This window comes from Actinoplanes hulinensis (assembly GCF_019429605.1).
Lineage (GTDB): Bacteria > Actinomycetota > Actinomycetes > Mycobacteriales > Micromonosporaceae > Actinoplanes > Actinoplanes campanulatus.
On sequence record NZ_JAHXZI010000032.1, the window covers coordinates 1 to 57,671 of the forward strand.

Genomic DNA, 57,671 nt, shown 5'->3' on the forward strand with positions numbered 1-57,671 from the left:
CCCCCCGGAAGGACCCGATATGAAGATCTTGCGTGCCGTTTTCGCGGCGGCCGCCGCGACCGCGCTGCTGGCCGGCTGCGTGCAGGGCGAGGACGCACCGGCGAAGAGCGCGGACGGGAAGGAGTCGGTCGCGCTGCGGCTGGACTACGCCTACTACAACCCGGCCAGCCTGGTGCTGCGCGAGCAGAAATGGCTGGAGACCGAGCTGGCCGGCCAGGGCGTCACGGTGAGCTGGCAGCTGTCGGCGGGCAGCAACAAGGCGAACGAGGCGCTGCGCGCGGAGGCCGTCGACGTCGGCTCGACGGCGGGCGCGGCGGCGCTGGTGGCCCGGGCGAACGGATCGCCGATCAAGACCATCGACGTGTTCAGCCAGCCGGAGTGGGCGGCCATCGTGGTGCCGAAGGGCTCGGCGGTCACCTCGGTGGCGCAGCTCAAAGGCAAGAAGATCGCGGCGACCAAGGGTACGGACCCGTACTTCTTCCTTCTCCAGGCGCTGGACGAGGCGGGCCTGAAGCCGGCCGACGTGACGGTGACCAACCTCCAGCACGCCGACGGCAAGACCGCCCTGGAGCGCGGCGACGTCGACGCGTGGGCCGGTCTCGACCCGCTGATGGCGACGTCCGAGGTGGACGCCGGCTCCAAGCTGATCTACCGGAACGTGGCCTTCAACTCCTACGGCGTGCTCAACGCCCGGGAGGGCTTCCTCACCGAGCACCCGGATCTGGCCCAGTCGGTGGTGAACGCCTACGAGAAGGCCCGCCAGTGGATCAAGGACAACCCGGACCAGGCGGTCGCCCTCTACGCCCGGGAGGCCAAGATCTCCGAGCCGGTCGCGAAGGCGGTGCTCACCGAGCGCACCCGGCTGGACATCGACCCGGTCCCGGGCGCCGCGCAGAGGGCGGTCTTCGAGAAGATCCTGCCGGTGCTGGTGGCGGACGCCAACGTGAAGAGCGAGGCGGACGCCCGGGCGGCGATCGACACCCTGTTCGAGCCGAAGTACGCGAGCGCGCGGAGCGTTTCGTGACCCGACGGGCCCTCAAGCCCGCGATCGGTGTCATCCTGCCGGTGCTCCTGCTGGTGGGATGGCACCTGGTCGCGTCCGCCGGGATCTACTCGGCCGCGCAACTGCCCCCGCCCGGCGAGGTGGTGACCGCGCTCGGCGAACTGCTGCGGCGCGGCGAGCTGTGGCACCACCTGGCGATCAGCACGCAGCGGGTGCTGATCGGGTTCGCCGCCGGATCGCTGCTCGGGCTGGCGCTCGGCGGCCTGGTCGGGCTGTCGCGTACGGCGAGCGCGGCCATCTCCCCGACGGTGCAGGCGATCCGGGCCGTGCCGTCGCTGGCCTGGGTGCCGCTGCTGCTGCTCTGGCTGGGCATCGGCGAGACCCCGAAGATCGTGCTGGTGGCGATCGGCGCGTTCTTCCCGGTCTACACGACGGTGTCGGCGGCGCTCGCGCACATCGACCCGCACCTGGTCGAGGTGGGCCGGGCGTACGGGCGCCGCGGCCTCCCCCTGCTCGGCACCGTCCTGTTCCCGGCGGCCACCCCGGCCATCCTGTCCGGCCTGCGGCTCGGGCTGGCCCAGGGCTGGCTGTTCCTGGTCGCGGCGGAGCTGATCGCCTCGTCGATGGGCCTCGGCTTCCTGCTCATCGACAGTCAGAACACCGGCCGTACCGATGTGATGCTGCTGGCCATCATCCTGCTGGCCGTGCTCGGCAAGCTGAGCGACACGCTGCTCGGATTCGTCTCGCAGCGCGCCGCCCAGGCCTGACCTCTCACGCCGTCCGGAGGGCCTCGGTCGGGGCCATCCGGGCGGCCCGCAACGCCGGGTAGAGGCCGGCGATCGTGCCGACCAGGATCGCGGCGGCCAGCCCGCCGCTCACGGCCTCCGGCGGGACGAGCGGCTGCCAGCCCCGGTTGACCGCCAGAGCCACCGTGACCCCGGCGCCCAGCAGTACGCCCACCCCGCCCCCGACCGCGCCGAGCAGCACCGACTCGACCACGAACTGTGCCGCCACGTGCCGCCGCGCCGCACCCAGCGCCCGGCGCAGACCGACCTCGCCCCGCCGTTCCAGCACCGAGATCACCATGACGTTGGCGATGCCGATGCCGCCGACCAGCAGCGCCACCGCGCCCAGCCCGAGGAACAGCGAGGTGCCGGCGTCGTCGACCGCCTGCCGGGCGGTGAGCACGTCGGACGGCTGGCTGACCGAGGTGCGGCCCGGGTTCTGCGGGTCGGCGGCGCGCGGCAGCATGTTCTCCACCTGCCCGGTCAGCGCGGTGTCGGTCCGTACGTAGATCCGGCTCGGATGCCCCTGGTAGCCGAACTCGCTCTTCGCCACCGCGAACCCGATCAGCGCGGCCCGGTCGATCTCCGGCGCCAGGTCCACCTGCCGCAGGATGCCGACCACGGTGAACCACCGCTCGCCCAGCCAGACCCGCTCGTACCCGGTCACCTCGGCGATGCCCAGCACGGTCGCCGCCTGATGGCCGAGGACCACCACCGGGTACCGCGCGGTGGCCGCGTCCAGGAACACCCCGTCGAGCAGTGCGCCGTCCAGGGTGGACAGCAGCTCGGGGTCGGTGGCCCGGACGTCCAGCCCGCCGTGCCGGTTGGCCGGCATCCGGTCGTTGCGCAGCACGTGCGTGTCCGGGATCTGCGCGGTGCCGGACGCCGACGTCACCCCCTCGGTACGCCGGATCGACGCGGCCGCGGTGGCCGGCAGCTGCTGCTCGGGCGCCCCCTTGGGCTGGCTGCTGGCCACCGTGAGCAGGTTGGTGCCGAGCCGGTCGAGCTCGGCGATCACCTGCGCCTGGCTGGACCGGGTGACGCCGAGGACGGCGACCATCGCGGCGATGCCGATGGCCACGCCGAGCACCGACAGCGCGGCCCGGCCCGGCCGGGTGCGCAGCCCGATCGTGGCGACCGGCAGCAGGTCGGCCAGGCGCATCCGGGACAGCGGGCTCATGACACCACCCGCCCGTCCAGGATGGTGACCCGCCGCTGGGCGGCGGCCGCCACGTGGGCGTCGTGGGTGATCACCACGATGGTGGCGCCCTCGGCGTTGAGCTCCCGCAGCAGCGCCAGGATCCCGTCGCCGTTGGCCGAGTCGAGGTTGCCGGTCGGCTCGTCGGCGAAGAGGACCGCGGGCCGGCCGACCAGCGCCCGGGCGATCGCCACCCGCTGCCGTTCCCCGCCGGAGAGCAGCCGGGCCCGGTGGTTCATCCGGTGGCCGAGACCGACCCGTTCCAGGGCCTCTTCGGCGGCCGCCCGCCGCCGCCGGGCCGGGATGCCCCGGTAGAGCAGGCCGGTCGCCACGTTGTCCCGGGCGTCGGCGTGGTCGAGCAGGAAGAACTGCTGGAAGACCACGCCGAGCCGGTGCGCCCGCAGCCCGGCGAGCCGGCGTTCGCTGAGCTTCTCCAGGGCCTCCCCGGCGATGCGTACCGAACCGGAGGTGGGCCGGTCCAGTCCGGCGGCCAGGTTGAGCAGGGTGCTCTTGCCGGACCCGGACGGGCCGACCACGGCGACCATCTCGCCACTGTGCACGGTGAGGTCGACGCCGCGGACCGACTCGACCGGCGGGCTGCCCGGGTACGTCTTGGACACGTCGGCGAGTTCCAGGGCGGCGGTCATGTCGCGGGCACCTCCACCCGGTCGCCCTCGCTGATGTTCCCGGTCACCTCGACCAGGCCGGAGGCGTCGTCGTAGAGGCCGGGCCTCACGTCGGCGTACGCCCCGGAGGCCAGCCGCACCCGGTAGCCGGTCCCCGGGGCGGCCAGCAGCGCCGCCATCGGGACGACCAGCACGTCCTGGTGTCGCGCGGTGGCCAGGTTGATCTGCACCGACGCCTGGTCCAGGGTGGCGCCGCCCGAAGGGCGGCCGATCCGCATGACCACCCGGACGGTGGCCGGCTCCTGGTTGCCGTTGTCGTCGGTGGCGCTGGTGGCCACCTTCCCGACCTCGAGCACCTCGCCGTCGACCGTCCCGGCGCCCGGCACGGTGACCGACACCTCGTCGCCGGCCCTGATCTGGTTCTGCTTCTCGGCGGCCAGGTCGGCGGTGACCACCCGTCTCGTGGTGGTGCCGGTCAGCACCGGCTGGTCCGGGCCGACCGACGCGCCCACGCCGATCTTCGCCTCGGTGACCCGGACCTCGCCGGCCAGGAACGCGACCGTCCCGAGGGTCAGCCGGCCGCTCCGCGTCACCTTCCACTTCTTCTGGAGGCGTCTCACCGCGGCGGCGGTCGCCGCGGTGAAGTCCCGGTCCACCGTCATCTCGCCGTCCGGGTCCATGCCGAGCGCCTTCAGGTTGCGCTCCAGCTGGCGGACGTCGTCGCCGTCGGTGACGCTGGAGTCCAGATCCCGGTACGCCGGCACGTTGCCGTAGAGCAGCCGGACCGGAGAGCCGTCGACCCGGTAGAGGACGCCCCCGCGGCGGACCGTCGACCCCGCCTTGGCGGCCCCGGTCAGGATTCCGGCGGCGCCCCGGTGGATGACCGTGTAGGAGCCGTCGAACCCGTACGTCCCGGAGATCCGGAACCGCTGGGTGACCGTGCCCTTCTCGACCGCCACGGTGTTCGTGGGCACGTCGGTGGCGCTCGCCGCCGCCTCCGGTTCCGCGGTGACGGTCCAGCCGGTGACCAGGGCGCCGGCGGCGACCACCACCCCGGTCAGCGACACCGCCACCTTCCGCCGGGCGCTCACGAGATGCCCACCGGACCGGACCAGACCTGCTCGCACGCCTTGCGGGCGGTGTCCAGGCGGCTTCCCGGTTCCGGCTTCTCGCCCTCCAGGGACGTGCCCTTGATCGGGAACCGGCCCTCGGCGTCCGGGTCCGGCCACTCCGGCACGCCGTTCTCCCGGTAGCACTGCGCCAGCTTGCGCAGCGCCTCGACGTCCTCGGGGCCGGGCGGTTCCGGATCGCCGCCCCCCTCCTTGGCGAGGGCGCCCTCCGGGATCTTCTCGATGGTCTCCCGGCATGCCTCCTCGGCGGCGTTCCAGGTCTGCTCGCCGGCCTTCTCCTCGGCGGCGTCCATCTCGTCGTCGGGCACCTTGAGGCGGTTGTCCTCGACGTACGGGTCCGGCATGTCGGCCACCCCGTTCTCCCGCAGGCACTGCACGGCCGCCCTGCCCAGGGTGAGCAGTTCCGCGTCGGAGATCGTCGGGACGTACGACGACGAGGGATCCGTGCCCGGTGAGCCGTTGACGCCGGAACATCCGGCCAGTGCGACCATCAGGGCCGCCGCTACGCAACTCGTCACGATTCTCATGGGAGCCAGGTTGGCGGTCCGGCATGCGGCCGGTCGTCCGCGAGCGGTCCGATTCTTTCCGGTACGCGTATGCCCGCGGTCGTACACCGAAGTCAGACCGTGGACGGACGGCGACGCGGCCCGGCGTCTCTAGACTGGGCGAATGTCCAGGTTAACCGGCCTCCGGTGGGTCGCCGTCGACGTCTGCGGCGCGGCCGTGCTCGCCATCGCGTCGGCGGAGGACAGTCACGGGACCGACCTGTGGGGCCTGTTCGCCACGATCATGGTCGCGAGCCTGCTGCTGGCCCGGCACCGGCCGCTGCTCGCGCTGGTGCTGAGCGTCGCCGGCACGGCGCTGCTCCACCTGCCCGAGCCGACCGGCGTCGACCCGCTCGACCTGGCCGTCCCGGTGGCGCTCTTCGCGCTGGCCGCCGCCGAGCGGCCCCGGCGGGTCGGGGCGATCGCCTGCGGGCTCCTGCTGGCCGGGATCGGCGCGGCAAGCCTGGCCGGGCCGGTCGCCCGCGCCGACGCCGTCCGGCCTCCGGACACGCACGCCGTCGCCATCCGCGTCGAGAAGCCGACCGGGCGGGTCGTCGTGGAGACCGCCGAGCCGCACTGGTCGGATCGGCTGTGGGAGAGCAGCGGGCTGATGCTCGCGCTGGCCGCCGCCTACCTGCTCGGCGACAATCTGCGCGGCCGGCGCCTGCACCTGCGCACCCTGGAGCGGCGGGCCGCCGACCTGGAGCGCGAGCAGCGGCAGCGGGTGGCGCTGGCGACCGCGGCCGAGCGCGCCCGGATCACCCGCGAGCTGCACGACGTGGTGGCGCACGGCCTGTCGGTGATGGTGGTCCAGGCACAGGGGGCGGCGGCGGCCTTGAAACGCCACCCCGATCGTACGGAGCACGCGCTCCGTGACATCGTCGCCACCGGCCGGTCGTCGCTGGCCGAGATGCGGCGCCTGCTGGCCATCGTCAGCCAGGAGCCGGAGCTGGCGCCGCAGCCCGGGGTGCAGGCGCTGCCCGAGCTGATCGACCGGATCCGGTCCGCCGGGACCACGGTCACCTTCACGGTCGAGGGCGAGCCGGCGCCGCTGCCGGCCGGGGTGGACCTGTCGGCGTACCGGATCGCCCAGGAGGCCCTGACGAACACGCTGAAGCACGCCGGTCCGGGGGCCGGCGCGGCCGTCCGCCTGGGTTTCCACGCGGAGGCCCTGGAGATCGAGGTGAGCAACGACGGCCGGCCACCGGCCGGGCCGGCCGACGTGACCGGCAACGGGCTTCGGGGGATCGCCGAGCGGGTGCGGCTGCTCGACGGTGAGCTGGAGACCGGGGTCGGTGACGGCGGCGGTTTCCGGGTGCTGGCCCGGTTGCCGCTGCGCCCGGTGGGCGCCGGATGACCATCCGGGTGGTGCTGGTCGACGACCAGGTGCTGGTCCGGACCGGCTTCCGCATGATCCTCGACGAGACCGAGGGCATCGAGGTGGTCGGCGAGGCCGGGGACGGCGCCGCCGCCGTGGAGGTGTCCGCCCGGACCAGGCCGGACGTGGTCCTGATGGACGTGCGGATGCCCGGCGTCGACGGCATCACCGCGACCGAGCGGATCCGGGCCCTCTCCCCCGCCCCTCGGGTGATCATCCTGACCACCTTCGACCTGGACGACTACCTGTTCGCCGGGCTGCGCGCCGGGGCCAGCGGCTTCCTGCTGAAGGACACCCTGGCCGACGACCTGATCGCCGCGGTCCGGGTGGTGGCCTCCGGTGAGGCGGTGACCGCGCCGAGCGCCACCCGCCGGCTGATCGCCCACTACGTCGCCGCCCCGGCGGCCGGCCCGGCCCGCGCCGACCACCGGCTGGATCCGCTCACCGCCCGGGAGCGGGAGGTGCTCACCCTGATCGCCCGCGGCCTGTCGAACGCGGAGATCGCCGGGTCGCTGTGTGTCTCGGAGGGCACCGTGAAGACCCACATCGGACGGATCCTGGCGAAACTCGGCCTGCGCGACCGCATCCAGGCCGTCATCCTGGGCTACGAGTGCGGCCTGGTCACCCCATAGGGCCGCCGGCTAACCCGCGAGGCGGAACAGTTCGGCGTGCACCTGGCGGGACGGGACCTTGAGGCGGCGCAGGCCGGCCAGGACCGCCTCCGTCAGGGCGGCCGGGCCGCACACGTACACGTCGCGGTCGGTGATGTCGGGGACCATGGCCCGCAGCCGGTCCGGGTGGAAGGGCTGGTTGCCGGGCCCGGTCCGGCCGGTCAGCAGGTGCAGCCGGGCGCCCCGGGCGGCGGCCAGGTTGCGCAGTTCGCCGAGCAGGACCGCGTCGGAGCCGCCGCGGACCCGGTAGAGGACGATCACGTCGTCGCCGATCCGCGGGTCCTCCAGCAGGGACCGGATCGGGGTGACACCGATGCCGCCGGCGATCAGCAGGGTGGCGGTGCGGGCCCGCCGGTCCAGGGTGAACGCCCCGTACGGCCCTTCGGCGAACACCCGCGACCCGACCGGCAGGTCCCGCAGCCCGGCCGTGGTGCCGCCGACCGCCTTGGCGGTGAGCCGCAGCGACCGCCCGTTCGGCGCGGCCGACAGCGAGAACGGGTTGACCTGCCACCAGCGGTTGTGCCCGGGGAACCGCCACAGGAAGAACTGCCCGGCCCGGGCCCCCAGCTTCTCCAGGTCGCGGCCGGTCACGTGGACCGACACCACGTCGTCGGACTCGGGCACCACGGCGGCCACCCGCAGCCGGTGCCGGGAGTTGCGGACCAGCGGCACGATCACCCGGTTGGCCAGCAGCGCGCCGAGCACGAACGCCCACAGCCCCCACCAGTACAGCTTCGTCGCCAGGTTGGTGCGGAAGGCGGTGCCCTCGACGTACTGGTGGATCAGGCCTAGCACCAGGACGGCGTAGAGCAGCAGGTGGACGGCGTGCCAGGCCTCGTAGGAGAGGCGGCGGCGGGCGGCCCGGATCGACAGCGCCACGACCAGCACGATGAGGGCGACCGCGATCATGCCGAGCAGCACCGGCCACTGCTTCGCCAGGGTGAGCGCGGTGGCCGGCACCGGGTCGCGGCCGGCCCGGGCGAACCCCACGATCACCCAGGCCGGGTGCAGCAGGGCCAGCCAGAACACGGTGAGCCCGGTGCGCCGGTGCCAGCGGGTCAGCCGGTCCATGCCGAACGACCGGTCCAGCAGCGGCAATCGGGAGATCAGCAGCACCTGTACGGCCAGGGCGAAGGCGAGGTAGAGCCCGAGGAGACGGCCGGCGGCCCCGATCAGGTTGTAGGCGGGCGGCCGGCCGAACAGGAACAGGACGTGGACGGCGGCCAGGTTGACCACGAGGAACACCGCGACCGCGGCACGCGCGAGGATCATCCGCTCTCCCCCAGCTGGACCTCCATCATGGGGGTTGTACCGCGGTCGGCGCCGTCCGGTTCAAGACAGTACGGAATTGTTTCTCAAGAATGGAGGCCGCAACCGGATTCGAACCGGTGTCGATCGTTTTGCAGACGATTCCCTAACCACTCGGGCATGCGGCCGTGAAATGGTGCGCGCATTCGGGTGCCAAAAGCAACGCCGCCCGTTCCCAACAGGGGACGGGCGGCGCGGCAAGCATCGCGAACGGCTCTAGCCGCACCACCGGTCGGGGGTACAACAGACGCGACACATAGCCGATCTCCTTCTAGAGCCGTTCGAAGCTGTGGCCCACATTAATCGAGCCCCGGGAAATGCGCAACTATTTGAATCCGTCCCCGCTGGCGAACTCCACCAATTGGTCGACGGTGAACGGCAGCGACTCCAGCGGTCTCCCGCCCTCGACGTTGGTGGACAGCCCCTGCGCGACGAAGACGACGGTGTCGTCCGGGTGCTGGAAGGCGACCCACTGGTCGACCCCGTCCCGTGTGCTCGGCCCGGCCACGATGCCGGCCTCCTCACCCGGGCGGACGGCGCGCTTCTCACAGGAGCCGCCGATGCCCCAGAACGACTGGGCCAGTTCGCAGGGGTCGGCCGGGAGGTCGTGGCCGGGCTCGTGGACCTCGATGAGGATCTGCCCGGCCCGGCCGGCCCTGACCAGCTGCACCGACACCAGGTACACCCAGTGGCCGTCCTCGATGGTGGCCTGGTGGTAGCGGAACGGGATGTCGTCCGGGCTGTTCCCGGTCGGCACGATGTACCCGGCCGGCACCACCTCGATCAGCTTCTCGAGCAGCGCCACACCCTTCTGGTAGTGCACGCCGGAGTCCGCGGTGGCGTCGCCGCTCGCCTCGGCCGGCCAGGACGGCTTGGTGTTCTCCTCCGACGGCACCTGACCGGACGGGAAGGCCGTGGGGAACGCCTCCGCCGGCGCGGACGGTCCGGCGGCCGGCGCCCAGCCCGTACCCCCGCCGAGGTAGCCCTGGCCGGGCAGGGCCGCGAGGGTGACGCCCAGGACGACCGCCGCGGTGCCGGCACAGGCCAGGATGTTGCGCCGCCGGGCGGCGCGGCGGGCCGTGACGAGCGCCGTCCGCGACTCCATCGGTGGCGGCTCGGAGTGCTGTGTGATGGTGGCGCGCATGGCGGTGCGAAGCTCGTTCTCGTCCATGGGAGGTCCCCTCAGTCGGCGTTCACGGGATGGGCGACCAGCGTGCGCAGCGTGTCGAGGCCGCGTGCCGCCTGGCTCTTGACGGTTCCCGCGGAACAACCGAGTGCCGCCGCGGTGTCCTCCACGGACAGGTCCTGCCAGTAGCGGAGCACCAGCACGGCACGCTGCCGGGCCGGCACCCGGGCGAGAGCGCCGAGCAGCGTCACCCGGTCGTCGGACGGCTCCGGGGCCGCGGCCCGCTCGATCCGGGTCTCCTGCGGCCGCTCCCGCCGCCACCAGCCCCACCGTCCCTCGTCGATGAAGGTCGAGATCAGGACCCGGCGGACGTACGGGTCGAGCGATTCGTGCCGCTGGACCCGGTTCCACCGGAGGTAGAGCTTGGTGAAGGTCTGCTGAACCAGGTCCTCGGCACGGTGCCAGTCACCGCACAGCAGGAACGCCGTCGCCCGCATGGCGGACGATCTGGCCGCGAAGTACTCGGCGAACGCCTCGTCGCGGTCGGTCATGAGGTCTCCATCCCGTCGGTCCCGCTAATCACGAGGCGAGCACCGGGGAGGGTTGCATACGGATGTGGGAGGCCGTCGGATCGGCCTCCCACATCCGATATGGGCTACTTCGGGGCGCCCAGGTCGTCGAGCGCCTTGGTGGCGCCGCGGTGGACGGTCACCGGGGCGGTCTGGCGGGCCGTCTCCAGCGTGATCTCCTTGGCCGCGGCGTTGGCCTGTTCGAGCTGGGCCTTGCGGTCGAAGAGGGTCCGGGTGAGCACGCAGGCCACGTCCGGGTCCAGGTCCTCGCGGACCAGCAGGACGTTCGGCACCACGATGGTCTTCACGTCCGCCGGGGTCCGGTAGGTGGCCGCCGGGATGACGCCCTCCTGGTAGACCTCGTTGATTTTCTGCATCTCCGGCAGCAGTGGGGTGATGTCCAGGAACTCGACCTGGTCGGCGCTGGTGGTGAGCAGATCGGTGATCCCCGGGGTGGGCAGGCCGCCGGACCAGAACAGCGCGTCGATGGTGCCGTCCTTCATCCCGTCGACGGTCTTGGTGAGGTCCAGTTTCTGCGCCTGCACGTCGGTGCCCGGCTGGAGCCCGGCCGCGGTCAGCAGCCGGTTGGCGATCACCTCGGTGCCGGACTTCGGGGAGCCGGTGGAGACCCGTTTGCCCTTCATCCCGGCGACGTCGGAGATCCCGGCCGCCTTGCGGACGATCACCTGCGTGTAGTTGCTGTGGATCCGGGACAGCGCGGCGACCTTCTGCTTCTCGGTGAAGCTGCCGGTGCCGTTCACCGCGTCGGCGGCGGTGTCGGCCAGGGAGAAGGCGACGTCGTACGTGCCGGCCACCAGCTGCTGGATGTTCTGCACGGACGCGCCGGTCTCCGCCGCGGTGGCCTGGAGTTTCCCGCCCACGGCGTTGATCTGCTCGGCGTACGCGTTGCCGAGGGCGAAGTAGACCCCCGTGGCGTTGCCCGTCGCGATGCCGGTCCGGGTCGCGTCGGCCACCTCGCAGGTGACCGCGCCGCCGGTGTCGGTGCTCGCGGTGTCCTGCCGGCCGCCGCACGCCGCGGTGGCGACCGCGAGCATGCCGACCAGCACTGACCCCAGTATTCGTCTCATGCTTCTCCTCCGGGTGGGGTGGTGGTGCGAGGGCGAATCTCCACGGGGGGCCGGTGCCGGCGCTGCTCCAGGGCCGCGACGCCGGCGGCGGCCAGCAGCGCCGCCAGCCCGGCCGCGATCGCCACCGGGTCCAGGTAGAGCAGCAGCAGGCCGGCGGCCGCGGCCAGCACCCGGGTCACCGGCCCGGCCGCGCCGACGCCGGGCAGCCACGCGCCGGTCGCGACGGCCAGCCCGAACACGGCCAGCCCGGCCACCACCGTGGTCCAGAGGACGCCCAGGAACGGCCCGCGGGCCAGCAGGTGTTCGCCGTTGGCGGTGAGCACGAAGGCGATCGGTGCGAGGAACGCCGGCAGCGCGTACTTCAGCGCCTGCCACATGGTCGCGATGGCGCGGCCGCCGGTGATCGCGCTCGCGCCCACGGCGGCCAGCGCGGTCGGCGGGGTCACCTCGGACAGCACCGAGTAGTAGAAGACGAACATGGCCGCCGCCGGGGCCGGTACGCCGAGACCGAGCAGCGCCGGGCCGATGATCACCCAGCCGATGATGAAGCTGGCCGTCACCGGCACCGCGAGGCCCAGCAGTGCGAGCGCGAACGCGGCCAGCACCACGGTCAGCGCGAGCACCGCCCGCGGCTCGTCGGTGATCGCGCGGGCGCCGTTGACCAGCAGCGACGCCAGCTGGGCGCCGAGGCCGGTCTTGGTGGTGGTCGCGGTGATCACCCCGGCCGCGGCGCAGACCGCGACCACCGGCAGGACGCCGCGTACGCCCGCGGACAGCGCCGTGAAGATCCGGGGCGGGGTGAGCCGGTGCCGCCGGTCCAGGAAGGACAGCGCGCCGGCCAGGATCGTCGCGTACACCACCGAGCGGGTGGCGCTCATCCCCAGGGCCAGCAGCACCACGATGACGATCAGGGAGGAGAAGTGGTAGCCGAACCGGGTGAGCAGCCGCCAGGCGCTGGTGGGCGGGGCGTCGACGGCGCGGACCCCGTACCGGCGGACGTCGATCTCGACGGCGAGCAGGATGCCCAGGTAGTAGAGGACGGTCGGGATCATCGCCCAGCCGAGGACGGTCAGGTAGGAGACGTTCAGGTACTCGGCCACGATGAACGCGGCCGCGCCCAGTGTCGGCGGCGACAGGATGGCGCCCACACCCGCGGCCGCCAGCATCCCGCCGGCCTGCTCGGGTGGGTAGCCGGCGCGGCGCAGCATCGGCCAGGTGACGGCGCCGACGCTGACCGCGGTGGCCGTACCGGATCCGGAGACCGTGCCGAGCAGGAAGCCGGCGGCGACCGCGGTGCGCCCGGCCGCGGAGCGTGACTTACGGAAGGCGGCGACCGACAGGTCGACGAAGAACCGGCTCGCCCCGGACAGGTCCAGCACCGCGCCGTAGATGGTGAACAGCACGATGTAGGTGGCCGCCACGTCCAGCGGGGTGCCGTAGAAGCCGCTGCCGGAGTTGTAGAGGGCGTCGACGATCTGCGCGAAGTCGAGTCCGGCGTGCGCGATCGGCCAGGTCTGCGGCAGCAGGCCGCCGTAGTAGCCGTACGCCAGGAAGGCCAGGCAGACCACCGGCAGCGCCCACCCGGTGGTGCGGCGGCAGGCCTCGATCACCAGGATCAGCAGGACCGCGCCGAAGACGATGTCGACCGGTTCGAGCAGCCCCTGCCGGTTCAGGAAGTCGTCGTAGCCGCCGGCGATCGGATAGAGACAGACCACCAGCGCGGCGCCGGCCAGGATCCAGTCGGTCACCCCGGGTGTCTCCCGGCCTTTGCCGAGACCCGATTTGTACGCGAGGAAGACGAGCGGCAGGGTCCCGGCCAGAAAGATGATCAGGTAGTACTGGCTGCCCTGGGCGAGCGGGCGGAACACCTGCCAGAGGACGAGCAGCGCGACGGCGAACGCGACGACCGAGACGAACACCCCGACGCGGCCGCTCAGCTCCCGGGCGGGCCGCTCCTCCTCGTCGTAGCGCACCGCCGGCGGGTCCACCGGATATCGATCATCGCCCATGAAACGGACAGTACTATGTGACATCCCTTCCAGTAACGATCGTGACCCGATCAGGGAGCGCGGCCCCGGGTGGAGCCGCGCCCCCTCCCCTCGTTCGGGTCAGAGGGTGACGGTGGAGATCGTGCGGGCCGTCACCTCGACCGTGTCGATGGCCAGCAGCTGGGTGTCGGTGGCGGCCAGCCGGGTGCGGGCCTCCTGCGGGACCGAGACCGGGGAACCGGCGGCCAGGGGCAGCAGGTGCAGGGTGAGCTGGGCGCCGGCGCGGTAGCCGATGTCGGTGAGGTTGACGGTCCATCCGGAGCCGTCCCAGTAGCGGTCGGTGACGGTCCGGCCGTCGACCCGCAGTTCGCCGACGTCGCCGGCCCAGACGACGCGCAGCAGCGGGTCACGGGTGGGGTCGGCGGCGAACGCGGGCAGGCGCAGGCGGTAGACGGCGGCCAGCTCGTCGAAGACGTCGCCGGACGGGGCGGACGGGCGGCCCTCGTGCTTGCCGTAGCTGACCGGGACCGTGGTGGCGGCCGGGCGGAGCTGCTCGACGGTGACCCGCTCGGTCACCGGGGCACTGTCCTGGGGCGCCTCGACCGGGCGGAAGGCACGAAGCGACGGGTCGTACGCCCGTACGTCCGCGGTCTTGACGGCCTTGACCGTCACCGTGCCGGAGGCGTCCCACTGAAGCTCGTCGTCGCTCAGCAGCAGGCGGCGGCCGCCGTCCTCGGGCACCCAGACCGATCCGGCCGCCTCGGCCGGGAGGACGAGGACGTCCGCGCCGCCGAGCCGGAGCGGCTCGAAGCCGGGCGTGATGTCGTGAACCGTATCGGCCACGGCGATCTGGGGTTCGATGCCGGGGGCGGCGATGAGGACGAGCGTGGGAACGTCGCCGGGCAGCAGGGTGAGCGCCGAGGCGGTGGCCCAGGTGATCGTGGCGCCGCCGAGGGTGAGGTTCAGCGGCCAGCGGGCCAGGGTGCCGGGCGGGATGTCGATCGGCCGCGCCGGGAAGTCGATCACGCGGTCGGCGGCGAGCGTGACCCGGAAGCGGGCGCCCCGGTAGGCGGGGAGCGGGAAGTGCGGCTGGTGCCGGGAGAGGAACAGAAAGCCGCTCTCCCCGTCGCTGCGCAGCGCCCACCGCAGGGTCTCGGAGTCCTCGACGTCGGCGGGCCGTACGTCCGGAAGGCTGGACGGCATCTCCGCGAGCACATGACCGAAAGCGGACAGGAAGGCGTGCTGGCGGCGCAGTTCGGCGTGGCTCGGGGCGAGCGTGCCGGCCTCCCCGATCGGCGCGTGGAAGTCGTAGCCGAGGCGGGCGATGTCGTTGGGGTAGCCGGTGGCGTGCGACTCGTGCATGTCCGGGCCGGGGTTCGTGCCGCCGGCGTACATGTAGTAGCCCTGCCAGGCCGAGCCGTTGCCGATCTTGCAGTGCGCGATGGCCGCCACGTCGAGCGCCTCGGGCCGCGGCCGCCGGTGGTAGGCGGTGGCCATGCCGCCGCCGAGCTCGCAGGTGGCGGGCGGGAACTCCTCGGACGGGGTGCGCGGGCCCCCGGAGGCGGCCGCGATCGCCTGGGCGCGGCGCACGTCGGCACCGATGCCCGCGTCGTCCCAGACGTGGGAGAAGAAGTAGTGGTCGCGGAACGTCGGGTCCCACGGCGCGCCGGCGTCCACCCAGAAGCCGTCGCCGTAGCCGCCGTAGAGCGGCAGCACCTCGGATGCGGGCAGGTCGGCGCCGCCCCACGCGGTGGCGGTCCACAGCGGAGCGGACATGCCGGCCTCCCGGGCCAGGCGCTTGAGCGTGACGAGGTGCCGCGGCTGGTCGTAGAGCTCGTTCTCGATCTGAATGCCGATGATCCTGTCGAAGCGGGAGCCGACGGCCGCCGCGATGGAGGCGAACCAACCGGCGACCAGTTCGAGGTAGGCCGGGTCGTCGGTGCGGTGCCGGACCGGGGCCTGCTGCACCCAGTCGGGGAAGCCGCCGTTGCGTGTCTCGCCGTGGCACCAGGGGCCGATCCGCAGGACCACGTCGAGGCCGGTCTCGACGGCCAGGTCGACGAACGCGCCGACGTCCAGGTCGCCGTCGAAGCGGGTCTCCCCCGGCGTGGGCGCGTGGTGCAGCCAGAAGACGTAGCTGGCCACCACGGTCACGCCGCCGGCCTTCATCTGGCGCAGCCGCTCGGCCCAGCGCGCGCGCGGGACCCGGCTGTAGTGCAGCTCGCCGGAGACCGGGATGACCGGCACGCCGTCGCGGGTCAGATAGCGGTTGGTCAGCGAGATGCCGTCCCGTACGTCTTCGGAGTTGCTCATCCGCGGCCGGTGCAGCGGCGTCGCCCAGGGTTGGTGGCGAACGGTGAGCGGCTCGAGCCACGACATGGGATCAGCTCCTTGCGGGTTTGACTGTAACCGGTCACAGGCCGGCGAGCCCGAACGATACACAGGCGTAACGGGTGAGACGCAAGGGCTTGACACAACGCCGTAACAGCAGCACTGTAACCGGTCACAGGGGCCGCACCGAGCGAAACGCTTCCGGCGCGGCGCCGTCCCCCGGCTTTCCGTTCCGGCCAAGCCGATCAAGGAGGATCAATGAAGACGAAATACGCCCCGCTCATGGCGGCCCTCACCGCCGCGGCTCTGTTTACCGGCACCGCCTGCTCCAGCTCCGGCTCCTCGTCCGAGCAGACCACCGACCCGAACGAGAAGGTCTCGCTGACCTACTGGACCTGGGCTCCGAACATGGACAAGGTCGCCGCGGCGTGGAACGCGAAGAACCCGAACATCCAGGTCACGGTCAACAAGCAGGACGGCGGCGACCCGGCCGTCACCAAGCTGCTGACCGCGATCAAGGCGGGCTCCGGGGCGCCGGACGTCATGCAGGCCGAGTACCAGAAGATCCCCACGCTGGTCTCCGCCGACGCGCTCGCCGACATCTCCGCGGACGCCGGCTCGCTCAAGGACAAGTTCCCGGCCGGCGCCTGGAACGGCGTGACCCTCGGCTCGGACGCGGTCTACGGCGTGCCGCAGGACTCCGGCCCGCTGATGTTCTTCTACCGTGCCGACGTCTTCGAGAAGAACGGCCTGTCGGCCCCGAAGACCTGGGACGAGTACGCGGCCGCCGCCGAGAAGATCCACAAGGCGAACCCGAAGCAGTACCTGGGCACCTTCTCGGCCACCGACGCGGGCCTGTTCACCGGTCTCGCCCAGCAGGCCGGCGCCTCGTGGTGGGGCGTGCAGGGTGACGCCTGGTCGGTCGCCATCGACGAGCCCAAGACCCAGAAGGTCGCCGCCTACTGGGGTGGCCTCGTGGAGAAGGGCGTCATCGACAACAAGCCGATGTACACCCCGGAGTGGAACGCCGCTCTGAACGACGGCACCCAGGTCGGCTGGGTCAGCGCCGTGTGGGCGCCGGGCGTCCTGGAGGGCTCCGCCAAGGACACCAAGGGCAAGTGGAAGGCCGCCGCCATGCCGCAGTGGGACGCCGCCGCCCCGGCGACCGGCGCGTGGGGCGGTTCGGCCACCAGCGTGACCACCCAGTCCAAGCACAAGAAGCAGGCCGCCCAGTTCGTGTCCTGGCTGAACAGCGACCCGGAGGCGGTCAAGCTGCTCGCCACCGAGGCCAGCGTCTACCCGGCCTCGAACGACGCCGCCAGCGTTCTGACCAGCCCGCCGGCGTTCTTCGCCGACCAGGCCGACTACTACACCATCGCGGCCGAGGCCTCGAAGCAGATGAGCCCGTTCACCTACGGCCCGAACGTGAACGTCGCCTACAGCGCCTTCAACGACGCCTTCGGCAAGGCCGCCGAGTCGAAGAAGGCGTCCGCCTTCACCGAGTCGCTGACGACCATGCAGAAGACGACGGTCGACGACCTGAAGAACGCCGGGTTCAACGTCGCCGGATGAGATCGCCTCCGGGCGGGTCACGGCCCGCCCGGAGCGCTCCGAAAGGAAAGAAAGCGGCGATGACCCCCTCCGCATCCACCACGGCCCGACGGCCCGTGGGCAGGCGCGCCGGCACCCCGTACGCCTTCCTCGCCCCCGCCATTTTCCTGTTCGTCGCGTTCCTGGCCGCGCCGATCGTCTACGCCGCCTACCTGAGCCTGCGCAAGGTCAAGGTGAGCGGGCTCGGGCTGGGCGCGAAGTCACGGACCGAGATCTGGGCCGGGCTGGACAACTACGCCCGGTCCCTGAGCGATCCCGACTTCCTGCCGAGCGTCGGGCGGATCGGCCTGTACGGCCTGATCGTGGTACCCACCATGCTCGGCCTGGCCCTGCTCTTCGCGCTGCTGCTGGACGCGAACCGGACGCGCGAGCCGGTCGGCAAGTTCGCCCGGATCTCGATCTTCCTGCCGTACGCGGTCCCCGCCGTCGTCGGCTCGCTGCTCTGGGGCTTCCTCTACCTGCCCCGGGTCAGCCCGATCACCGACCTGTTCGAGGCGGTCGGCATCACCGCCCCCGAACTGCTCTCCCGGGACCTGACGATCTGGGCGGTGGCCAACATCGCGGTCTGGGGCGGCACCGGTTTCAACATGATCGTCATCTACACCGCGCTGCGGGCCGTCCCGCTCAGCCTGTACGAGTCGGCCCGGATCGACGGCGCCTCCGAGGTGGCGATCGCCTGGCGCATCAAGATCCCGATCGTCACGCCGTCGCTGATCATGACGTTCGTCTTCTCGCTCATCGCCACGTTGCAGGTATTCGCCGAGCCGATGACCCTGCGGCCGCTGGCCAACACCATCTCGACGACGTGGACGCCGCTGATGAAGGTCTACCGGGACGCGTTCACCCGCAACGACCTCTACGCGGCCGCCGCCACCTCGGTGATCATCGCGCTCGCCACGTTCATCCTGTCCTTCGGCTTCCTCAAGCTCGTCGGGCGCCGGGCCTTCAATCAGGAGGACTGACATGTCGTCTGTTTCGGCAAAAAGGCGCAGTCCCCTCGCCACCACGCTCCTCCTGCTGGGCGCCGCCTACTGCCTGCTCCCCGTGCTCTGGGTTCTGATCGCCTCGTCGAAGAGCTCCGGCGAACTGTTCTCCACGTTCACCCTCGCCCCGAGCACGCACCTGTTCGACAACCTCGCCGACCTCAGCGGCTACCGCGACGGCCTCTACTGGCGGTGGATGGCCAACACCGCCCTGTACGCCGGAGTCGGCGCCGCCGCGTCCACGCTGATCTCGGCGATGGCCGGCTACGCGCTCGCCAAGTTCGACTTCCCCGGCAAGAGCGCGGTCTTCAACGTGATCCTGGCCGGCGTGCTGGTGCCCGGCGTTCTCCTCGCCATCCCGCAGTACCTGCTGCTGGCCAAGGTGGGGATGACCAACACCTACTGGGCGGTGCTGCTGCCCAGCTTCATCAGCCCGTACGGCATCTACCTGGCCCGGATCTTCGCGGCCGCGTCGGTGCCGACCGAGATCCTGGAGGCGTCCCGCATCGACGGCGCCGGGGACTGGCGCACCTTCGGCACGGTGGTGCTGCCGATGATGCGGACCGGTCTGGTGACCGTCTTCCTCTTCCAGTTCGTGGCGGTCTGGAACAACTTCATGCTGCCGTACATCATGCTCGGCGACGACCGGCTCTACCCGATCACCGTGGGCCTGAACGGTCTGCTCAACCAGGGCGCCAACCAGCCGGCCATGTACACCGCGGTGGTGACCGGGGCACTCGTCTCGATCATCCCGCTGATCGCCCTGTTCCTCGCGTTGCAGCGCTACTGGCAGGTCGACCTGGCCGCCGGCGGCGTGAAGGCCTAGCTATGATCCCGAAGGTGTCGCGCAAACGCCCCACCATCCGCGACGTCGCGGCTGAGGCAGGGGTGTCCTACGCGACGGTCTCCCGGGTGCTCAACGGCCGGGACTGGGTCAGCCCCGAGGCCGTCCGCGCGGTCCGTGACGCCATCTCCCGTACCGGGTACACCGCCAACCCGCACGCCCGGTCGCTGGCGACCGGAAAGTCCGGCTCTATCGCGTTCCTGCTCACCGAGCCGCAGCACCTGCTCTTCGAGGACCCGAACTTCTCGGTGCTGCTGCGCGGGGTGGCCCAGGCGCTCTCCGACCGGGAGCTGACGCTGATCCTGATGATCGCGTCGACCCCGGTGGAGCGCAGCCGGGCCGTCGCCTACCTGTCCGGCGGCCACGTCGACGGGGTGCTGCTGGTGTCGCCGCACTCCGGCGACCCGCTGCTGCGGCAGCTCGTCGAGGCCGAGGTGCCGATCGTGGCCTGCGGTCAGGTGCTCGGCTTCGAGGACCGGATCAGCTCGGTGTCGGCGGACGACTGGGGCGGCGGCCGGTCGGCCGTCGAGCACCTGCTCGCCCAGGGCTGCCGGCGGATCGCCACGATCACCGGGCCGCAGGACACCTTCGGCGGCGTGTTCCGGCTGCGCGGCTACACCGACGCGCTGACGGCGGCCGGCATCGCGGTCGACCCGGCGTACATCGTGCACGGCGACTGGAGCCGGGAGAGCGGCGCGGCCGGCATGCGGACGCTGCTCGACCGGGTGCCCGAGGTGGACGCGGTGTTCGCCGCCTCGGACGCGATGGCCGCGGCCGCCCTGCCGGTGCTGCGCGAGGCCGGGCGCGAGGTGCCCGGCGACGTCCGGGTGGTCGGGTTCGACGACTCCGGGCTGGCGGCCACCACCGAGCCGCCGCTCACCACCGTCCGGCATCCGCTGGAACGGATCAGCGAAGAGATGGTCCGGCTGCTCACCGACGTGATCGCCGGGCGCACCCCGCTCTCCATCACCGTGCCCACCAGCCTGGTCGTACGGGGCAGCTCCCCCGCCTGAGACCGGCCGGCCTCGATACACCCCCTTGATCGAGGCCGGTCTTGCACAAATACAGCCCCTTTTGTCACGGAAGACCATAAAGGAGCGTCATGAAACCATCCCTCACGGTCGCCGCCTTCCTCGCGGTGGCCCTCATCCCCGCACCCGCCGTCGCGCACGACAGCGACGCGTGGCGCATGCGCGGCGCCGACGTGTCGACACTCCAGCGCTCGCTGGAACTCGGCCAGCGGTTCTACGACGTACGGGGGCGCCGCGACAACCCGTACGACATCCTCAAGCAGGCCGGCGCCAACTACGTCCGGCTGCGCATCTGGAACGACCCGGCCAGCGGCTACTCCAACAAGGCGAAGGTGCTCGAGCAGGCCCGGGCGGCCAAGGCCCGCGGCATGAAGCTGCTCATCGACTTCCACTACTCGGACACCTGGGCCGACCCGGGCAAGCAGTACACCCCCGAGGCCTGGGTGGGACACGACCTCGCGCAGCTCCAGAAGGACGTCTACGACTACACGTACGACGTCTGCACCAGCCTGAGGAAGCAGGGCACCACCCCGGACAGCGTGCAGATCGGCAACGAGATCAACGTCGGCATGCTGTGGCCGGTCGGCTACGTGAACAACAGCGACTTCGGGCCGCTCGCCAAGCTGCTGAACGCCGGCTACGACGCCACCAAGGCGTGCAGCAGGCGCACCGAGGTCATGGTGCACACCGCCCTGGCCGGCAACATCGGCGCGGCGCACTGGTTCTACGACGGCATCACGGCGGCCGGCGCCAAGTGGGACGTCACCGCGCTGTCCTACTACTGCATGTGGCACGGCACGCTGGACAACCTGACCACGGTCATCGGCGACGTCACCGGCCGGTACGGCAAGCCCGTGGTGATCGCGGAGACGGCGTACCCGTACACCACCGAGAACTACGACCACCTCGAGAACATCATCACCTCCAGCGCACCCTGCGACGGCATCCCCGCCACGCCACAGGGCCAGGCGCAGGAGTTCGCCGCGGTGCAGAGCACCGCCCGGGCGGCCGGCGCGATCGGCGTCTTCTACTGGGAACCCACCTGGACCGGCATCGACGGCAACGGCTGGGACACCGAGGACATCGAGAACTCCGGCAACGCCTGGGAGAACATGGCGACCTTCGACGACAGCGGACGCATCAATCCCTATGTCCGCTGGCTCCGGTAAATCCCCGTTTTAAGGAGCGCACCATGAAACCGTCCCTCAGAGCCGCCTTCACGGCCGCGGTCCTCGCGGTCTCGGTGGTTCTCGCACCCGCCCCCGCACAGGCCGCCTCCCTCACCATGCTCGGCGCCGACGTGTCGTCGCTGCAGCGCACGCTCGACCTCGGTGGCAAGTACTACAACGCCTCGGGTGTCGCGGCCAACCCGTACGACATCCTCAAGACGGCCGGCGTCAACTACGCCCGGCTGCGCGTCTGGAACAACCCGGCCAGCGGTTACAACAACAAGGCCAAGGTGCTCCAGCAGGCCGCGGCGATCAAGGCCAAGGGCCTGAAGCTGATGGTCGACTTCCACTACTCCGACACGTGGGCCGACCCGGGCAAGCAGTATCCCCCGGCCGCCTGGGCGTCCTACTCGCTCACCCAGTTGCAGACGGCCGTCTACAACTACACCTACGACGTCTGCACCAGCCTCAAGTCGGCCGGGCTCACCCCGGACAGCGTGCAGATCGGCAACGAGATCAACGTCGGCATGCTGTGGCCCAAGGGCCAGGTCGTGAACAGCAACTTCGCCCCGCTGGCGTCGCTGCTGAAGCAGGGCTACAACGCGACGAAGGCCTGCAACAGCGGCACGCAGGTGATCATCCACACCGCGGACGCGGACAGCATGACCAACATGCGCTGGTTCTACGACGGCATCAAGGCGGCCGGCGTGACCTGGGACATCACCGGCCTGTCGTACTACTGCATGTGGCACGGCACGCTCGCCAACCTGTACAACGTGATCGTCGACGCCCGGACCCGTTACGGCAAACCGGTCGTGATCGTCGAGACGGCGTACCAGTTCACCACCGCCGACGCCGACAGCGAGAAGAACTCCATCCCCGGAACCGTGCTCTGCGACAGCATCCCGGCCACCTCGGCCGGCCAGGCCCAGCAGTTCACCTGGGTGCAGAACACGGCCCGCAACGCCGGCGCCACCGGTGTCTTCTACTGGGAACCCACCTGGTACGCCATCAAGGGCAACGGCTGGGACCCGGCGAACATCAACGGCACCGGCGACGGCTGGGACAACATGGCCACCTTCGACTGGTCCGGCAAGGTGAACCCGTACATCAAGTGGACCGCCTGACGTCCCCCTCCGCGGCCAGGTCCGGATCCCCACCGAACCCCTGACGGCCGCACCCACGGCGACCCGGTCCGGCTTCTGCCGGGCCGGGCTCGCTGCCTTTTCCGGTACGGGCTACGCGAACCCGCCGTACCAGACCCGCGAGGCAGGTGGGTGGTCCAGACCATGCCGCGCCCGCCGGGCGTGAGTGGGTGGTCCGGAGGGCGGCGGCCGGTCGTGTGGGAGCGGTCAGGCGGAGGTCACGGCCGGCTCGGAGTGGGACGGGAGCGGGTCGACCGACGGCGGGTGGCGCTCCAGGGCCGCGCCCTCCACGTCCAGCTCGGGCAGCCACCGCAGCCAGGCCGGGAGCCACCAGGCGGAGCGGCCGAGCAGGGTGAGCGCCGCCGGGACCGCGATCATGCGGACGATGAAGGCGTCGAAGGCGATGCCCACGGCCAGGGCGAAGGCGATCGGCTTGATGGTGTCGTTGCCCTCGGGGACGAAGGCGGCGAAGACCGCGAACATGATGGTCGCGGCGGCGATCACGACCGGGGCGGCCTGGCGGAAGCCGGTCACGATGGCTTCGCGGGGCGGTGCGCCGTGGGCGTGCGCCTCGTGCATGCGGGAGACCAGGAAGACCTGGTAGTCCATGGCCAGGCCGAACAGGATGCCCACGATGATGATCGGGGCGAGGCTCAGGATCGGGCCGGTGGAGCCGGCGTTGACCGCGTCGGCGGCCCAGCCCCACTGGAAGACCGCGACGGTCGCGCCGAAGGCTGCGCCGATGGTGAGCAGGAAGCCGAGCACGCCGACCACCGGCACCAGCAGCGAACGGAAGACCAGCACCAGCAGCACGAACGCCAGGCCGACGACGAGCGCCAGGTAGACCGGCAGGGCGTCGTTGAGCTTCTGCGACACGTCGATGCTGACCGCCGTGTTGCCGGTGACGTAGATGTCGGCGCCCCGGTCGCCGGCGACCGAGTCACGGATCTGGTGGACCAGGTCGACGGTCCGGTCGTCCTCCGGGCCGGTGGCCGGGATGATCGTGATGAGGGCGGCCGAGCCGTCCCGGTTGGGTTGCGGGGGCAGCACCAGGGTGCCTTCCGGCAGCATCTCGGCGAGGCGTTTCTGCACCTCGGACGCGGATGGCACCGAGGTGGGACCGTCGATCAGCACCAGCAGCGGGCTGCTGACGCCGGGGCCGAACCGGCTGTCGATGATCGCCTGGGCGCGGGCCTGGGTGGTGCCCTCGGCGGCGCGCTGGGCGAGTGTGGTCCTCATCGAGAAGAACGGGACGGCGACGACCGCGAGGGCGGCGACCGCCACGATCAGGCTGAGCCAGCTGTGCCGGGTGACCAGGTTCGCCCAGCCCCGGATGAAGCCGCGGCCGTCGGAGACCTCGGACGAGGCCGGGACCCCGCGCAGCCGGCGCGGCAGCGCCCGTACGCCGATGAAGCCGAGGATGGCCGGGACCAGGGTGATCGCGACCAGCACGGCGATCACGATGGTGGCGGCCGCGGCGATGCCCATCTCGGAGAGGAACGGGATGCCGACGACGGAGAGCCCGGCCAGGGCGATGACCACGGTGAGGCCGGCGGTGACGACGGCCGCGCCCGCGGTGCCGACGGCCATCGCGGCGGCGGCCTCCACGGACAGGCCGCGGCGCAGCTCGTGCCGGAACCGGGTGACGATGAACAGCGCGTAGTCGATGCCGACCGCGAGGCCGAGCATGACGGCCAGAATCGGGGTGGTCGACTGCAACTCGGTGAAGCCGGTGAGGGTGACCAGGCCGGCCGCGCCGATGGCGACGCCGACGATCGCGGTCAGCAGGTTCATCCCGGCGGCGACCAGCGAGCGGTAGGTGAGGGCCAGCACGATGAGTGCCACCACGACACCGAGGATCTCCGAGGCGCCGCCGATGTCGGCCGGGTTGCTGAGCGCCTCGCCGCGGGCCTCGACGGTGAGTCCACCGGACCGCGCCTGTTCGAGCGCCGCGGTGACGGCCTCCCGCTGCTCGTCGGTGACCTCGGACGGCTGCACCGGGTAGCGGACCGAGCTGTACGCGGCCGCCTGGTCCCGGGAGACGGCCGGCGCCTTCGGGTCGAGCGGGTTCGACGCGCCCACCGCGCCGGGCAGCTCGCCGAGGACGGCGACGATCCGGGCCACCTCGGCGGCGTTCGCCGGGTCGGTGATCCGCTGGCCGGCTGGGGCCGCCATCACCACCTGCACGGTGGCGCCGGCCGACGCCTCGCCGAACCTCTCCTTCATCAGCGCGAGCGCGGTGGTCGACTCCTGACCGGGAATGCTGAACGTGTTGGCCGTGGCGCCGGAGAGCGTGCCCGCTCCCACGCCGACGGCGACCAGCGCCACGAGCCAGGCGACGGTGACGAGTATCCGGTGCCTTACTGACGCCAGCCCGAGCCGGTGCAGCAGCGTTGCCATGAGGGGTTCCTTTTTCCGTGTGGGGCTGGGGGCTTCAGTGACCGAGGGCGTCGAAGCCGACCTCGGCGAGGCGCGTCGCGGCGCCGGGATGGAGCCGGCCGCAGAGGGCGATGCTGGCCACCGCGACCGCGCCGAGCGCTCCGGTGACCCGCAACGCCCGCTCGGTGTCGGCGTGCGGCTCGTCGCCGAAGGCGCCGGCGATGGCCTCACCGATCACCGCGAGGGCCTCGCCGATCTCGCTCTCCGGCTCGGCGAGCAGGGAGGAGAGCAGCAGGGCGACCGTGCCGGGCTGGGCCACCGCGAGCTCGGCCAGCCCGGTGAGCACGGCCCGGTCCCGCCGCGGGCCGGGCGGGAGGTCCGCCACACCGGAGGCGGTGTCGTGGATCTGCTCGACGCAGCGCCCGATCACCGCGGTCTGGAGCGCCTCCTTGGTCGGGAAGCGGTGCAGCAGGCCGGTCTTGGAGTAGCCGACCGTGTCCGCGATCCGCTGGACCGAGGTCTCCTTGAGCCCGTGCCGGGCGAAGAGATGCGCCGCGGCCTCGAGGATCTCGTCGTCGATCTGCTGCTTGGTGGGACGGGGCATGGGACCACCGTAGACCGTAATGGACCAAGCTGGTCCGGGAGGGACCGTGTCGGTCCCCACACTCCTGTCAGTCCGCTACTGATTGCCCACGGTGGCGGTCGTAAACATCGCGGAGGTACGGGTCCGGCCCGTCCACCGCCCAGCCGAACACCAGCGGCTCGTCCTCGCACTCGACCGCGTAGACCGGCAGCCACACCTGGCGCGGCGCGGCCGCGGCCACCTGGACGGGCACCGCCGATCCGGTGAAGTCGGCGGCGTCCGGCCTGCTCAGCAGCAGTTCGACGGCGTTCGGGGGCAGTGGGCGAGCGGGGCCGACCGGGTCGAAGACGGTGCCGTCGGGCAGGGTCAGCGCGGGTCCGCTGAGCCACACCGAGTGGGTGGCGTGCGCGTACGGCACCGGCTCTCCCCCGCAGCCGTCGAACCGGAGAGTGATCCGGCGACCCGGCGTGAGCACGTGGCGGCGCCCGTCGGCGACGGACAGGTGCCCGAGTTCGGTCAGCGCGAGATCGTCCCCGTCGTACCGCAGGTGCCCGATCCCCACCAGGAACCGCACGGCCCGGGTGACCAGCGCCGGCTCCACCCCGAAGAACGCGGCCAGCTCGGCGGGGCGCCGCAGGCCGGCCTCGGCGACCGCCCGGCTCAGATAGCGGTCGAAGACGTCGTACGAGTGCGCCTCCCGGACCTCCGCCACCACGTCCACGGCCCACATCGGCAGCAGCAGCGGCACGAACCGCCGGGGCCGCACCCCCGGCAGCGCCCCGGCCCGGCGGACCACCTCCCGCATCGGCAGGTGGGCCGCCTCAGCCACCCGGCCGCCCGGAGACCGGCCCGGAGCCGCCGGGACCCGGCCCGGCCCGGCCCGCAGCCGGCACCAGGGCCGCGACCCGATCGAACACGCTGCCGGTGAGCAGGCCGGTCAGCTCCGCGGCGTCCACCCCGGCCGGGCACCGGGCGGCCACCCAGGCCCGGACCACCGCGGCGTCGCGCAGCGGCGGCCGCCCGGTCTCGCCGACCAGCACCGCCCGGCGGGCCCGGACCAGCGGCACCAGCGCGGCCGGCACCGCGACCCGGCACGCGTCCTCCACGACGACCAGGTCGTACTCCAGGTCGGCGTGCTCCGGCCGGCCGGCGCCCAGGCAGGTGGTGGCGACGACGTCGGCGTACCGGAGCAGCTCGGCGTGCAGCTGCCGGCTGGGCCGGGTGGCCCGTTGCCGCCACTCGCGCAGCAGCCCGGCCCGGCCGCGCAGGGTCGGCTCCAGCTCGCGGCAGCGCTCGGCGAAGCCGGTGAGCCCGGCCTCGTCGGCGGTCCACTCGGGGCGTGCGGTGACGCCGTCGAGCATCCGGGTGAGCTGGTGGGCGGAGCGTTCGGCGGATTCGAGCGCGCGCCGCGCGGCCAGGTCGGCGAACGCGGCCCGTTCGGCGGCGGCCCGCACCACGCTGTCGTTGCCGACCGCGATGTCGTGTTCGCGAGCGCTTTCCGCGTACCCCGCATCGATCTGGTGAAAGGCCGACCGGGCAGCGGCCGCATGCCGGACCGCCTGGCTCAGCGACGTGCGCAGCCGCCCGGCCTGCCACCGGCGCAGCCGGGAGGTCTCGGCGCGGCGCAACGCGGTGGTGAGCCGCTCCACCTCCCGGGCGGTCGCCGCTGCGGCCCGCTCGGCCGCCGCCCGCTCGCGCGCGATCCCGGCCAGCGGCGCGCCGAGCCGGTCCCGGGCGGCCCGCACGGTCGCCTCATGGTGCGCGGCGGCCCGGGCGGCGCGTTCCCGCGCCTCGGCCGCCTCGGCGAGCGCGTTGTCCAGCCGGCGCAGCCAGCCGTGCGCCGGGGCGGGATCGCCGAGCCAGGGCTCCAGACAGCGGGCGGCGGCCTGGGAGCGGGCGAGGATGCGCTGCTGCACGGCGGCCGAGGCGGCGTCGATGCTGCCCGGCCCGGACCCGGCCTGATCGGTGCGGATCACGGTGGCGCCGTCGGGCAGGCGGGCGATGACGGCGTCGACCGGCGGCGGCACGGGCGCGGTGAGCAGCACCCGCTCGCCGCGTTCCGCGGCCTCGCGCACGATGTCCAGGACGGTCCGGGCGCGTGCCGTGCCGGGCGCCGCGACCAGGCAGACCAGATCCGGTACGCCGGCGAACCGCCCCTCGGCCAGCAACGGCAGCAGGCCCGGGTTGACCGCGGTGCCGGAGCGCAACCGCCGGATCGCCTCCCGCTGGACGCGCTCGTCGAGGCCGGCGTCCCGGGACGCACGCGGCGCGGGCACCCGGTCGGCGCCGGGATCCAGCTCGCGGGCGGCCGCGACGACCAGCTCCAGGACGGCGCAGAAACCCTCGTTCCGGTACGGCGGTTGATCTAGATCGACAAGGGTCGACGCCATCCGCCCACCTTAGTTGTGCCGCATGCGGAGCATCAAACACCGCACGATTGAATGGGGCGTCGTCCGTCGCCGCGCAGATCGGAATTGCCAGATGTCCCGTGACCACGCAGACCTGATCTTCGCCGGCGGCCCGGTGTTCTCCGCGGGCGCCGGGCCGGCCACCTCGGTGGCGGTCCGGGGCGGCCGGATCCTCGCGGTCGGCGACGACCTGAACGGGCTGCGGGGCCCGGCGACCGAGGTGGTGGACCTGGCCGGGCGCCTGCTGATGCCCGGTTTCCAGGACGCGCACGTGCACGCCGTGATGGGTGGCGTCGAGCTGAACCAGTGCGACCTGACCGAGACCACCGACCTGGACGAGTACCTGCGCCGGGTCACGGCGTACGCGGCCGCCCACCCGGATCTGGACTGGATCTCCGGCGGCGGCTGGTCGATGGAGTCCTTCCCGGGCGGGGTGCCGGCCAAGGAGCTGCTCGACCGGGTGGTGCCGGACCGGCCGGTGTACCTGATCAACCGGGACCACCACGGCGCGTGGGTGAACAGCCGGGCGCTGGAGCTGGCCGGGATCACCGCGGACACCCCGGACCCGGCGCACGGCCGGATCGACCGGAACCCGGACGGCTCACCGGCGGGCGGCCTCCAGGAGGGCGCCATGGAGCTGGTCGGCGACCTGCTGCCGGAGGTGACCACGGCGGACCGGGTCGCCGGGCTGCGCCGGGCGCAGGCGCTGCTGCACTCGCTCGGTGTCACCGCCTGGCAGGACGCCATGGTGTGCGCCACCAACGGCTACCCGGACGTGGCCGACGCCTACCTGGCGGCCGCGGCCGGGGGCTGGCTGACCGCGACCGTGGTCGGCGCGCTGTGGTGGGACCGGGACCGGGGCGCCGAGCAGATCCCGGAGCTGCTGGCGAAGCGGGAGCGGTTCAGCGTGGGCCGGCTGCGCTGCGACAGCGTGAAGCTGATGCTGGACGGGGTGGCGGAGAACTTCACGGCCGCGATGACCGAGCCGTACCGGGACGCGTGCGGCTGCGCCACCACCAACCGGGGGCTGTCGTTCATCGACCCTGTTCTTTTGAGAGATTTCGTCACGGAGTTGGACGGGCACGGTTTCCAGGTGCACTTCCACGCGCTCGGTGACCGGGCGGTCCGCGACGGGCTGGACGCGGTGGCCGCGGCCCGGGCGGCGAACGGCTTCCGGGACACCCGGCCGCACCTGGCCCATCTCCAGGTGGTCCACCCGGACGACGTGCCACGGTTCCGGGCGCTGGGCGCGACGGCCAACCTTCAGGCGCTGTGGGCGTCGCACGAGCCGCAGATGGACGACCTGACCATCCCGTTCCTGGACCCGGCCCTGGTGGACCGGCAGTACCCGTTCGGCGACCTGTGGCGGTCCGGGGCGCATCTGGCGTGCGGCAGCGACTGGCCGGTCAGCACGCCGGACCCGTGGCAGGCGATCCACGTCGCGGTGAACCGGGCCCACCACGGCAGCGGCCTCGGCCCGTTCCTGCCGGGGCAGCGGCTCGATCTGGCCACCGCGCTGGCCGCCTACACGGCCGGCTCGGCCTACGTGAACCGGCTCGACGACACCGGGACGGTCCGCCCCGGCAACCGTGCCGATCTGGTGGTCCTGGACCGGGACCCGTTCGCCGCGCCGCCGGACGAGATCGCCGCCACCCGGGTCGCGATGACCTTCGTCGACGGGGATCTCGTCCACGGCGCGTGACGGTTACCGGTCCTCGTCGCCGTCCTCGTCGTCGTCCTGCTCCTCGTCCAGCTCCTCGGCGTGCGCCTGCGCGTGCCGGGGCTGGACCGGGGCGGCCTCGATGACCTCGGCGACCGGCTCCTCCTCGACGTACTCGCTCATCTGCGGCGCGTCCACCCAGAGGGCGCGCAACTGGCTCTGCATGAAGCCGGTGAGCCGGCCACGGTACTCACGGTCGAACTGCTCCAGCGCCTCGATCTGCTGCTGGAGGGCCTCGCGCTTGGCGCCCAGGCTGCCGACCACGTCGTCGTAGCGCTGCTGGGCCTGATGCTTGAGCTGCTCGGCGCCGGCGATCGCGTCGGCGTTGACGGTCTCCGCGCGGGAGCGGGCGTCGGCCACGATCTTCTCGGCGGTACGGCGTGCCTCCTCGGCACGGGCCTGCGCGTCCCGGGCCATCTGCTCGGCGGCGGCGCGGGCCTCGGCCAGCACCCGGTCGGCCTCGCGGCGCACGTTGTTGGCGTGGGCCTGGGCGTCGCGGGCGATCTGCTCGGCGGCGGCCAGCGCGTCCGTACGGATCTTGTCCGCGTGGTGCTGGGCGCTGGCGACGTGCTCCTCGGCGGTGCGCTGGGCGAGGGCCAGCACCTGGAGGGCCTGGTTCGGCAGGCCGGGGTTCGGGGTGATCACCGCATGCTCCGAGGTCTCTCCGTTAGTCCCATTGAGCAGCACTTCGACACGATCCTTCTCTGCGAGGGGTGGATCCGGGGGGTTCACGGCGACGGTTCCCGGCCATGATCGGCGGATGCTACCAAGCTGGACTCAAGGTTTGCGAGGGCCACTTTGTGAATGTCCGACAATTTGGATATGAATCGCATTAGTCTCGAATGGACCATTCTTCCCACGCAGTGAGGACGAGCCTTGAGATACCGCCGCACACTGGCCGTCACGGCCGTACTGACCTGCGTGTTCACCTCCGCACCCAGTCCCGCCCGGGCGGCCACCGGATACGAGATGGCGACCTGGATGATGGACGAGAGCCGGGGCTCACACTGGATGGCCGACAGCACCGGACGCGGCCACACCGGCCGGATCGGACCGGACGTCGGCATAGGTATGGCCACCGAGTCCAGCCGGGGCTACCGGTTCGACCGACTGGAGCCGGACACCCCGCCCGCCCGGCCCGGCCATCTGGTCAGTGTTCCCGACCATCCGGACCTCGATCCCGGCGACCGCGACTTCGCCGTCACGGTACGGCTGAGGACCACCCACAAGTTCGGCAACATCATCCAGAAGGGCCAGGCCACGGTGCCCGGCGGAAGCTTCAAGATGCAGATCCCGAGCGGGCGCCCGACCTGCACGTACCGGGGTTCGGTCGGCACCATCGAGATGTGGTCGCCGGTACGGATCAACGACGGCAACTGGCACACGGTGCGCTGTCTGCGGATCCGGGACGGGGTGGCGCTGCTCATCGACGGGCAGGAGGTCGTCTCCAAGCCCGGCTGGACCGGCACCATCGCCAACACGTGGCCGGTCAGCATCGGCGGCAAACTGGACTGCGACCAGATCGACGTCGGCTGCGACTACTACGCCGGCGACCTGGACTGGATCATGATCGAGGCGGCCTGAGCCTCGCGGGGTCAGGCCGCCTCCAGTCCGATCCGGGTCAGCGGCCGAAGCCACGGGCCAGGCGGTGGTACGCCTGGTTCCAGCGCACCTCCTTGGCGAACGAGCGCGTGGTGGTCGACTCGTCGATCACCAGCAGCTCGGTGCCCACCATCTCGGCCAGGTCGGCCAGTTCCTCCGCACCCACCGCCGACGACAGCACGGTGTGGTGCGGGCCGCCCGCGGTCAGCCAGCACTCGGCCGACGTGGACAGCGACGGGGCCGGCTTCCAGACCGCCCGGGCGACCGGCAGCCTCGGCAGCGGCGCGGTCGGCGGGACGACCTCGATCTCGTTGGCCACCAGGCGGAACCGCTCGCCCAGGTCGGCCAGGCCGAGCACCACGGCCGGGCCGGGCGCCGCGTCGAAGACCAGGCGGACCGGGTCCTCCCGGCCACCGATGCCGAGCGGGTGGATCTCCAGCTTCGGGGTGCCGGCCGCGATGGTCGGGCACACCTCCAGCATGTGGGCGCCGAGGATGACCTCGTTGCCCGGCGTCAGGTCGTACGTGTAGTCCTCCATGAAGGAGGTGCCGCCGCCCGGTGCCATCGCCTTGAGCGTGTGCACCAGGACCGACGTCTTCCAGTCGCCCTCGCCGCCGAACCCGTACCCGTCGGCCATCAGCCGCTGGACCGCGAGGCCGGGCAGCTGCCGCAGCCCGCCCAGGTCCTCGAAGTTCGAGGTGAACGCCCGGAACCCGCCCTCGGTGAGGAACTGCCGCAGGCCCAGCTCGATCCGGGCGCCGTAGCGCAGCGACTCGTGCCGCTCACCCAGCAGCTCGGGGGCGATCTCGTAGGTGTCCCGGTACTCGGCGACCAGCTTGTCGATCTCCGAGTCCAGCACCTGGTCCACCACGGCGACCAGGTCGTTCACCCCGTACGTGTTGACCGAGACCCCGAAGCGCAGCTGCGCCTCGACCTTGTCGCCCTCGGTGACCGCGACGTCGCGCATGTTGTCACCGAAGCGGGCCAGCTTGAGGCTGCGCATCGCCGAGTAGCCGCGGGCCGCCTTGACCCAGGTGGCGATCCGCGCGACCACGGCCGGGTTGCTGACGTGGCCGGCCACCGTCTTGCGCGGCACCCCGAGCCGGGCCTCGATGAACCCGAACTCCCGGTCGCCGTGGGCGGCCTGGTTGAGATTCATGAAGTCCATGTCGATCTCGGACCAGGGCAGCTCGACGTTGTGCTGGGTGTGCAGGTGCAGCAGCGGCGCACGCAGCGCGTCCAGGCCGGCGATCCACATCTTGGCCGGCGAGAACGTGTGCATCCAGGCGACCACACCGAGCACGCCGGGCGTCGAGGAGGCCCGCCGGCAGACGTCCAGGATCTGTTCCGGGCTGGTGAGGACCGGCTGCCAGACGACATCGGCGTCGAGCTGGGCGTCCAGCTGGGCGGCGATCTCACGGGACTGGGAGGCGACCTGCTCGAGGGTCTCCGGGCCGTACAGTCCCTGGCTACCGGTGAGGAACCAGATTTCCCCGTTGCTCATTTGACGCCCTTCTCACGCTTGTCGCTGTTCATGTCGTTCATCTCGCCTTTCTCGTGACCAGACGCTGCAACACGATGAAGGCGAAGAGCAGGACGCCGACGATGATCCGGGTCCAGGCCGAGTTGAGGTCGCCCTGGAAGTTGATGATCGTCTGGATGAGGCCGGTGACCAGGACGCCGAGCAGGGTGCCCCAGACGTAGCCGGAGCCGCCGGTCAGCAGCACACCGCCGATGACGCAGGCGGCGATCGCGTCCAGTTCGAGACCGTTGCCCTGAAGTGCCCAGCCGGAGGTGGAGTTGATGCTGAACAGCACACCGCCGAGCGCCGCGCAGAAGCCGCTCAGGGTGTAGACGGCGATCTTCGTACGGCCCACCGGCAGGCCCATGAGCAGCGCCGAGTCCGCGTTGCCGCCGATCGCGTACACGTTGCGGCCGAACCGGGTCCAGGCCAGCGTGACCGCGGCGATCAGCACGGCGAGCATCGCGACGATGGCGATCGGCTTGGTGACGACGCCCTCGGCGAGCACGATCCGGTACTCCGAGATCGCCTTCCACATGTCGTCCCGGATCGGGATGGACTGCTCGTTGATGGTCAGCGCCGTGCCCCGCGCCAGGAAGAGCCCGGCCAGGGTGGCGATGAACGGCTCCACCTTGAAGAAGTGGATCACCGCGCCCTGTCCGGCGCCGATCAGGGCGCCGAGGATCAGCACCGCCGGCAGCACCACCAGCGGAGGCCAGCCGCCCTTGAGCAGCGTCGCGGTCAGCACGGTGGTCAGCGAGATGACCGCGCCGACCGAGAGGTCGATGCCGCCGGTCAGGATCACGAAGGTCATCCCGACCGCGACCACGAGCAGCACGGCGTTGTCCCGGAACAGGTTGACGAAGACGCTCGGGTCGCCGAAGTTCTCGTAGTTCGCCACGCCGCTGCTGTACATGATCACCAGCAGCGACAGGGTCGCGATGATCGGGACGTACTTGGCGTTCGGCCGGTAGACCCGCCGGCGCGGGTTGGTCGGCGTCCCCTTGTCGGTAACCGGGGTCATGTCGACGGTAGTCACGCTGTGCCCTCCTTGGGCATGCCTTCCCGGCCCTCGCCGGCAAGGCCGTCGATCGGTTCAGCCGAGTGCCGCTCGGTGCGGTCGGTCATGCCGTGACCTCCGCTCGGGCCGTACGCGGGGTGAGTCGCCCGAAGACCTTCTCCCGGAGGGTCGGGGACTGGAACAGACAGAGCGCCACCACGACGACCGCCTTGAACAGCAGGTTCGCCTCGGACGGGATGCCGACCGCGACCACCGTGACGGCGAGCGTCTGGATCAGAACGGCGCCCAGCACGGTGCCGGCGATCGAGAACCGGCCGCCGACCAGGGCGGTGCCACCGATCACCACGGCCAGGATGGCGTCGAGCTCGATGAGGTTGCCGGCCGAGATGCTGTCCGCGCTCTTGATGTTGGCGCTGTAGATCAGGCCGGCGAGGCCGGCGAGACCGCCCGCCACCACGTACACCATGATCGTGATCCGCCGGGCGCCGATACCGGCCAGCCGGCTCGCCGTGGGACTGCCGCCGACCGACTCCAGCAGCAGGCCGAGCGCGGTGCGCCGGGTCAGCAGCAGGATCAGGACGGTGGCCGCCACCGCGATGAGCAGGGCCACCGGCAGGGCGGCGAAGAAGCCCGAGGCGATGGTCGCGTACGGGCCGGACTGCACGTTGATGATCTGGCCGTCGGTGATCAGCTGGGCGATGCCGCGGCCGGCCACCATCAGGATGAGCGTCGCGATGATGGGCTGGATGCCGATGATCGCCACCAGGGTGCCGTTCCACAGGCCCATCAGCATCGACACCGCGATCGCGATACCGATGATCAGCAGCACCGGTCCGACGCTGTTCTGATCGTCGAGGTCCTGGATCAGCAGACAGGCCACGGCCGCCGAGATCGCCATCACCGAGCCGACCGAGAGGTCGATGCCGCCGGTCGAGATGACCAGTGTCATGCCGAGCCCGACCAGGATCAGCGGCGCGCTGTTGCGCAGGATGTCGATGAGGGTGCCGAACAGGTGCCCGTCCTGCACCGTCACGAACTGCCTGGAGGTGAACATGTTGATGACCAGCAGCACGACCAGGATCGCCGCTGGCCAGAACAGCCGGTTCTTGAGAATGCTGGTCATGAGGTAGCTCCGCTGGCGATGGTCTGCATGATGCGGTCGGCGTCCACTCCGGCGGTGTTCTCCAGCTCCTCGACCAGCCGCCGGTCACGCAGCACGGCGATCTTGTGACTCAGCCGGAGGACCTCCTCCAGCTCGGCGCTGACGAACAGCACCGCCATACCGCCGTCGGACAGTTCGGCCACCAGCCTCTGGATCTCCGCCTTGGCGCCGACGTCGATGCCACGGGTCGGCTCGTCGATGATCAGGAGCTTGGGCTCGGTGATCAGCCACCGGGCGAGCAGCACCTTCTGCTGGTTGCCGCCGCTGAGGTTGCGCACCGGGCGCTCCGGATCGGCGGGCCGGATCTGGAGGGCCTTGATGTACTTGTCGACGATCTCGTCCTGCTTCTTGCGCGGGATCGGCCGCGTCCAGCCCCGGGCCGCCTGCAACGCCAGGATGATGTTCTCCCGGACGGTGAGGTCGCCGATGATGCCCTCGGTCCGCCGGTTCTCCGAGGAGAAGGCGATCCCCTGCCTCATCGCGACCTGCGGGTTGCGCAGGTTCACCGGCTTGCCGGCCACCGCCAGCTCACCGTGGTCGGCCTTGTCCGCGCCGAACAGCAGACGGGCCAGCTCGGTACGCCCGGACCCGAGCAGACCGGCCAGCCCGACCACCTCACCCTCGTGGATGGTCAGGTCGTACGGGGCGATCGCGCCGGTCCGTCCGAGCCCCCTGGCCTCCAGGACCGGCTTGGCCTCGGCCGCCCGCTCCCGGTTGCGCTGTGCCTTGTCCTCCAGGTCCTCCAGCGCCGCGAGCTCCTTGCCGATCATCTTCTCGACGAGCTGCACCTGGGACAGCTCCTCGACCCGGTGCTCGCTGATCAGCTGACCGTTGCGCAGCACGGTGAGCCGGTCGGAGACCTCGTAGATCTGGTCCAGGAAGTGCGAGACGAACAGGATCGCCACGCCGCTCTCCTTGAGCTGGCGCATGACCCGGAACAGTTGCTCCACCTCGGAGGCGTCCAGGCTGGAGGTCGGCTCGTCGAGGATCAGCACCCGCGCCTCGACGTCGACCGCGCGCGCGATCGCCACCATCTGCTGGATCGCCAGCGAGTACGAGCTGAGCGGCGCCGACACGTCGAGGTCGAGGTCGAGCCGGGCGAGCAGCTCCGCGGCACGACGCCGCATCCTGCCCCATTGGATCTTGCCGAACCGGCGCGGCTCACGGCCGATGAAGATGTTCTCCGCCACCGAGAGGTTGGTGCAGAGGTTGACCTCCTGGTAGACCGTGCTCACGCCGGCCTGCTGGGCCTGGAGCGGCCCGGAGATCCGCACCGGGACGCCGCCGAGCTTGATCTCGCCGCCGTCGATCTCGTAGACGCCGGTGAGTGTCTTGATGAGGGTGGACTTGCCGGCCCCGTTCTCGCCCATGAGGGCGTGAATCTCACCCGGGAACATGCGGAAATCGACGCCGTCGAGGGCGACGACGCCGGGGAAGACTTTTCTGATCCCGGTCATCTCGAGGACCGGGGACTGCTCGCCCATGGAGTGCTCCGTTTCGAGCGCCGCAGGCGCCCCGGCCGGTGACGGCCGGGGCGACCCGCGAGCAGATCAATCAGTACTGGCGGTTGGGGAGCTCGGTCTTGGCCTGCTCCTGGGTGAAGGTGGTCTCCTTGGTGAGAACCCGCTTCTCCACCGTCTCGCCGGCGTCGACCTTCTTGGCGAGCTCCATCAGCTGCGGGCCGAGGAGCGGGCTGCACTCGACGATGTAGTTGATCTTGCCGTCGGCCAGGGCGGTCATGCCGTCCTTGACCGCGTCCACCGTGATGATCTTGATGTCGGTGCCGGGCTTCTTGCCGGCCGCTTCGATCGCCTCGATGGCGCCGAGACCCATGTCGTCGTTGTGAGCGTAAAGCACGTCGATGTCCGGGGTGGACTGCAGGAAGGTCTCCATGACCGTCTTGCCGTCGGCGCGCTTGAAGTCACCGGTCTGCGACTTCACGATCTTCAGGTTGGTGTTCGACGCGATCGCGTCGGCGAAGCCCTTCTGCCGGTCCAGGGCCGGGGCCGAACCCGTGGTGCCCTGCAGCTCGACGATGTTGACCGGCTCGGTCTTGCCCTCGTACTCCTTGGCCAGCCACTCACCGGCCTTCTTGCCCTCCTCGACGAAGTCCGAGCCGATGAAGGACTCGTACAGCGAGGTGTCCTGCGCGTCGACCGCGCGGTCGGTCAGGATGACCGGGATGCCGGCGTCCTTGGCCTCCTTGAGGACCGCGTCCCAGCCGGACACGACCACCGGAGAGAAGGCGATGACGTCGACCTTCTGGGTGATGAAAGAGCGGATAGCGGAGATCTGGTTCTCCTGCTTACCCTGCGCGTCGGAGAACTTCAGCTCGATCCCGGCCGCCTTGGCGGATTCCTGGATCGACTTGGTGTTCGCGGTACGCCAACCGCTCTCGGCACCCACCTGGGAGAAACCGAGAACCAGCTTGTCGTCGCCGCCACTCTCGGAGCCGCTGTCTCCGCTGCCGCCGCAACCGGCGAGCGAGGAGACCAGCATGAGACCACCGAGGACCGCGGCCGCGTAGTTCCTGCGCACCATAACCTCCCGAAACTGTTACCGTTCACAAATAATTAGCGGCTGGAGCTTCCACGCCCCAGGCCGCGAAGATCGCGGTGTGTTGCGATCGCCGTCACAGCTTGCGTTTCGAGAGTGTTACCGTTCTCATCCCGCTCGTCAAGAGATCCTGATCGCTGTTTCGTAAAGGTTGCAAGAACGCCCACGTCACCGCTGGTGATCGGACACAAGCTGCTAGGAATCATCCAATGGCGACATCTGAGCCGGCGCCGGGAGCTCCCGAGGCCACCGCTGACCTGCCCGTACCCGTCCCCCGGCGATCGCCCAAGGAACGTGGGAGCGTCATGCGCGACGTGGCCAAACTGGCCGGTGTCTCGCACCAGACCGTCTCGCGGGTCATCAACGAGCATCCCAACGTTCGGGCCGAGACCCGGGAGCGTGTCCTGGCCGCGATGCGATCGCTCAACTACCGGCGGAACCTCGCCGCGCGGACCCTGGCCACCCGGGAGTCGCACACCCTCGGCATCGTCGGCTTCGAGACCACCCTGTTCGGGCCGGAGTCCATGCTGTACGGCATCGAGAGCGCCGCACGCGCCGCCGGTTACCTGGTCAGCGTCGCCACCGTCCGGGACCTGTCGCACCGCCCCGTGCTCGAAGCCGTCGACCGCCTGGTCCAGCACGGCGTCGACGGGATCATCGCGATCGCCCCGAAACCGGCCGTCACCACGGCGCTCACCCACGCCCCGGCCGGGATGGCGTGCGTCGCGGTGGGCGGGGACGGGCAGGCCGGCTTCCCGACCGTACGGGTGGACAACACCGCCGGCGCCCGTCTCGCCACCCGGCACCTGCTCGACCTCGGTCACGCCACCGTCCACCATGTCGCCGGCCCGCTCGACTGGCCGGAGGCGCAGGCCCGGGTGGACGGCTGGCGCGAGACCCTGTACGCCGCCGACGCCGTCGTACCGCCGGTGACCGCCGGCTGGTGGGACGCCGCCGCCGGCTACGAGCAGGGCCGCCGCCTGGCCGCCGACCCGGCGGTCACCGCGGTGTTCTGCGCCAACGACCGGATCGCCCTGGGCGTGCTGCGCGCCATGCACGAGTCCGGCCGCCGGGTGCCCGAGGAGGTGAGCGTGGTCGGTTTCGACGACATGCCTGACTCGGGATATTTCCTACCTCCGCTCACCACCGTCCACCAGGACTTCGCCGAACTCGGCCGGCGCGCGCTCGCCCTGCTGCTGCGCCACCTGGACCTGCCCGACGGCGACACCCCACCGGACGGTGTGGTGGTCGCGCCCCGCCTCGTCCCCCGGACCAGCGCCGCGGCCCCGGCCGGGTGACGGACGGTTGCGTCCTGGCCACGGAGCACTACAGTCCGAGGAGTGCTCAACGACGAGAACGGACGGTGAACAGTGGCCTCCGGGGCGGGCGGGTGGTTCCGGCGCAAGGTGCCCCGGCTCTCCGGCACCCTGCACATCCGTGACGTCACCGGGCACGAGCTGGTCGTGCCCCTGCGTGGCCGAGCATCGCTGCTGACCGCGGGCGGCACCGGCCTGCGTGGCTACGGTGAGGTCTGGGCCGTGCACACCACGGCCGGCAGCCCCACGGCGGAGACCCGGCTGATGATCGTCTACGGACGCGGCGACGTCGAGGGCGAGCGCATGTCCGGGCTCTGCGCGGCCGGCGGGACCATCGAGCTCGACGGGGTCCGGTTCACCTGGCGCGCGCCGTCGCTGCCCTCCGCCTCCACCCGGGTCCCGCAGCCACGACCACCGGCCGGGAACGTCCCGCGCCACCTGGAGCGCCCGGCCCGCCGCGCCGGAGTTGATCGCTAACATCGCCTGCGTTTCGGACTTGAATCTTCACGCGGAAGATCTCTATCGTTAGCGCTAACAATGGCGGTCGAGGAGACGACGACGTGACTTACGGTTCACCGGACCTGCGCCGGGCCGTGCTGCTGGCCAACCAGATGATCCCGGCGGCCGGGCTCGCCCAGCTGACCTGGGGCAACGTCAGCGGCATCGACCGCCAGGGCGGCTACTACCTGATCAAGCCGTCCGGCGTGGCGTACTCCGACCTCACCGAGGACGACATGGTCCCCGTCGACCTGGAGACCGGCAAGGTCATCGAGGGCGACCTGCGCCCGTCCGTCGACAGCGAGAGCCACCGCGCCTTCTACCTCGCGTGGCCGTCGATCGGCGGCGTCACCCACACCCACTCGACGAACGCCGTCGCGTTCGCCCAGGCCGACCGCGACATCCCGGTCCTCGGCACGACACACGCCGACACCTTCGACGGCCCCGTCCCGGTCACCCGCGGGCTCACCGCCGACGAATGCGCCACCGACTACGAGCTGAACACCGGCCGCGTCGTCGTCGAACGCATCGGCGACGACACGGCCGCCGCCGGCATGCCCGCCGCGCTGGTCGCCAACCACGGTCCGTTCACGTGGGGCGCCACCCCGAAGAAGTCTGTCGAACACGGCATCATCCTCGAAGCGGTCGCCGAGATGGCCATCAAGACACTCGCCCTCAACCCGGCCGCCTCCACCCCGCCCCACCTCCAGGAACGCCACTTCGAACGCAAACACGGCCCGGGCGCCTACTACGGCAACCCCCGCCCCTGACGCGCGTTCCCGGGTGGCCGAACCTTCCCCTTCGCCCCCGGCCACCCGGGAACTGTGCCTGATTGCTCCGCTTCGCTCCGCGGCAAAACGCCTTGTAACCGGTGTCGAGGCAGGTGATTTCCCGCCGCCAGCAAACCCCGCTGGCGTCGGCAAATCACTTGCCTCGACACCGGCGGCGTTTTGCGGGGGGCGTCGAGTGCACCGCCGTCCCGCTCAGGGTGATCGTTCCGTGGCCGGGACGAGTTCCGTGGGAGTGGATCTTCCCGGCTGGCGCTCAGGGCTGACCCTGCTGGTCGATTGGTCCGCTGTCCGTTCCCCCGCTCGTTTGCGCCGACCAGCGCACACGTAACGGTTCCCGTGGTCGCCCGCCCACGTCATAGCGGCAGGCCGGGCACACGGACGGCGCGACGTGAGCGCCCGCCGGACCGGACAGCGCGGGCAGCGGATGACAGTGGGGCAATCGACCAGCGGGGTCAGCGCTGTTTCGAGGGCGTTGAGACAGCCCCCGGAGCCAGCCGGATCTCCGCGGCTGGCTCCGGGGGCTGTTTCGGAGGGGTCTGAGACAGCACTGGGAGCCGGCTGGGGTGTGGGGTCAGCGGAGGGTGGTCAGGGTCTGGGCTACCTGGGTGCGGAGGGTGGGGGGCAGCGGGGTGAAGCCGGCGTGCTCGGCGGCGGCCTGGCCGGGGCCGCTCGCCGCGTAGGCGAGGAAGCTGCGCGCCGTCTCGGTGACGGAACCGCGGCACACCAGCTCGTAGGTGACCGACACGATGGGGTAGGCGCCGCCGGACGCGGATGCGTGGCCGATCTCCAGGCGCAGGTCACCGCCGGTGCCGGTGATCTGGGCGGCGGCCACCGTGAGGCCCGCGGCGTAGTCGGACGGACCGGTGAACCGGCCGTCCGCGGTGCCCACCCGGACGGTCGCCAGCGAGTCCACCCGGGCGTAGGAGAACTCCACATACCCGATCGCCCCGTCGGTACGGGCGACCGCGGCGGCCACCCGCTGGCTGCCCCGGTATCCGGAGCCGCCGGGGACGGGCCAGTCGCCGCCGGTTCCGTGCGGCCAGTCGGCGGGGGCCGACGCCGCCAGGTAACGCAGCAGGTTGTCGGTGGTGCCGGAGCCGTCCGAACGGTGGACGACCCGGATCCTCGTGGTGGGCAGGGCGGCGCCCGGGTTGTCGGCGGCGATGGCCGGGTCGTTCCAGGCGGTGATCCGGCCACCGAAGATCTTCGCGAGGGTGGCCGGGGCGAGCCGCAGTTCCCCGGCACCGGCCACGTTGTAGGCGAGCGCGATCGGCCCGATCACCAACGGCAGATGGACGGCCGGGCCGCTCCCGCACCGCCGATCCGCCAGGCTCTGATCAGATCCGGACAGCGGGGTGTCGGTCCCGGCGAAGTCACCGGTCCCGGCGAGGAAGGCGCGCACACCGGCGCCCGAGCCGGTGCTCGCGTACTCGACGGACGCGTCGGGGCAGGCGATCTGATAGCCCTTGATCCAGGCGTTGACCGCGTTGGTCTGCGCCGACGACCCCTGCCCGGCCGCGGTGCCGGCCGCGCAGGAGAACGGTGGCGCGGCCGGCGCGGCGGGCGCCTCGCATCCGGTCAGCGCGAGAAGCCCCACGACCGCGAGGACCCGCGATCTCCTTCGGACGTTCGGAAGCGGGGTCATCGGTATTCCGCCAATCGCCGGCGGACCCCGTACGGGATCAGAAGAGCGATCAGCGTGAGGGTCACGACGGGCAGGACCACCCAGCCGGTCGTGGTCCTCTCCGCGGCGCGGAGCGCCCGGTCGAACTCCTCCTTGCGTACCTCGGTGACGCCCGCCAGCGACGCGTCGAAGTAGGCGAAGTCGAAGGCCGCGTCGCCCCGCCGGATGCCGGTCAGCTGCCGCACCGCCTCGGCGGTCCGGCCGTCGTCGGCCAGGGTGAGGATGCGCTCGTGGCCGGCCTGGTAGGCGGTCCACCGGTCGGCCGTCTCGGTTCCGGCCAGCCCGATCAGACCACCGCGGGCCGGCTCGGTCTCCCGGGAGGCGAGCGACATCTCCGGCGAACGGCAGGCGGGCGTACCGGTGAGGCACGCCGACTTGCCCTCGAAATCGTCCCGGTAGTAGGCCAGGTTGGCGCTGACCACATACCTTCCGGTGTCGGCCGCGGCGTCGTAGCCGAGCGCGCGCAGTTCGGACAGTGCCAGGTAGGGGCCGAGGCCACGGTCCCGGCCGTCGGCGAGCTGCCCGGACTGGGTGTGCAGGACCACGATCGACGCGAGCGCCAGGATCGCGCCGAGGACGGTCGCCACCGCGAGCGGCGGGCTCCACGTCCGGCGGAAGCGGCGGGCCAGCCAGATCTGGAGCCCGAGGAGGAGCCCGAGCAGGGCGCCGCCGAGGAGCAGAACGAGGGTCACCCCGGTGTCTTCGGTGGCGCTTTTGCGGGCGTACGCGTCATCGAGCCGTTCCGTACCCGCCTCCCGCAGCTCCTGGGCGGCCGGGAGCAGGCGCTGATGCAGCAGGTTGGTGGCCTGGGTGTAGTAGCCGAGGGCGTCCGGGGCGAGCCGCCCGGCGCCGGCCGCCGGGGCGGTGGCCTGGGCGGTGACGGCCTGCCCGACCCGCTGCCGGTAGACGGCGAGCCCGTCCATCAGGTCGAGCACGATCGCCCGCTCGGCCTCCTCGGTGCCGGTGGTCAGCGACCGTTGCAGGTCCTGGTCCACCTGGTAGCCGCGGTCCCGGTAGGCGCCGAGCGCGTCGATCCGGCTGCCGGCCAGGTCGTCGCTGTCGCCGGCCAGCAGGATGCGGGTGACCTGGGCGTCCAGGTCGCTGAGGGCGAAGTAGAGGTCGGCGGCGGTGGCGGCCTGCGGGGCGGCTTCCCGGCCGATGACCCCGATCTGGTCACGCACCTGGGCCATCACCAGGCTGACCGAGAGCAGCAGCGCGACGGCCGCACACACCGCGGACGCGGTCCACAGTCTCAGGCGTGCCGGTGTCTCGTTCCGGAACATCGCCTCGATAAACGCGGGCACACCGTCAAGGTAAGCCATTACCGCAATTCCGTGACGGCGCGCCCGGTCGTTTTCTTTTCGTTTACCGGTACGTCTATCTAGCGGCCGTGAGCTGGAAAGATGCGCCTGTCGGGGTGCAGCGAAGAGGGCAGCGCAATGGTGATCCACTCATTGTTGTCGGCCACTGATGCGGTCCGCCCGCTGGAGAACGGGAAGTTGTTGTCGTTCAATACCGCGACGGTCTTCTCGTCCAGGACGACCACGTCCTCGATGGTCTGGAACGGGAAGGCGAAGGTCTCGCCGAAGCCGGCCAGCCTCCGCGGGTTGGCGATGTTCATCAGGTCGACGAGCAGCGTCTTGTCGAGCAGGCCATCGGAGTTCCGGTCCCGCTTGTCGGCGACGTAGAGCCGCTTGATCACGGCGGTGGCGCCCTGGCCACCGTCCCGCTCGATGATCAGGAACCGGTTCTGGTCGATCACGATGGCGTCGCCGATGGCCAGGTTGGGCGCGCCGAGCCGGTAGACGTACCGCTTGCCGGTGTACTTCCCGGTGCGGGTGTCGAACTCGTTGAGCCGCAGGTCGCCCGCCGTGTCACCGGTGACCGTGCCCTCCAGCAGCGCGTACAGGTAACGGCCGTCGGGCGACTTCGCCAGCCCCTCGAAGCCCTTGCTGCCGCCGAGGTTCGCGGTCGTACCGGTACGGGTGGCGGTCTCCGGGGCGGTCACGCCGTCGAGCGGGACCGGGGCCGAGAGCAGACGGCCGGCCCGGTCGAAATGCAGGAGGTACGGGCCGAACTCGTCACCGATCCAGTAGCCGCCGGACGAGTCCTCGACGATCGACTCGACGTCGAAGTCGGCCCCGGTGAGCACCCGGTCCTCGCGGGTCAGTTTCCAGGGCACGCGCCTTTTCGGGTCGGTCAGATTGATGCCACCGGCCACGCGAACCGTGTTGGTGGCGAACTTGGGGGACAGCCGCTGGACGCGCAGCAGGAAGTCGGCCGAGTTCGCCTGGTTGCCGTAGCCGTTGTCGGAGAGCACGTCGAAGGTGCCGTCGCCGTTGTTCACGATGCCGGAGAAGCCCTGGACCGGCTGGTCGGCGAAGGGCACCGCGTGCCCGTTGGTGTTGCCGGTGATCAGGCTGCCGGACGGCTCGCTGCCGGGCACGAAGGTGGCGGCGGGCAGCGAGGCGAACCCGGTCAGGGTCGGGGTGGTGACCTTCGCATGCCCGCCGGCCTGCGCCGCGCCGGTCAGCGTCAGGGTCAGCACCAGCGCCAGCGATCCGCTCTGAATGGTCTTTCGCATGTGGCCGGACCTTAGGGAGCACGGATGAACCGTGGCCGACGGTACGGTAGCGGCCGGTCTGCGCCGAGGCACACGCCCGGAACCACCGGTCGCCCATCCCACGATTCACCCTTCAGGTACGTGACCGGCGCCGGCTCGACCGGGCCGGGGCGGCGTCGTGCCGCGGCAGCGACAGCGGATCCGGCAGATCGTGTGCGGCGCTGAGCCCGTCGGCTCTGCGGAGCAGCCGCCCGTCGGCGACCAGGCCGGCGATGATCGTGGTGAGCCGGGCGTCCACCTCGGTCGACCGCCGCGACGCCCAGCCGTAGAGGCGGCCGGTCGCGGCGAGCAGCCCGTCCACGTCGATCGCGCCCGCGTCGACGGCCAACTGTTCCAGGGCGATCCTCAGCTCCGAGTCGGCGATCTGGTCCGCTTTACGGGCCACCCCCTCGGCCCGCAACCGCACGACCGGCGCCAACTGGCCGGGGTCGCTGAGGAACTCGCCGTCCCACACCACCCCGGACTCGGCGATGGCCGCGTCCACGACAGCCCGCGCCTGCTTGGTGATCCGGGTCAGCGCCCACTCGTCACGCAACCGTTGCAGCGCGATCGTGATGTGGACCGGCCCCTCCACCTCGGCGATCGTCCGGATCGCCTCGACGATCCGCTCGTGGGTGCCCGCGTCGGCGATGCCGGCTCCGGCCGGGAGCGGGGCGAGCTCCGCTTTCCGGTACGGCTGTGCCCACTCCTCCAGCCCGTGCCCACCCTTCGCGGCCGCGCCGCCGGTCCCCCGCCGGGAGGCCACCTTGACGGGCTTTCCCTCCGCCGGTGTTCCCTTGCCCGGCATCATCTTGACCGGCCGGGCCACCTTCCGCCGCCCGGTGGCCTCGGTCGCGGTCCGGGCAGGCTCGGCGGTCTTCGCCGCCCCGGCCTTGGTGGACTTCTTCGCCTCGGCCGACCGGACCTGCGCCGCCTGCCGGGCCCGCACCATCTCCTCAGCGAGTGACGCCCGCCGGGCCGGCCCCGCTTCCCGCGCCCGGTCCGCCGCTTCCTGGGCATGCGCGATCGCCGCCGCTTCGGCTGCCTCCTGCGCCTCCTCCACGGACACGAACAGCGATGCGGTCTCCGGGGTTTCCGCGGGCGGCCGGCTCTCCGCCGCCTCCGGTTCGGCGCCGGCGGCCACGGCGGCCTGCGCCGCGGCATTCCGGGCCGCCTCGGCCCGCGCCACATCCACCCTGCTCACCCTTTCGAAGACGGCGGGGGCAACGTTCATCCCGGCCTCTTCCACCATTTCGGTACGGGTGACGCGCCCGAAAATCGTCCCGGTCCCCTTCTCGGCGCCGGCTCGGGTCTCCTGATCCCGGCTCACCCGCTCGAAGACGGCCGGCGAGACACGGGGCTCCCCGGCGCCCACCGAACCGATACCCGGCTCTTCGGCCCGGCTCACACGCTCGAAGACAGCCGGCGAGACGGTGGGCTCCCCGGCCCCCACCGAACCGGCGCCCGGCTCCTCCGTGTGCCTCATCCGCTCGAACGCGGAGGGTGCGACCCCCGCCTCCGCCCGGCTGACCCGCTCGAAGACCGGGCGGGTCACCCGTGACTCGCCGGTCTCCCCCGCCCCGTGCCCGAACAACGTCGAACCCGCGGAGGGCTGCTCTTCCCGTTCCGTCCGTCCGGGCGCCGCCCGCTGGGCGCGCGGCTCCTCGGCCGGACGCGCGAAGAGCACGGAGCCCACGGAACCCGGTTCGGCCCGGCTGACCCGCTCGAACACCGCGGCAGTGACTCTCGGCTCCGCATCGGCGGGTTCCGCGTGGACGACCGGCTCCTCGACGCCGGCCGGCCCCTCGGCAGCCGATTCCGCGTGGATGTCCGGCTCTCCGGCGGCGGATCCGAGATCGGGCTCGGCCGTCGCCGGGACCTGATCCGGCGCAACGGGCCACACGTGGGCGCGGCTGACCCGCTCGAACGCGGCCGGAACCTGCTCACCCTGAGCAACCGGACCGGCCGACGCGACCGAACCAGCGGTGCCGGCGGAGCCGGTGGGCACGGCCGGGCCGGTGGGCACGGCGGTGAAGGGCTGCTCCAGGCCGGGGCCGGTCCGCCCGCCGGTTCCCGAGGGCTCGTCCGGCCAGGTCGGCCACGCGGGCCCCCGATCCGGTTCGGCGGCCCGCATCCCCCCGGCCCGGGAAGCGGAAACGCCGTCCCGTTCCTCGGCCGCGTGCTGTTCGAGGTCCTCGGCCCCGGCCCGGTAGGCGTCCGCCTCCTCACCGACCTCGGCGATCGCCTCGGCCACGGTTTCGGCCACCTCCTCGGCGAACTCCTCCACCTCGGCGTCGAACGCGTCGTCCTCGATGGGGATGGGGGTAGCCATGTCGACGGGCATATCCAGATCGACGTCGGCGACCGTCCCGAAGTCCGGTTCGGACATCGCGAGCTCCGCCTCCGATTCACCGAACCCGTCCGGGATCCCGGCCATCGGCAGATCCGTGGCCTGACCGGCCTCCTCCGGACCGGATCCGGCCGCCGCGTAGTCCGGCACCGTCTCGTCATACCCGGCGGTGGGACCGGCCGCCGCGTAGTCCGGCACCATCTCGTCATACCCGGCGGTGGGACCGGCCGCCGCGTAGTCCGGCACCTGCTCGGCGTACCCCTCTGAGGTGACCGTGACCGGCTCACGCTGCTCGGCCCATTTCTCGCCGCCGGCGGCGTCCCCGACCTCGACGGTCAGTTCGGGCGCCGCGTCCTCCGGCGGCAGGTCGGCGAGGGCCTGCTCGATGGCCGCGAGCAGACGCTGTTCCTCGTTCTCCCGGTCGAGATACCAGGCGGTGCCCCAGATCCGGTGCAGCCGCCAGCCGTGGTCGCGCAGCACCTGCTCACGGAGCCGGTCGCGGTCGCGGGCGGCGGGCGCCGAGTCGTAGGTGGTCCCGTCGCACTCGATGCCGAGCACGAACGGCGCGTTGCCGCGGGGTGAGCGGCGTACCGCCAGGTCGATGCGGAAGGCGCCGGCGCCGACCCGTGTACGCACCCGGTAGCCCCAGGACCGCACCACGTCGCGGACCGACTCCTCGAACGGGGTCTGCCCGGCGGGGCCTGGCTCGTCGAGGCCGAGTGCCGCCTCGCCGCGGGTCGCGTAGTCGAGGTATCCGGCGAGCGGGCGCATCTCCTCGGTGTCGGGCAGGTCATGGGCCCGGATCGAGGAGATCACCTCGACCCGGCGGGCGGCCCGGGTGGTGGCGACGTTGAGCCGCCGCCAGCCGTCGGCGCCGGCCAGTCCGCCCAGGTCGGCGCCGATGGCGAGGATGACCACGTCGCGTTCGTCGCCCTGGACGGTGTCCAGGTCCTTGACGAAGAAGCCGCGGAGCCGGTCGTGTTCCGGCGGGATGACCATGTCGGCGACGGCGGTCTCGATCTCGGCGGCGAGTTCGGGGGTGCAGGCGATGACGCCGAGGGAGAGTTCGGGGCGGGTGACGAAGTGGTGCGCGACCCGCCCGGCGACCATCCCGGCCACGTCGTGCTCGCCGGTGCCGGTGTCGGCCGGGAAGAGCTGGACGCCGGTGTCCGGTCCGGCCGGCGCGACCGCCGGAAAGGTGTTGAGCGCCCGCTGGTAGAAGGTGTGGTTGGCGAAGGTGATCAGCGACTCGTGCCGGCTGCGGTAGTGGGTTCCCAGGTCGAGAACGGGGAACGCGGCGCAGCCGATGGCGAGGTCGAGGATGGACCGGCCGCCGCCGGGGGTGGGCAGGGCGGTGAGCTGCCGGTCGTCGCCGACCGCGATGAACGAGGCGCCGCGGAAGATGCAGGTGACGGCATCCGGGACGGGTACCCGGGACGCCTCGTCGACGATCACCACGTCGAAGATCAGGTCGGCGGGCAGCAGGCGGCTGACGTCGGCCGGCACGGTGAGCACACACGGTTTGACCGCGAGGGTGGCGTTGCGGGTCTGCCCGATCAGGTCGCGGACCGGCAGGCGACGGGCGGCCTGTGCGGCGGAGGCCCGCAGCAGGGCGGCCTCGCCGGCGACGGCGCCGGTCGGCTGGAGTTCGTCGACGGCGTTCATCACGTCGGCGACCGCGGCACGTTGCAGTCGCTCGTCCCAGAGGCGGAACTCCTCGACCAGCCGTTCGCGGGCGACGGCGTCGAGCGGTGGGAGCCGGTCGTCCTCCCGGATCACGGTGTCCACCCAGGACTGGAAGAGGGCGCGCCCGAGCACCGGCAGGATCTGCTCGACCGGCAGGTCCTCGCGGGCGCAGAAGTCGATGACGGCGTCCAGCCCGTGTTCGGTCAGGACGGTACGGGCGGCCTGGTACTCGAACCACTCCTGCTGCCCTTTGCCGTCCTCGATCAGCGCCCGGATCAGTTCCCGGGCCTGTTCGTAGTCGTCCAGCGCGGCGGTGAGCGACGGGTGCCGGCGGGGGGCGAAGGCGCGCAGGATCCAGTCCCGGGCGGCCTGCCATTCGGCGACCCGGGACGGCAGCGCGTCGGTGGGCCGGGATCGGGACAGGGCGGCGGCCTGCTCGGGGGTGAACGCCGTGTCGACGCCGGTCCGGATGCGCCGGGCCTCGGCGGTCCAGGACATCGCGGAGGCCAGCGCCTCGACGTCGGTGTGGACGCCCTGGGACACCGGGCCGAGCACCCGGCCGTACTCGGTGGCGTTGGCCGACAGGGCTGCGGCCGCGTCGGCGGCGCTCTCCCGCAGCATCCCGATGGCGGCCGACTCGGCGAGGGTGAAGTCCCGTCCGGCGGCCGCGCTGTAGGCCTGGACGAGTTCGGCCGCGGCGGTCAGTGGGTCGACGTGGGAGCGCAACCAGGTGATCGCGTCGTGGATCGGCCCGGCGGCGAGCTGTGGCCGGGGCGCGGGCTCGGGCGGCGGGTGCAGGGCGGCGGTCCACCGGTCGAATTCCTGGCCGGCCTCGCTGACGATCCGGATGATCGCGTTGTTCGGGGTGGCGGCGCTGACCCGTTCGGTGACGGCGGGCAGAGCCTCCGGCGGGGTCACCCGCATCACCTCGTCGGCGGTGTCGAGGGCGCGCTCGATGGCGTCGAAGTCGGTGTCCAGGCGTCGCCAGTGGCGGCCCAGGATCCGGGCGTGTTCGTCCTCCGCCTGGTCCAGGTCCTGCATCGACCTCTTCCAGGCGGCCGCGGTGCTGAGGTTGGCGACCGCCTGCGAGCGTTTGACGTCCGGCCGGGCGATCTCGGCGGCCGTCCTCCGGTCCCGCCGGTAGGGCGCCCGCAGCTTCCGCAGTCCCTTGTGCACGGTGGCGAACCGGGTGGCCAGTTCGTCGACCGGGTGGGCGAGCGCCTCCTCGTTGAAGTGCTCGCGCGCCCTGGACTCGGCGGTCGTGGCCGCGTCGACGGCGTGGCGCAGGATCCGGACGGCGGTGCGGGCGTTCGCCAGCCCGGCCGGGCTGAACCAGGCGGCCTCCGGTTTGTCCGGACGGGCCAGCAGGCCGACGATGTCGGAGACCCGGTGGATGTCGGAGAAGGTGATCACGTTGGGCAGCCCGAGCCGGGCGGTGACCCGGTCCAGGCTGTGCTGATGCTGTTCCAGCCGGTCGGCCTCCTCGGCGAAGCGGCGGGCCAGGCCGCGGGCCTGGGCCGCGGTGAGCGGCAGTAGTTCGACCGCCGGCGGGTCGAGGTGTACGAGGGTCGGCACGATCGGCAGCTTGCTGGGGGTGGGCAGCGACTCCCAGGTGACGCCGGATCGCGCCCGGACCGCTTCCGCGGCCTGGTGCAGCGCCTTGAGGTGGCGCAGCAGGCTCTCCGCGGCGTGGGACACCGGTTCCAGGCTGTGCAGGGTGAGCCACTCGTCGGCGGCTTCGGCGGGGCGGCGGGCGGCGTGGCCGATCAGGGTGGTGAGGGCGATCGCGTCGGCCAGGTCGCGGGCCCGGAAGGCGGCGGCCATCGGGTCCGTGCCGACCGCCCCGGCGAGGTGTTCGAGGGCGGTCTGCGCCTGGTGCAGGCGGGCGTCGAGCCGGTTGCGGTCGATCACCTCACGCCACAGGAAGTCCTCGCCCTGCAACGCGGGACGCCAGGCGCGGCCCATCCGTTCGGCGGCGTCGCGGACGGTCTGCAACGACTGGGTGGTGAGCGGGATCGGCAGGGCCGGCGGGACGGGGGCGGCCGGTACGTCGATCATCTGCGCGCACATGCCGAGGACGTCGTGCAGGCGGTGGCCGAGCGGTTCGCGGACCTCGTTCATCGCCTCGGCGTACGCGTTGAGCCGTATCCGGTGGTCGCGCAGTTCCTCCCGCTCGTCGGTGGACAGGCCGGGCGGTGGGAGCGGGATGAAGTCGAGGGCGGCGGCGAGGGTGGTCGCGACCCGGTCGCGGCCGCTGTGTTCGCTGTGCAGTTCGAGCAGGTAGTCGTCGAGCCCGGCACCGGCCAGCCGCTCCTTGACCACGTCCAGGGCGGCGGCCTTCTCGGAGACCAGCAGGACCCGTTTCCCGGCGAAGATCAGGCCGGCGATCATGTTGGCGATGGTCTGCGACTTGCCGGTGCCGGGGGCGCCGCGCATCACGAAGCTGCGGCCGGACATGGCGGCCGCGATGCAGGCCCGCTGGGCGGCGTCGGCGTCGAGGACGAGCGGGACGTCGTCGGGTGAGGCGACGTCGTCGATGCGCCGGCCGGGGATCGGCTCGAACTTGAACGCGTCGATCTGTGCCCGGGCGTCGGTGGCGAGCGCGCGGACCACCGGGTGGGCCAGGATCTGCCGCTCGTTGTCGACCAGGTCCTGGTAGACGACCTCGCGGTGGACGGTGAACCGGGACAGCAGGATGGCCTCGTCGGTGCGCCACTCCTGGTGCTCGCTGATCGCCGCGTCCAGCCGGGCCCAGAAGACGGTGACGTCGAGGCCGGTCAGGCTCTCGACGGCGGGCAGTGCGACGCCCATCCGCTTGAGCCGGACGGCGAGCGCCGGGTTGACCAGCGGATCGTCCAGGCGGGCACGCAGCCGGGGGTAGTCCAGCGGGTCGGTGCTGACCAGGTCCGCCGGAAGCAGCAGGATCGGGCTGGCGTACTCGCGCTGGTCGTCCTTCCAGTGCAGGGTGCCGACGGCGAGGAAGAGCGTGGACATGCCGTACTCGAGCTGGTCGCGGTGGGCCTCGCGGCTGAGCGCGCGCAGGGCGGCGTCCATCTCGGCGTCGGTCATATGGGTCTGGAAGGCGTTGGCGACGCGCGGCCGGGGCCCCTCCCGCCGTTCTTCGACGCCGAGGAAGCCGCACTCGCGGCCCTGCTGGAGGGCTTCGAGGACACTGCGCGGTGAGGGGTCGTCGATCGCCACCACGCCGTCGCCCCACGGGTCGACGTGGATGAGCGGATTGGTGGCGCTGAGGTCGAGCAGACCGGCACGCCAGGTCTCCAGCACTCCGCGTACGCGCGCATCCGGCCGCCCGGTCAGCCCGTCAGCATCATCCCACCGCATCTCCTCATTCCAGCAAGGCTGGGTGGGTCACCGTGCCGTTTTTCCAGGTTAATCCGACGTATCCGGCTTTATCCGGTGAAGTCAGTCCCAGGTAGGGACCCACCACTGCCACCCCGCGGGGGCCGGGGGCCAGGCCGGATCGGGTCGCCAGCCGTCCGGCGGATACCACCCCGCGGGCGGGGTCGGCCAGTCCGGCGGCACGACGAACCTGATGCCGGTGGGCGCGGGCGGGATCGGCGGGTGCGGGTCGACGGCCGGGGACACCGGGGAGACCGGGTTCATGGTGCTGAGCGCGCCGGAGTTGGCCTTCACCACGGCGGCCAGCGCCGGGAGGACCGTGGTCTCGGCGATCTCCATGGCCTGGACGTCGTCGGGGACCGGGGACACCGGGGTGGGCATCGGCTCGGTGAGCGTCGAGGTCTGCGGGACCGGCCGGGTGGCGGGCGGGTCGAGGTACGGCACGCCGGCTCCGGGCAGCGAGCCGGTGGCGGGCAGGCCGGGCAGCGCGCTGCTCCCGGCCGCCCAGGTGGGCACGCCGTTGCTGGGAACGGCCCAGCTCGGCAGGCCGGCGCCCGGCTCGGCCCACTGCGGGGCATCGTCCGCCGCGGACGCCCAGCTCGGCGGCAGGTCGGCCAGCGAGGTGGGATGCCCCGGTACGGGCAGGGCCGCCGGAGCGGGCACGGCGGACGGGCCGGCCGGGGACACCGGCGGCTGCATCGTCGCCGGCGCCGCCCAGCTGGGCAGCGGCTCGCCGGTGGTCACCCAGTTCGGCACGAGGCCGCCGGAAGCGGGCCCACCGGACATGACCGGGCTGCCGGCCGGGGTGGGAGTGGTGCCCGGCGTGGCCGGTCCCGTGGCCACGCCGGAGCCGGGGACGCTCGCGGTGCCGCGGCCGGGGGCCGGGGCGACGGCCGGGCGGCGGGCCGGGGCCTGCCAGCTCTCCGGCAGGTCCTGGACGCGGGCGATGTAGAGCATCACCTCGTTCTTGTCGGTGCTGCCGCGGACGATGGCGCGGGCCGCGGTGACCAGGCCCTGCTCGGCCATGTGCCGCAGCACCGGGAGCAGCTCGCCGCTCATCTTCGGGCTGAGATCACCGACCCGGGCCTCGCCGATGCGCACCTCGACCAGGTGGTCGGCCATCTCGTGCAGCGTGACGTACGCCCAGCACTCCCCCTCCGGGCGCAGCACCAGCCGCAGCGCGTCGAGGGACGGCTGCTGGCCGACGACCTGGACGGCCGAGCCGGAGGGCAGGAGGCGATGCTCTCTCAACGGGGGCGGGTTGGCCGGGACGAGCATGTGCGGTTCGGCGAGGTCGAGCCGGATGGCGGCGTCGAAGGCGGCGGGACGGCCGTCGGCGGCGACCCACTCCCGGCCGGTGATCCGCGCGTTGACCTCGGGGATCAGGTCGCGGGCGGTGAGCGAGGTGAACACCTGGACGTACCGCGCGGCCTCCGGCCGGGGCAGGTGCCCGAGCAGGCTGGAGCCGGACCAGACGCCGACGGCGTTACGGTCGTGCCGGTTGTTGCGGTCCGGGATGAGCTGGACCGGGACGGTTATGTCGGTCCCCTGCGGATTGAAGTCGTCGCCGAAGAGCGCACGTATCGCCTTCGCGTAGTGCGTTTCGCCGACCACCTCGGCACTCGCCCAGCCCGCTTGTCCCCAAAGTTGGAACCGATTCGCCACGCGGAAACGCTAGTGTCTGCTTTCCGTCAGTGACCTCACCCGTACGGATGAGTGCGATCAACCGTACGTTCCGTATCCGGGCCACTCGCGAGAGCAACTAAATTACCGTTCAGTCGCGGAGCAACCCGGCGACCCGCCCAAAACGGGCCGCCGGGCAGCGCGAACCTAGAGCTGGACCACCATCTTGCCGGTGTTCTCCCCGCGAAGCAGACCGAGGAACGCCTCCGGCGCGTTCTCCAGCCCGTCCACGATGGTCTCCCGGGCCGTGATCCGGCCCTCCCGCAGCCAGCCGCCCACCTCGGCGACGAAGTCGGAAGTCCGGTGCCCGTGGTTGCCGACGATGAAACCGCGCAGGTTGAGCTCCTTGCCGATGGCCGCCGCCAGGTTGCGCGGCCCGGCCGCCGGGGTGGTGTCGTTGTACTGCGCGATCGCGCCGCAGAGCGCCACCCGGCCGAACTTGTTCAGCGAGCCGATCGCGGCCTCCAGGTGGTCGCCACCGACGTTGTCGAAATACACGTCGATGCCGTCCGGCGCGGCCGCGCGCAGCTGCTCGCGCACCGGGGCGTCCTTGTAGTTGAACGCGGCGTCGAAGCCGAGGTCGCCGACCAGATGGCGGGCCTTCTCCGCGGAACCGGCGCTGCCGATCACGCGCTTGGCCCCGCGCAGCCGGGCGATCTGGCCGACGACGCTGCCCACCGCGCCGGCCGCGCCGGACACGAAGACGGTGTCGCCCTCGCGGAACCGCGCGATGTCCAACAGGCCGACGTACGCCGTGAGGCCGGTCATCCCGAGCAGGCCCAGGTAGGCGGAGAGGCTCGGGGCGGCGGCCGGGTCGACCACCTGCACCCGGGTGGCGTCGGTCGCCGCGAACTCACGCCAGCCCAGGTTGTGGCTGACGAAGGCGCCCACCGGCACACCGTCGGCGTTCGAGGCGACCACCTCGCCGACCGCGCCGCCGTCCAGCGGGTGGCCCACCCGGAACGGCGGGATGTAGGACTTCACGTCGTTCATCCGGCCCCGCATGTACGGGTCGACGGACATGAAGACGTTGCGGATCAGCACCTGGCCGGGGCCGGGCTCGGGGACCGCGGTCTCGGCGATCTCGAAATTGTCGACGGTGGGCCAGCCCACGGGGCGGGACGCGAGGCGGATCTCTCTCATGGAATCGACACTACGTCGAAAAACTCGACACCGCGTTAGTGTGTCCGCATGAGCACACTTCCCGGCCCGGGCCGGCGCCGTGGTCCCAGCAAGGGCGACCGGCGCGAGCGCGCCATCCTGGAGACGGCGCGCACCCTGCTGGCCCGGAAGCCGCTCGCCGACATCACCATCGACGAGCTGGCCGCCGGCGCGGACATCTCCCGGTCCAGCTTCTACTTCTATTTCGACTCGAAGATCGCGGTCGTGGTGGCGCTGCTGCACGGGCTCACCGGCGAGCTGGGCCGCGACTCCGGCCCGTGGCTGGAGGGCTCCGGCCCGGACGAGGCGGCGCTGCGCCGGTCGCTGACCGCGCTGGCCGTGCTCTGGCGCGAGCAGGGCCGGCTGATCTCCGGCGCGCTGGCCGCGGCTCCCGGCTGCCCGCCGCTGGCCGAGTGGCGGGCCGGGCTGCGGGCCGCCCACGTGGAGCGGCTCGCCGCCCGGGTCAGCCGGGACCGGGCCGCCGGCCTGGCGCCGGACGGGCCGGCGCCGCGTGTGCTGGCCGGGCTGGTCGACGATCTGCGGACCGCCGCGTTCGCCACCGCCGCCGATCCCGAGGCGCTGGTGGAGGACCTGGTCACGGTCGAGTTGCGGATGCTCTACGGCGATTTCCGGATTCCCCACCCGATCCGGTGACCCGGCGCGCACCCTGGGTTCATGCGTATCGGTGTCATTGGAGCGGGCCAGCTCGGCGGCACTCTTGCCAGGTGGTGTGCCGAGAGTGGGCACGAGGTCGCGGTCACCTCGCGTCATCCGGAGCGGTTGCGTGCCGAGATGGACGGCGACGGCGCGCCGCTGCGGGTGATGCCGATCCCGGAGGCGGCCGCCTTCGGCGATGTGGTGATCTTCAGCCCGAACTGGTCCTCGGCGCGGGAGGCGATCGACATGACCCGCGACGTGCTCGCCGACAAGGTGGTGATCGACGCGACCAACCCGGAGCCGGACGGCGAGCCGGGCCCGGGCGGCCTGGCCGGGATCGGCATGCCGGGCGGGCTGAGCGGCCTGGAGACCCTGATCGAATGGGCGCCCGAGGCGCACTGGGCCAAGGCGTTCAACACCATGTCGACCGAGGTGCTCAGCCGGCGGCGCGGGCATGATCCGCTACTGACCGAGTACGTCTGCACCGACCAGCTGGACGCCCGCGAGGCCACCGTCCGGATCATCCGGGATCTCGGGTTCGCCCCGTTCTATGTGGGTGGCCCGCACGCCGCGCTGCTCACCGAGACCGGCGGCCCGCTGCGGATGCTCGAGGTCGACGTGCAGTACGCCACCGACGCGCTGGCCGAGGCCCTCGTCACGCTGCACTGACCGGACGCCGGCCCGCCGTCGTCGCGCCGGCGCAGCCAGGCGGCGTGCGTGTCGCGGGCCGAGGGCGAGCCGGATGTTCCGATGCTGATGGTCACTGCCACCTCCACGTCGAGGTTCGTCCCTGCGGCCCGGATCTTCGGCCGCGGTGCCCCCGTCTGAAGGAATTCCGCCGAGCCGGGTTGCCGGGAGCCTTCGCACCCCCTAACGTACAACCACATGGTTGTAGATTCCGGGGTCGCCGACGCCGACCGCGTCTTCCACGCGCTGGCCGACGCGACCCGGCGCGACATCCTGACCCGGGTGATCCGCAGCGGGATGTCCGTCTCGGAGCTGGCCCGCCTCTATCCGATGAGCTTCGCCGCGGTGCAGAAGCACGTCGTGGTGCTGGAGCGGGCCGCCCTCGTCAGCAAGACCCGGCGCGGCCGGGAGCAGATCGTGCGGGGAGAGGTCGAGGCGCTGCGCCGGGTGGCGCGGCTGCTGGACGGGTACGAGCGGTTGTGGCGGTATCGGGCCGCCGCCATCGAGGAGATCCTGGAGGAGGAGCAGTGACGGTCATCAGCAGCACCAAGGACGTCGGCGCGCTGACGCTGACGTTCGTCGCCGAGTTCGCGGCGCCGGTGGACCGGGTCTGGCAGGTCTGGGCCGATCCGCGCAAGCTGGAGCGCTGGTGGGGCCCGCCGACCTGGCCGGCCACCTTCGACCGGTACGACTTCAAGCCCGGTGGCGCGGTCCGCTACCACATGACCGGGCCGGACGGGACGAAGGCGCGTGGCTGGTGGGCGATCACCGACATCGACGAGCCGTCCCGTCTGGAGTTCGACGACGGGTTCGCCGGCGACGACGGCGAGCCGGTGGACCCGGAGGACATCACGCACGCCGTGGTCACCCTGGAGGCGGCCGGCCCGGGCACCCGGATGACGACGGTCTCCACGTTCCGCAGCGCGGAGCAGCTGGAACGGATGGCCGAGATGGGCATGGAGGAGGGCATGCGGCTCGCGATGGGCCAGATCGACGCGATCCTCGCGGGCTGAACGGCCCGCACCGCGAATCCGGGCGCGGTAGCGTCGGAAACGTTCCCGACGACCGCGCCCGGAGGGGCCTGATGCCCACCTGGCTGATCCTGTCGGCCGCGCTGGCCGCGCTTGCCGCCGGTGTCGGTGTGTTCGTGGTTCGCCGGCGTGCCCGCCCGCCCGCCGGTGGGGTGGGCGATCCGAGCGCCTCGGGGCGGATCACGGAGCTCACCGAGACGCTGCGGGAGCGCGACGCCGAACTGGAGCGCCTGCGGGCCGAACTGGACGCGCGGGAACAGGTCGCGCAGAACCGGCAGCGGGAGCTGAACCAGCGGCTGCGGCGCCGGGCCCGGGAGGCGATCGACGACACGGCCGAGGTGATCGGCGGCAAGCTGGCGGACGTCGTGCACCAGGTGGGCGCCGCCCGGAACGCGGCGGCCTCCACCCACGAGGGGGTGACGATCACCAGTGACGCGGCGAGCGCCCTGGTCCGGCGGGCGCACAGCGCCGACGAGGCGGCCACCGCCCTGAACGCCAGCCTGCGCCAGGTGGCCGGGATCGCCAGCGTGATCTCCGGGATCGCCTCGCAGACCCGGCTGCTGGCGCTGAACGCCACCATCGAGGCGGTCCGGGCCGGCGAGGCCGGCAGCGGCTTCGCGGTGGTCGCCGACGAGGTGAAGGTCCTGGCCGACACGACCGCCGACTCCACCGAGCAGATCACC

General features: G+C 71.9%; 46 protein-coding genes and 1 tRNA gene (1 of these 47 running past the window's edge). 20 read left to right on the forward strand and 27 right to left on the reverse strand.

The features are described from left to right. Positions 1 to 19 precede the first annotated feature (19 nt). Entirely contained in the window at positions 20 to 1,024 is a 1,005-nt protein-coding gene (locus KZ829_RS39440; protein WP_220148954.1) for an aliphatic sulfonate ABC transporter substrate-binding protein, read from the forward strand. After that, positions 1,021 to 1,770: an ABC transporter permease gene (locus tag KZ829_RS39445; protein ID WP_220148955.1), complete on the forward strand. Its 750-nt coding sequence runs from the start codon at positions 1,021 to 1,023 to the stop codon at positions 1,768 to 1,770. Before KZ829_RS39440 ends, KZ829_RS39445 begins: the two co-directional genes overlap by 4 nt. 4 nt (positions 1,771 to 1,774) lie before the next feature. Here the strand turns inward: KZ829_RS39445 and KZ829_RS39450 are convergent, their stop codons facing one another. The 4 genes from KZ829_RS39450 to KZ829_RS39465 are packed head-to-tail and all read right to left on the reverse strand — an operon-like array spanning position 1,775 to position 5,269. Next, positions 1,775 to 2,968, reverse strand: a complete 1,194-nt coding sequence (locus tag KZ829_RS39450; RefSeq protein ID WP_220148956.1) for an ABC transporter permease — start codon at positions 2,966 to 2,968, stop codon at positions 1,775 to 1,777. Next, the gene (locus tag KZ829_RS39455) at positions 2,965 to 3,633 is read right to left on the reverse strand and encodes an ABC transporter ATP-binding protein (protein WP_220148957.1); all 669 of its coding nucleotides are present in this window, start codon (positions 3,631 to 3,633) and stop codon (positions 2,965 to 2,967) included. The genes KZ829_RS39450 and KZ829_RS39455 overlap by 4 nt, the downstream gene beginning before the upstream one ends. Then, the gene (locus tag KZ829_RS44315) at positions 3,630 to 4,703 is read right to left on the reverse strand and encodes a peptidoglycan-binding protein (protein WP_220148958.1); all 1,074 of its coding nucleotides are present in this window, start codon (positions 4,701 to 4,703) and stop codon (positions 3,630 to 3,632) included. The genes KZ829_RS39455 and KZ829_RS44315 overlap by 4 nt, the downstream gene beginning before the upstream one ends. Continuing rightward, positions 4,700 to 5,269: a hypothetical protein gene (locus KZ829_RS39465; RefSeq protein ID WP_220148959.1), complete on the reverse strand. Its 570-nt coding sequence runs from the start codon at positions 5,267 to 5,269 to the stop codon at positions 4,700 to 4,702. Before KZ829_RS39465 ends, KZ829_RS44315 begins: the two co-directional genes overlap by 4 nt. Before the next feature lie 142 nt (positions 5,270 to 5,411). Here KZ829_RS39465 and KZ829_RS39470 point away from each other — a divergent pair, with 142 nt between their 5' ends. After that, a complete protein-coding gene (locus KZ829_RS39470) occupies positions 5,412 to 6,644 on the forward strand; it encodes a sensor histidine kinase (protein WP_220148960.1) in 1,233 nt (410 codons plus the stop codon). Continuing rightward, the gene (locus KZ829_RS39475) at positions 6,641 to 7,297 is read left to right on the forward strand and encodes a response regulator (protein WP_220148961.1); all 657 of its coding nucleotides are present in this window, start codon (positions 6,641 to 6,643) and stop codon (positions 7,295 to 7,297) included. The genes KZ829_RS39470 and KZ829_RS39475 overlap by 4 nt, the downstream gene beginning before the upstream one ends. A 9-nt stretch (positions 7,298 to 7,306) precedes the next feature. Here KZ829_RS39475 and KZ829_RS39480 read toward each other — a convergent pair whose 3' ends face one another. The 7 genes from KZ829_RS39480 to KZ829_RS39510 all read right to left on the reverse strand — a co-directional run bounded on the left by KZ829_RS39480 (position 7,307) and on the right by KZ829_RS39510 (position 15,794). Then, entirely contained in the window at positions 7,307 to 8,608 is a 1,302-nt protein-coding gene (locus KZ829_RS39480) for a ferredoxin reductase family protein (protein WP_220148962.1), read from the reverse strand. A 90-nt stretch (positions 8,609 to 8,698) separates the two neighbouring features. Next, a tRNA-Cys gene (locus KZ829_RS39485) sits at positions 8,699 to 8,772 on the reverse strand. Between the two features lie 197 nt (positions 8,773 to 8,969). After that, positions 8,970 to 9,815, reverse strand: coding sequence for a hypothetical protein (locus KZ829_RS39490; protein WP_220148963.1), 846 nt, complete (start codon positions 9,813 to 9,815; stop codon positions 8,970 to 8,972). An 11-nt stretch (positions 9,816 to 9,826) separates the two neighbouring features. Next, positions 9,827 to 10,321, reverse strand: a complete 495-nt coding sequence (locus KZ829_RS39495; RefSeq protein ID WP_220148964.1) for a SigE family RNA polymerase sigma factor — start codon at positions 10,319 to 10,321, stop codon at positions 9,827 to 9,829. A gap of 104 nt (positions 10,322 to 10,425) precedes the next feature. After that, entirely contained in the window at positions 10,426 to 11,427 is a 1,002-nt protein-coding gene (locus KZ829_RS39500) for a TAXI family TRAP transporter solute-binding subunit (RefSeq protein ID WP_220148965.1), read from the reverse strand. Then, the gene (locus KZ829_RS39505) at positions 11,424 to 13,436 is read right to left on the reverse strand and encodes a TRAP transporter permease (protein WP_220148966.1); all 2,013 of its coding nucleotides are present in this window, start codon (positions 13,434 to 13,436) and stop codon (positions 11,424 to 11,426) included. Before KZ829_RS39505 ends, KZ829_RS39500 begins: the two co-directional genes overlap by 4 nt. 99 nt (positions 13,437 to 13,535) lie before the next feature. Then, positions 13,536 to 15,794, reverse strand: a complete 2,259-nt coding sequence (locus tag KZ829_RS39510; RefSeq protein WP_246637036.1) for a beta-galactosidase — start codon at positions 15,792 to 15,794, stop codon at positions 13,536 to 13,538. A gap of 210 nt (positions 15,795 to 16,004) precedes the next feature. On the opposite strand from KZ829_RS39510, the gene KZ829_RS39515 reads away from it, so the two are divergent. The 6 genes from KZ829_RS39515 (at position 16,005) to KZ829_RS39540 (ending at position 22,511) form a co-directional block, all read left to right on the forward strand. After that, a complete protein-coding gene (locus KZ829_RS39515) occupies positions 16,005 to 17,318 on the forward strand; it encodes an ABC transporter substrate-binding protein (protein ID WP_220148967.1) in 1,314 nt (437 codons plus the stop codon). A 59-nt stretch (positions 17,319 to 17,377) separates the two neighbouring features. After that, entirely contained in the window at positions 17,378 to 18,319 is a 942-nt protein-coding gene (locus KZ829_RS39520; RefSeq protein ID WP_220148968.1) for a carbohydrate ABC transporter permease, read from the forward strand. 1 nt (position 18,320) lies between these two features. Continuing rightward, complete coding sequence (locus KZ829_RS39525) at positions 18,321 to 19,166, forward strand: carbohydrate ABC transporter permease (protein WP_220148969.1); 846 nt, start codon at positions 18,321 to 18,323, stop codon at positions 19,164 to 19,166. Between the two features lie 14 nt (positions 19,167 to 19,180). Next, positions 19,181 to 20,197 (forward strand): LacI family DNA-binding transcriptional regulator, encoded by a 1,017-nt coding sequence (locus KZ829_RS39530; protein WP_308285855.1) that lies wholly within the window; start codon positions 19,181 to 19,183, stop codon positions 20,195 to 20,197. Between the two features lie 89 nt (positions 20,198 to 20,286). Then, entirely contained in the window at positions 20,287 to 21,384 is a 1,098-nt protein-coding gene (locus KZ829_RS39535) for a glycoside hydrolase family 53 protein (RefSeq protein WP_220148971.1), read from the forward strand. A gap of 23 nt (positions 21,385 to 21,407) precedes the next feature. Continuing rightward, entirely contained in the window at positions 21,408 to 22,511 is a 1,104-nt protein-coding gene (locus tag KZ829_RS39540) for a glycoside hydrolase family 53 protein (protein ID WP_220148972.1), read from the forward strand. 225 nt (positions 22,512 to 22,736) lie between these two features. Here the strand turns inward: KZ829_RS39540 and KZ829_RS39545 are convergent, their stop codons facing one another. From KZ829_RS39545 to KZ829_RS39560, 4 genes are all read right to left on the reverse strand, one after another. Further along, positions 22,737 to 24,929: an MMPL family transporter gene (locus tag KZ829_RS39545; RefSeq protein ID WP_220148973.1), complete on the reverse strand. Its 2,193-nt coding sequence runs from the start codon at positions 24,927 to 24,929 to the stop codon at positions 22,737 to 22,739. A gap of 34 nt (positions 24,930 to 24,963) precedes the next feature. Beyond that, the gene (locus KZ829_RS39550; RefSeq protein WP_220148974.1) at positions 24,964 to 25,512 is read right to left on the reverse strand and encodes a TetR/AcrR family transcriptional regulator; all 549 of its coding nucleotides are present in this window, start codon (positions 25,510 to 25,512) and stop codon (positions 24,964 to 24,966) included. Positions 25,513 to 25,579: 67 nt separating this feature from the next. After that, positions 25,580 to 26,320, reverse strand: a complete 741-nt coding sequence (locus KZ829_RS39555) for a hypothetical protein (protein ID WP_220148975.1) — start codon at positions 26,318 to 26,320, stop codon at positions 25,580 to 25,582. Next, complete coding sequence (locus tag KZ829_RS39560; RefSeq protein ID WP_220148976.1) at positions 26,313 to 27,881, reverse strand: AAA domain-containing protein; 1,569 nt, start codon at positions 27,879 to 27,881, stop codon at positions 26,313 to 26,315. The genes KZ829_RS39555 and KZ829_RS39560 overlap by 8 nt, the downstream gene beginning before the upstream one ends. Before the next feature lie 91 nt (positions 27,882 to 27,972). On the opposite strand from KZ829_RS39560, the gene KZ829_RS39565 reads away from it, so the two are divergent. Further along, entirely contained in the window at positions 27,973 to 29,601 is a 1,629-nt protein-coding gene (locus KZ829_RS39565) for an amidohydrolase (protein WP_220148977.1), read from the forward strand. A 3-nt stretch (positions 29,602 to 29,604) separates the two neighbouring features. Here KZ829_RS39565 and KZ829_RS39570 read toward each other — a convergent pair whose 3' ends face one another. After that, complete coding sequence (locus KZ829_RS39570; RefSeq protein WP_308285856.1) at positions 29,605 to 30,264, reverse strand: hypothetical protein; 660 nt, start codon at positions 30,262 to 30,264, stop codon at positions 29,605 to 29,607. A gap of 231 nt (positions 30,265 to 30,495) precedes the next feature. On the opposite strand from KZ829_RS39570, the gene KZ829_RS39575 reads away from it, so the two are divergent. After that, complete coding sequence (locus tag KZ829_RS39575; protein ID WP_220148979.1) at positions 30,496 to 31,203, forward strand: laminin G domain-containing protein; 708 nt, start codon at positions 30,496 to 30,498, stop codon at positions 31,201 to 31,203. A gap of 37 nt (positions 31,204 to 31,240) precedes the next feature. Here the strand turns inward: KZ829_RS39575 and araA are convergent, their stop codons facing one another. From araA to KZ829_RS39600, 5 genes are all read right to left on the reverse strand, one after another. Then, the gene (araA, locus tag KZ829_RS39580) at positions 31,241 to 32,725 is read right to left on the reverse strand and encodes an L-arabinose isomerase (protein ID WP_220148980.1); all 1,485 of its coding nucleotides are present in this window, start codon (positions 32,723 to 32,725) and stop codon (positions 31,241 to 31,243) included. A gap of 37 nt (positions 32,726 to 32,762) precedes the next feature. Next, positions 32,763 to 33,767 carry a galactofuranose ABC transporter, permease protein YjfF gene (gene yjfF / locus KZ829_RS39585; RefSeq protein WP_220149011.1) on the reverse strand — a complete coding sequence of 335 codons (1,005 nt, stop codon included), beginning with the start codon at positions 33,765 to 33,767 and terminating at the stop codon, positions 32,763 to 32,765. 100 nt (positions 33,768 to 33,867) lie between these two features. Further along, positions 33,868 to 34,887 (reverse strand): ABC transporter permease, encoded by a 1,020-nt coding sequence (locus KZ829_RS39590; protein ID WP_220148981.1) that lies wholly within the window; start codon positions 34,885 to 34,887, stop codon positions 33,868 to 33,870. Continuing rightward, positions 34,884 to 36,410, reverse strand: a complete 1,527-nt coding sequence (locus tag KZ829_RS39595) for a sugar ABC transporter ATP-binding protein (RefSeq protein ID WP_220148982.1) — start codon at positions 36,408 to 36,410, stop codon at positions 34,884 to 34,886. Before KZ829_RS39595 ends, KZ829_RS39590 begins: the two co-directional genes overlap by 4 nt. A gap of 70 nt (positions 36,411 to 36,480) precedes the next feature. Next, positions 36,481 to 37,467, reverse strand: coding sequence for an ABC transporter substrate-binding protein (locus KZ829_RS39600; protein WP_220148983.1), 987 nt, complete (start codon positions 37,465 to 37,467; stop codon positions 36,481 to 36,483). 320 nt (positions 37,468 to 37,787) lie between these two features. Between KZ829_RS39600 and KZ829_RS39605 the strand changes: the two genes are divergently transcribed. From KZ829_RS39605 to araD, 3 genes are all read left to right on the forward strand, one after another. Beyond that, positions 37,788 to 38,780 carry a LacI family DNA-binding transcriptional regulator gene (locus KZ829_RS39605; RefSeq protein WP_220148984.1) on the forward strand — a complete coding sequence of 331 codons (993 nt, stop codon included), beginning with the start codon at positions 37,788 to 37,790 and terminating at the stop codon, positions 38,778 to 38,780. A 72-nt stretch (positions 38,781 to 38,852) separates the two neighbouring features. After that, positions 38,853 to 39,275 (forward strand): hypothetical protein, encoded by a 423-nt coding sequence (locus KZ829_RS39610; protein WP_220148985.1) that lies wholly within the window; start codon positions 38,853 to 38,855, stop codon positions 39,273 to 39,275. An 83-nt stretch (positions 39,276 to 39,358) separates the two neighbouring features. Then, positions 39,359 to 40,066 carry an L-ribulose-5-phosphate 4-epimerase AraD gene (gene araD / locus KZ829_RS39615; RefSeq protein WP_220148986.1) on the forward strand — a complete coding sequence of 236 codons (708 nt, stop codon included), beginning with the start codon at positions 39,359 to 39,361 and terminating at the stop codon, positions 40,064 to 40,066. Positions 40,067 to 40,658: 592 nt separating this feature from the next. Here araD and pstS read toward each other — a convergent pair. The 6 genes from pstS to KZ829_RS39645 all read right to left on the reverse strand — a co-directional run bounded on the left by pstS (position 40,659) and on the right by KZ829_RS39645 (position 54,595). After that, positions 40,659 to 41,732, reverse strand: a complete 1,074-nt coding sequence (gene pstS, locus KZ829_RS39620) for a phosphate ABC transporter substrate-binding protein PstS (protein ID WP_220148987.1) — start codon at positions 41,730 to 41,732, stop codon at positions 40,659 to 40,661. After that, a complete protein-coding gene (locus KZ829_RS39625) occupies positions 41,729 to 43,075 on the reverse strand; it encodes a GlnX family signal transduction membrane protein (RefSeq protein ID WP_308285857.1) in 1,347 nt (448 codons plus the stop codon). Before KZ829_RS39625 ends, pstS begins: the two co-directional genes overlap by 4 nt. 77 nt (positions 43,076 to 43,152) lie before the next feature. Continuing rightward, positions 43,153 to 44,355, reverse strand: coding sequence for an esterase-like activity of phytase family protein (locus tag KZ829_RS39630; RefSeq protein WP_220148988.1), 1,203 nt, complete (start codon positions 44,353 to 44,355; stop codon positions 43,153 to 43,155). Between the two features lie 112 nt (positions 44,356 to 44,467). Beyond that, a complete protein-coding gene (locus tag KZ829_RS39635) occupies positions 44,468 to 51,751 on the reverse strand; it encodes a PDDEXK-like endonuclease domain-containing protein (protein WP_220148989.1) in 7,284 nt (2,427 codons plus the stop codon). Positions 51,752 to 51,832: 81 nt separating this feature from the next. Next, the gene (locus KZ829_RS39640; RefSeq protein WP_220148990.1) at positions 51,833 to 53,434 is read right to left on the reverse strand and encodes a hypothetical protein; all 1,602 of its coding nucleotides are present in this window, start codon (positions 53,432 to 53,434) and stop codon (positions 51,833 to 51,835) included. A gap of 165 nt (positions 53,435 to 53,599) precedes the next feature. Continuing rightward, on the reverse strand, positions 53,600 to 54,595 hold the full coding sequence (locus tag KZ829_RS39645; RefSeq protein WP_220148991.1) for an NADP-dependent oxidoreductase: 996 nt from the start codon (positions 54,593 to 54,595) through the stop codon (positions 53,600 to 53,602). A 48-nt stretch (positions 54,596 to 54,643) separates the two neighbouring features. Here KZ829_RS39645 and KZ829_RS39650 point away from each other — a divergent pair, with 48 nt between their 5' ends. From KZ829_RS39650 to KZ829_RS39670, 5 genes are all read left to right on the forward strand, one after another. Beyond that, positions 54,644 to 55,267 carry a TetR/AcrR family transcriptional regulator gene (locus KZ829_RS39650; protein WP_220148992.1) on the forward strand — a complete coding sequence of 208 codons (624 nt, stop codon included), beginning with the start codon at positions 54,644 to 54,646 and terminating at the stop codon, positions 55,265 to 55,267. Between the two features lie 21 nt (positions 55,268 to 55,288). Continuing rightward, complete coding sequence (locus KZ829_RS39655; protein ID WP_220148993.1) at positions 55,289 to 55,939, forward strand: NADPH-dependent F420 reductase; 651 nt, start codon at positions 55,289 to 55,291, stop codon at positions 55,937 to 55,939. Positions 55,940 to 56,155: 216 nt separating this feature from the next. Beyond that, positions 56,156 to 56,488 (forward strand): ArsR/SmtB family transcription factor, encoded by a 333-nt coding sequence (locus tag KZ829_RS39660; RefSeq protein WP_220148994.1) that lies wholly within the window; start codon positions 56,156 to 56,158, stop codon positions 56,486 to 56,488. Further along, a complete protein-coding gene (locus KZ829_RS39665) occupies positions 56,485 to 56,970 on the forward strand; it encodes an SRPBCC family protein (RefSeq protein ID WP_220148995.1) in 486 nt (161 codons plus the stop codon). The genes KZ829_RS39660 and KZ829_RS39665 overlap by 4 nt, the downstream gene beginning before the upstream one ends. 71 nt (positions 56,971 to 57,041) lie before the next feature. Further along, positions 57,042 to 57,671, forward strand: partial view of a methyl-accepting chemotaxis protein gene (locus tag KZ829_RS39670; RefSeq protein WP_220148996.1) — the 5' portion only. Its footprint extends 537 nt past the window's final position; the window shows 630 of its 1,167 coding nt (coding positions 1-630); it begins with the start codon at positions 57,042 to 57,044; its stop codon lies off the right edge, out of view.

Coding starts and splice junctions, on each gene's coding strand:
- KZ829_RS39520 (WP_220148968.1), top strand. CDS start 17,378: ATGACCCCCTCCGCATCCACCACGGCCCGACGGCCCGTGGGCAGGCGC.
- KZ829_RS39440 (WP_220148954.1), top strand. CDS start 20: ATGAAGATCTTGCGTGCCGTTTTCGCGGCGGCCGCCGCGACCGCGCTG.
- KZ829_RS39545 (WP_220148973.1), bottom strand. CDS start 24,929: ATGGCAACGCTGCTGCACCGGCTCGGGCTGGCGTCAGTAAGGCACCGG.
- KZ829_RS39660 (WP_220148994.1), top strand. CDS start 56,156: ATGGTTGTAGATTCCGGGGTCGCCGACGCCGACCGCGTCTTCCACGCG.
- KZ829_RS39595 (WP_220148982.1), bottom strand. CDS start 36,410: ATGGGCGAGCAGTCCCCGGTCCTCGAGATGACCGGGATCAGAAAAGTC.
- KZ829_RS39650 (WP_220148992.1), top strand. CDS start 54,644: ATGAGCACACTTCCCGGCCCGGGCCGGCGCCGTGGTCCCAGCAAGGGC.
- KZ829_RS39495 (WP_220148964.1), bottom strand. CDS start 10,321: ATGACCGACCGCGACGAGGCGTTCGCCGAGTACTTCGCGGCCAGATCG.
- KZ829_RS39540 (WP_220148972.1), top strand. CDS start 21,408: ATGAAACCGTCCCTCAGAGCCGCCTTCACGGCCGCGGTCCTCGCGGTC.
- KZ829_RS39535 (WP_220148971.1), top strand. CDS start 20,287: ATGAAACCATCCCTCACGGTCGCCGCCTTCCTCGCGGTGGCCCTCATC.
- KZ829_RS39605 (WP_220148984.1), top strand. CDS start 37,788: ATGCGCGACGTGGCCAAACTGGCCGGTGTCTCGCACCAGACCGTCTCG.
- KZ829_RS39515 (WP_220148967.1), top strand. CDS start 16,005: ATGAAGACGAAATACGCCCCGCTCATGGCGGCCCTCACCGCCGCGGCT.
- KZ829_RS39470 (WP_220148960.1), top strand. CDS start 5,412: ATGTCCAGGTTAACCGGCCTCCGGTGGGTCGCCGTCGACGTCTGCGGC.
- araA (WP_220148980.1), bottom strand. CDS start 32,725: ATGAGCAACGGGGAAATCTGGTTCCTCACCGGTAGCCAGGGACTGTAC.
- KZ829_RS39655 (WP_220148993.1), top strand. CDS start 55,289: ATGCGTATCGGTGTCATTGGAGCGGGCCAGCTCGGCGGCACTCTTGCC.
- KZ829_RS39450 (WP_220148956.1), bottom strand. CDS start 2,968: ATGAGCCCGCTGTCCCGGATGCGCCTGGCCGACCTGCTGCCGGTCGCC.
- KZ829_RS39590 (WP_220148981.1), bottom strand. CDS start 34,887: ATGACCAGCATTCTCAAGAACCGGCTGTTCTGGCCAGCGGCGATCCTG.
- KZ829_RS39500 (WP_220148965.1), bottom strand. CDS start 11,427: ATGAGACGAATACTGGGGTCAGTGCTGGTCGGCATGCTCGCGGTCGCC.
- yjfF (WP_220149011.1), bottom strand. CDS start 33,767: ATGACCCCGGTTACCGACAAGGGGACGCCGACCAACCCGCGCCGGCGG.
- KZ829_RS39630 (WP_220148988.1), bottom strand. CDS start 44,355: ATGCGAAAGACCATTCAGAGCGGATCGCTGGCGCTGGTGCTGACCCTG.
- pstS (WP_220148987.1), bottom strand. CDS start 41,732: ATGACCCCGCTTCCGAACGTCCGAAGGAGATCGCGGGTCCTCGCGGTC.
- KZ829_RS39600 (WP_220148983.1), bottom strand. CDS start 37,467: ATGGTGCGCAGGAACTACGCGGCCGCGGTCCTCGGTGGTCTCATGCTG.
- KZ829_RS39565 (WP_220148977.1), top strand. CDS start 27,973: ATGTCCCGTGACCACGCAGACCTGATCTTCGCCGGCGGCCCGGTGTTC.
- KZ829_RS39635 (WP_220148989.1), bottom strand. CDS start 51,751: ATGCGGTGGGATGATGCTGACGGGCTGACCGGGCGGCCGGATGCGCGC.
- KZ829_RS39465 (WP_220148959.1), bottom strand. CDS start 5,269: ATGAGAATCGTGACGAGTTGCGTAGCGGCGGCCCTGATGGTCGCACTG.
- KZ829_RS39550 (WP_220148974.1), bottom strand. CDS start 25,512: ATGCCCCGTCCCACCAAGCAGCAGATCGACGACGAGATCCTCGAGGCC.
- KZ829_RS39645 (WP_220148991.1), bottom strand. CDS start 54,595: ATGAGAGAGATCCGCCTCGCGTCCCGCCCCGTGGGCTGGCCCACCGTC.
- KZ829_RS39560 (WP_220148976.1), bottom strand. CDS start 27,881: ATGGCGTCGACCCTTGTCGATCTAGATCAACCGCCGTACCGGAACGAG.
- KZ829_RS39510 (WP_246637036.1), bottom strand. CDS start 15,794: ATGTCGTGGCTCGAGCCGCTCACCGTTCGCCACCAACCCTGGGCGACG.
- KZ829_RS39480 (WP_220148962.1), bottom strand. CDS start 8,608: ATGATCCTCGCGCGTGCCGCGGTCGCGGTGTTCCTCGTGGTCAACCTG.
- KZ829_RS39525 (WP_220148969.1), top strand. CDS start 18,321: ATGTCGTCTGTTTCGGCAAAAAGGCGCAGTCCCCTCGCCACCACGCTC.
- KZ829_RS39475 (WP_220148961.1), top strand. CDS start 6,641: ATGACCATCCGGGTGGTGCTGGTCGACGACCAGGTGCTGGTCCGGACC.
- KZ829_RS39490 (WP_220148963.1), bottom strand. CDS start 9,815: ATGGACGAGAACGAGCTTCGCACCGCCATGCGCGCCACCATCACACAG.
- KZ829_RS39455 (WP_220148957.1), bottom strand. CDS start 3,633: ATGACCGCCGCCCTGGAACTCGCCGACGTGTCCAAGACGTACCCGGGC.
- KZ829_RS39505 (WP_220148966.1), bottom strand. CDS start 13,436: ATGGGCGATGATCGATATCCGGTGGACCCGCCGGCGGTGCGCTACGAC.